The organism is Janthinobacterium sp. GW821-FHT03A03 (assembly GCF_059421435.1).
In genome coordinates this window covers 1-57,671 of record NZ_JBWKUZ010000005.1, presented here as the reverse complement: position 1 = coordinate 57,671, position 57,671 = coordinate 1, and the positions used below count along the sequence as shown (strand labels likewise).

49 protein-coding genes and 2 tRNA genes (1 of these 51 running past the window's edge) are annotated in these 57,671 nt (G+C 63.4%); 23 read left to right on the top strand and 28 right to left on the bottom strand.

What is annotated here, in order from left to right; genetic code table 11:
- Positions 1-2,139 carry the 5' portion of an NAD(P)/FAD-dependent oxidoreductase gene (locus AC07VI_RS12590; protein WP_492994917.1) on the bottom strand. 1,005 nt of this gene lie to the left of the window's left edge, so only the first 2,139 of its 3,144 coding nucleotides appear in the window; the start codon lies at positions 2,137-2,139; its stop codon lies beyond the left edge, outside the window.
- Positions 2,140-2,365: 226 nt separating this feature from the next.
- On the opposite strand from AC07VI_RS12590, the gene AC07VI_RS12585 reads away from it, so the two are divergent.
- Together AC07VI_RS12585 and AC07VI_RS12580 are read left to right on the top strand one after the other, a co-directional pair.
- Positions 2,366-2,908 (top strand): phosphohydrolase, encoded by a 543-nt coding sequence (locus tag AC07VI_RS12585; RefSeq protein WP_086148020.1) that lies wholly within the window; start codon positions 2,366-2,368, stop codon positions 2,906-2,908.
- A gap of 361 nt (positions 2,909-3,269) precedes the next feature.
- A complete protein-coding gene (locus AC07VI_RS12580) occupies positions 3,270-3,845 on the top strand; it encodes a response regulator (RefSeq protein WP_226935879.1) in 576 nt (191 codons plus the stop codon).
- 415 nt (positions 3,846-4,260) lie between these two features.
- Here the strand turns inward: AC07VI_RS12580 and AC07VI_RS12575 are convergent, their stop codons facing one another.
- Positions 4,261-4,482, bottom strand: coding sequence for a hypothetical protein (locus AC07VI_RS12575; protein ID WP_086148021.1), 222 nt, complete (start codon positions 4,480-4,482; stop codon positions 4,261-4,263).
- Between the two features lie 219 nt (positions 4,483-4,701).
- Between AC07VI_RS12575 and AC07VI_RS12570 the strand changes: the two genes are divergently transcribed.
- Positions 4,702-5,283, top strand: a complete 582-nt coding sequence (locus AC07VI_RS12570) for a chromate transporter (RefSeq protein ID WP_492994920.1) — start codon at positions 4,702-4,704, stop codon at positions 5,281-5,283.
- Complete coding sequence (locus AC07VI_RS12565; RefSeq protein WP_086148023.1) at positions 5,280-5,864, top strand: chromate transporter; 585 nt, start codon at positions 5,280-5,282, stop codon at positions 5,862-5,864. Before AC07VI_RS12570 ends, AC07VI_RS12565 begins: the two co-directional genes overlap by 4 nt.
- A 5-nt stretch (positions 5,865-5,869) precedes the next feature.
- Here AC07VI_RS12565 and urtE read toward each other — a convergent pair whose 3' ends face one another.
- From urtE to AC07VI_RS12530, 7 genes are all read right to left on the bottom strand, one after another.
- Positions 5,870-6,568 carry an urea ABC transporter ATP-binding subunit UrtE gene (gene urtE, locus AC07VI_RS12560; RefSeq protein WP_086148024.1) on the bottom strand — a complete coding sequence of 233 codons (699 nt, stop codon included), beginning with the start codon at positions 6,566-6,568 and terminating at the stop codon, positions 5,870-5,872.
- A gap of 2 nt (positions 6,569-6,570) precedes the next feature.
- Complete coding sequence (gene urtD / locus AC07VI_RS12555) at positions 6,571-7,401, bottom strand: urea ABC transporter ATP-binding protein UrtD (RefSeq protein WP_086148025.1); 831 nt, start codon at positions 7,399-7,401, stop codon at positions 6,571-6,573.
- On the bottom strand, positions 7,398-8,519 hold the full coding sequence (gene urtC, locus AC07VI_RS12550; protein WP_492994923.1) for an urea ABC transporter permease subunit UrtC: 1,122 nt from the start codon (positions 8,517-8,519) through the stop codon (positions 7,398-7,400). The genes urtD and urtC overlap by 4 nt, the downstream gene beginning before the upstream one ends.
- On the bottom strand, positions 8,516-10,102 hold the full coding sequence (urtB, locus tag AC07VI_RS12545) for an urea ABC transporter permease subunit UrtB (protein ID WP_492994925.1): 1,587 nt from the start codon (positions 10,100-10,102) through the stop codon (positions 8,516-8,518). The genes urtC and urtB overlap by 4 nt, the downstream gene beginning before the upstream one ends.
- A 113-nt stretch (positions 10,103-10,215) precedes the next feature.
- Entirely contained in the window at positions 10,216-11,469 is a 1,254-nt protein-coding gene (gene urtA, locus AC07VI_RS12540) for an urea ABC transporter substrate-binding protein (RefSeq protein WP_492994927.1), read from the bottom strand.
- Between the two features lie 200 nt (positions 11,470-11,669).
- A complete protein-coding gene (locus AC07VI_RS12535) occupies positions 11,670-12,458 on the bottom strand; it encodes a DUF4349 domain-containing protein (RefSeq protein ID WP_086148029.1) in 789 nt (262 codons plus the stop codon).
- A gap of 16 nt (positions 12,459-12,474) precedes the next feature.
- Entirely contained in the window at positions 12,475-13,155 is a 681-nt protein-coding gene (locus tag AC07VI_RS12530; RefSeq protein WP_216356408.1) for a transglutaminase-like domain-containing protein, read from the bottom strand.
- Between the two features lie 180 nt (positions 13,156-13,335).
- On the opposite strand from AC07VI_RS12530, the gene AC07VI_RS12525 reads away from it, so the two are divergent.
- The 4 genes from AC07VI_RS12525 (at position 13,336) to AC07VI_RS12510 (ending at position 20,261) form a co-directional block, all read left to right on the top strand.
- Positions 13,336-13,905 carry a DUF2760 domain-containing protein gene (locus AC07VI_RS12525; protein ID WP_086148030.1) on the top strand — a complete coding sequence of 190 codons (570 nt, stop codon included), beginning with the start codon at positions 13,336-13,338 and terminating at the stop codon, positions 13,903-13,905.
- Positions 13,902-15,773: an Hsp70 family protein gene (locus AC07VI_RS12520; RefSeq protein ID WP_492994931.1), complete on the top strand. Its 1,872-nt coding sequence runs from the start codon at positions 13,902-13,904 to the stop codon at positions 15,771-15,773. Before AC07VI_RS12525 ends, AC07VI_RS12520 begins: the two co-directional genes overlap by 4 nt.
- A 2-nt stretch (positions 15,774-15,775) precedes the next feature.
- Entirely contained in the window at positions 15,776-18,553 is a 2,778-nt protein-coding gene (locus AC07VI_RS12515) for an Hsp70 family protein (protein WP_086148032.1), read from the top strand.
- 568 nt (positions 18,554-19,121) lie between these two features.
- Positions 19,122-20,261, top strand: coding sequence for a hypothetical protein (locus AC07VI_RS12510; protein WP_139842631.1), 1,140 nt, complete (start codon positions 19,122-19,124; stop codon positions 20,259-20,261).
- Between the two features lie 2 nt (positions 20,262-20,263).
- Here the strand turns inward: AC07VI_RS12510 and AC07VI_RS12505 are convergent, their stop codons facing one another.
- The 3 genes from AC07VI_RS12505 to AC07VI_RS12495 form a co-directional block, all read right to left on the bottom strand.
- Complete coding sequence (locus AC07VI_RS12505; protein WP_086148033.1) at positions 20,264-21,808, bottom strand: CHASE2 domain-containing protein; 1,545 nt, start codon at positions 21,806-21,808, stop codon at positions 20,264-20,266.
- A gap of 124 nt (positions 21,809-21,932) precedes the next feature.
- Positions 21,933-23,261 carry a serine hydrolase domain-containing protein gene (locus AC07VI_RS12500; protein WP_492994934.1) on the bottom strand — a complete coding sequence of 443 codons (1,329 nt, stop codon included), beginning with the start codon at positions 23,259-23,261 and terminating at the stop codon, positions 21,933-21,935.
- Positions 23,262-23,289: 28 nt separating this feature from the next.
- A complete protein-coding gene (locus AC07VI_RS12495; protein ID WP_492994936.1) occupies positions 23,290-24,786 on the bottom strand; it encodes an alginate export family protein in 1,497 nt (498 codons plus the stop codon).
- Positions 24,787-24,994: 208 nt separating this feature from the next.
- On the opposite strand from AC07VI_RS12495, the gene AC07VI_RS12490 reads away from it, so the two are divergent.
- Entirely contained in the window at positions 24,995-26,137 is a 1,143-nt protein-coding gene (locus AC07VI_RS12490) for a sigma-54-dependent Fis family transcriptional regulator (protein WP_099420746.1), read from the top strand.
- Between the two features lie 143 nt (positions 26,138-26,280).
- Positions 26,281-28,089 (top strand): NAD(P)/FAD-dependent oxidoreductase, encoded by a 1,809-nt coding sequence (locus AC07VI_RS12485; RefSeq protein WP_099375804.1) that lies wholly within the window; start codon positions 26,281-26,283, stop codon positions 28,087-28,089.
- A gap of 184 nt (positions 28,090-28,273) precedes the next feature.
- Here the strand turns inward: AC07VI_RS12485 and AC07VI_RS12480 are convergent, their stop codons facing one another.
- Entirely contained in the window at positions 28,274-28,840 is a 567-nt protein-coding gene (locus AC07VI_RS12480) for a YceI family protein (protein WP_086148352.1), read from the bottom strand.
- Between the two features lie 465 nt (positions 28,841-29,305).
- On the opposite strand from AC07VI_RS12480, the gene AC07VI_RS12475 reads away from it, so the two are divergent.
- From AC07VI_RS12475 to AC07VI_RS12460, 4 genes are all read left to right on the top strand, one after another.
- Positions 29,306-29,764 carry a YbaN family protein gene (locus AC07VI_RS12475; RefSeq protein WP_086148354.1) on the top strand — a complete coding sequence of 153 codons (459 nt, stop codon included), beginning with the start codon at positions 29,306-29,308 and terminating at the stop codon, positions 29,762-29,764.
- A 324-nt stretch (positions 29,765-30,088) separates the two neighbouring features.
- Positions 30,089-30,898, top strand: coding sequence for a methionine ABC transporter ATP-binding protein (locus tag AC07VI_RS12470; protein ID WP_086148355.1), 810 nt, complete (start codon positions 30,089-30,091; stop codon positions 30,896-30,898).
- Entirely contained in the window at positions 30,891-31,565 is a 675-nt protein-coding gene (locus AC07VI_RS12465; protein ID WP_086148356.1) for a methionine ABC transporter permease, read from the top strand. The genes AC07VI_RS12470 and AC07VI_RS12465 overlap by 8 nt, the downstream gene beginning before the upstream one ends.
- Positions 31,566-31,590: 25 nt before the next feature.
- Positions 31,591-32,418, top strand: coding sequence for a MetQ/NlpA family ABC transporter substrate-binding protein (locus tag AC07VI_RS12460; protein ID WP_086148357.1), 828 nt, complete (start codon positions 31,591-31,593; stop codon positions 32,416-32,418).
- A 78-nt stretch (positions 32,419-32,496) separates the two neighbouring features.
- Here AC07VI_RS12460 and AC07VI_RS12455 read toward each other — a convergent pair whose 3' ends face one another.
- On the bottom strand, positions 32,497-33,114 hold the full coding sequence (locus tag AC07VI_RS12455) for an OmpW/AlkL family protein (protein ID WP_086148358.1): 618 nt from the start codon (positions 33,112-33,114) through the stop codon (positions 32,497-32,499).
- 149 nt (positions 33,115-33,263) lie between these two features.
- Positions 33,264-34,160 carry a LysR family transcriptional regulator gene (locus AC07VI_RS12450; RefSeq protein ID WP_099420753.1) on the bottom strand — a complete coding sequence of 299 codons (897 nt, stop codon included), beginning with the start codon at positions 34,158-34,160 and terminating at the stop codon, positions 33,264-33,266.
- A 253-nt stretch (positions 34,161-34,413) separates the two neighbouring features.
- On the opposite strand from AC07VI_RS12450, the gene fur reads away from it, so the two are divergent.
- From fur to AC07VI_RS12415, 7 genes are all read left to right on the top strand, one after another.
- Positions 34,414-34,854, top strand: a complete 441-nt coding sequence (fur, locus tag AC07VI_RS12445) for a ferric iron uptake transcriptional regulator (protein WP_086148359.1) — start codon at positions 34,414-34,416, stop codon at positions 34,852-34,854.
- A gap of 74 nt (positions 34,855-34,928) precedes the next feature.
- Positions 34,929-35,288: a MerR family transcriptional regulator gene (locus AC07VI_RS12440; RefSeq protein WP_099420749.1), complete on the top strand. Its 360-nt coding sequence runs from the start codon at positions 34,929-34,931 to the stop codon at positions 35,286-35,288.
- A gap of 78 nt (positions 35,289-35,366) precedes the next feature.
- Positions 35,367-35,957: an NAD(P)H-dependent oxidoreductase gene (locus AC07VI_RS12435; RefSeq protein WP_086148361.1), complete on the top strand. Its 591-nt coding sequence runs from the start codon at positions 35,367-35,369 to the stop codon at positions 35,955-35,957.
- A 172-nt stretch (positions 35,958-36,129) separates the two neighbouring features.
- Positions 36,130-37,344 carry a SpoIIE family protein phosphatase gene (locus AC07VI_RS12430; protein ID WP_492994943.1) on the top strand — a complete coding sequence of 405 codons (1,215 nt, stop codon included), beginning with the start codon at positions 36,130-36,132 and terminating at the stop codon, positions 37,342-37,344.
- A 65-nt stretch (positions 37,345-37,409) separates the two neighbouring features.
- The gene (locus AC07VI_RS12425; RefSeq protein WP_086148363.1) at positions 37,410-37,967 is read left to right on the top strand and encodes a SiaB family protein kinase; all 558 of its coding nucleotides are present in this window, start codon (positions 37,410-37,412) and stop codon (positions 37,965-37,967) included.
- 22 nt (positions 37,968-37,989) lie between these two features.
- The gene (locus AC07VI_RS12420) at positions 37,990-38,388 is read left to right on the top strand and encodes a DUF1987 domain-containing protein (RefSeq protein WP_086148364.1); all 399 of its coding nucleotides are present in this window, start codon (positions 37,990-37,992) and stop codon (positions 38,386-38,388) included.
- A gap of 3 nt (positions 38,389-38,391) precedes the next feature.
- Positions 38,392-39,132, top strand: coding sequence for a GGDEF domain-containing protein (locus AC07VI_RS12415; protein WP_086148365.1), 741 nt, complete (start codon positions 38,392-38,394; stop codon positions 39,130-39,132).
- Positions 39,133-39,142: 10 nt separating this feature from the next.
- On the opposite strand, the gene AC07VI_RS12410 is transcribed toward AC07VI_RS12415, so the two are convergent.
- From AC07VI_RS12410 to AC07VI_RS12370, 9 genes are all read right to left on the bottom strand, one after another.
- Entirely contained in the window at positions 39,143-39,853 is a 711-nt protein-coding gene (locus tag AC07VI_RS12410; RefSeq protein WP_226935873.1) for a substrate-binding periplasmic protein, read from the bottom strand.
- Between the two features lie 172 nt (positions 39,854-40,025).
- A tRNA-Sec gene (locus AC07VI_RS12405) sits at positions 40,026-40,121 on the bottom strand.
- A 12-nt stretch (positions 40,122-40,133) separates the two neighbouring features.
- Positions 40,134-42,089: a selenocysteine-specific translation elongation factor gene (gene selB / locus AC07VI_RS12400; protein WP_492994946.1), complete on the bottom strand. Its 1,956-nt coding sequence runs from the start codon at positions 42,087-42,089 to the stop codon at positions 40,134-40,136.
- Complete coding sequence (gene selA, locus AC07VI_RS12395; RefSeq protein WP_086147945.1) at positions 42,086-43,507, bottom strand: L-seryl-tRNA(Sec) selenium transferase; 1,422 nt, start codon at positions 43,505-43,507, stop codon at positions 42,086-42,088. The genes selB and selA overlap by 4 nt, the downstream gene beginning before the upstream one ends.
- Positions 43,507-44,568, bottom strand: coding sequence for a formate dehydrogenase accessory protein FdhE (gene fdhE, locus AC07VI_RS12390; protein ID WP_172404875.1), 1,062 nt, complete (start codon positions 44,566-44,568; stop codon positions 43,507-43,509). Before fdhE ends, selA begins: the two co-directional genes overlap by 1 nt.
- A 126-nt stretch (positions 44,569-44,694) precedes the next feature.
- Positions 44,695-45,366, bottom strand: a complete 672-nt coding sequence (locus AC07VI_RS12385) for a formate dehydrogenase subunit gamma (RefSeq protein ID WP_086147946.1) — start codon at positions 45,364-45,366, stop codon at positions 44,695-44,697.
- Entirely contained in the window at positions 45,356-46,276 is a 921-nt protein-coding gene (gene fdxH / locus AC07VI_RS12380; RefSeq protein WP_086147947.1) for a formate dehydrogenase subunit beta, read from the bottom strand. The genes AC07VI_RS12385 and fdxH overlap by 11 nt, the downstream gene beginning before the upstream one ends.
- Before the next feature lie 13 nt (positions 46,277-46,289).
- Positions 46,290-49,361, bottom strand: coding sequence for a formate dehydrogenase-N subunit alpha (gene fdnG / locus AC07VI_RS12375; RefSeq protein ID WP_086147948.1), 3,072 nt, complete (start codon positions 49,359-49,361; stop codon positions 46,290-46,292).
- 328 nt (positions 49,362-49,689) lie between these two features.
- Positions 49,690-51,840 carry a TonB-dependent receptor gene (locus tag AC07VI_RS12370; protein WP_099375807.1) on the bottom strand — a complete coding sequence of 717 codons (2,151 nt, stop codon included), beginning with the start codon at positions 51,838-51,840 and terminating at the stop codon, positions 49,690-49,692.
- 382 nt (positions 51,841-52,222) lie between these two features.
- Here AC07VI_RS12370 and AC07VI_RS12365 point away from each other — a divergent pair, with 382 nt between their 5' ends.
- Positions 52,223-53,932, top strand: a complete 1,710-nt coding sequence (locus tag AC07VI_RS12365; RefSeq protein WP_492994951.1) for a methyl-accepting chemotaxis protein — start codon at positions 52,223-52,225, stop codon at positions 53,930-53,932.
- 74 nt (positions 53,933-54,006) lie between these two features.
- Here AC07VI_RS12365 and AC07VI_RS12360 read toward each other — a convergent pair whose 3' ends face one another.
- The 3 genes from AC07VI_RS12360 to AC07VI_RS12350 form a co-directional block, all read right to left on the bottom strand.
- Positions 54,007-54,306, bottom strand: coding sequence for a toxin-antitoxin system YwqK family antitoxin (locus AC07VI_RS12360; protein WP_086147951.1), 300 nt, complete (start codon positions 54,304-54,306; stop codon positions 54,007-54,009).
- 21 nt (positions 54,307-54,327) lie between these two features.
- Entirely contained in the window at positions 54,328-54,780 is a 453-nt protein-coding gene (locus AC07VI_RS12355; protein ID WP_139842626.1) for a hypothetical protein, read from the bottom strand.
- A gap of 69 nt (positions 54,781-54,849) precedes the next feature.
- Complete coding sequence (locus AC07VI_RS12350; RefSeq protein WP_086147953.1) at positions 54,850-56,337, bottom strand: SulP family inorganic anion transporter; 1,488 nt, start codon at positions 56,335-56,337, stop codon at positions 54,850-54,852.
- A gap of 456 nt (positions 56,338-56,793) precedes the next feature.
- On the opposite strand from AC07VI_RS12350, the gene AC07VI_RS12345 reads away from it, so the two are divergent.
- A complete protein-coding gene (locus AC07VI_RS12345; protein WP_086147954.1) occupies positions 56,794-57,348 on the top strand; it encodes an inclusion body family protein in 555 nt (184 codons plus the stop codon).
- A gap of 132 nt (positions 57,349-57,480) precedes the next feature.
- Here the strand turns inward: AC07VI_RS12345 and AC07VI_RS12340 are convergent.
- Positions 57,481-57,554 (bottom strand) — tRNA-Cys (locus AC07VI_RS12340).
- Between the last annotated feature and the right edge of the window lie 117 nt (positions 57,555-57,671).

The following is a 57,671-nucleotide window of genomic DNA, read 5'->3' as shown; positions in this document are numbered from 1 at the left end:
GCCCGCGCCCGGCACCAGTTCTTCCACGCGCTGGAAGAACTTGAATTTCACGCCGCGCTTTTTCAGCACCTGGTACAGCGGCGTGAAGATCGTGTCGCCCATGCCGGCCTGCATCTTGAACATGATGCCGCCCTTGTAGGCCAGGCCGATGCGCGCCATCGCCCGCAGCAAAGTGCCTGCCTCGATGTTCGGTTTCGCAAAATCGCCGCCCTCGTAGGCGAACACCAGGTCGTAAAAGCCGCGCACCGGCGCCGAATTGACGCTGAACTGCTCGTCGCCGCCATGTTTTTTGAGCCAGTCGCGGAAATCGATGTCGTTGATGACGTCAAAGCCGTTCCTGAAGACGCCATCGTCGAACATGCCCTTCATGACCGTGATGCCCAGGTCCAGGCAGATGAACAGGCGGCGCAGTTCATCGTCGCCGTCGATCAATGCGCGGTAGCGCAGGCGCAGCCAGGCGCGGATGCCGTTCAGGGTACCGGCCAGCAGCTGGTGGCGGGCCTGGTCGTGGCGCGCGGAGTCCGGCGCCAGGTCGGCCACCAGCGCGGCCAGCGCGCCGACGGACAGGCCCACGTCCAGCCCCAGTTCATCGGCCTGCCCCACCACCGCGTCGGCCAGGCGGCGCAGCCAGCCCGGCCACACGCCCTCTCCTTGCGATGCGCTGGCGCGCACGATGCGCGCATCGGCGTCGGCCACCTGCCGGATCTGGCGCAGCCACTGCTCGATCCAGCCCACCATGGCGATGGCCATCTGCCACAGGGTGATGTCTTCGCCGCCCTCGCCCGGTTCGCCCGGCAAGGCGGGAAAGACGATGGACCAGTTGCGCCACTGGCCCTTGACGTCTTCGGACAGGGCCACGTAATCGTGCTGCTTGAAGGCGTCGCGCCAGGTGGCCAGCGGCGCGCCGGGCGGGCGTTCCAGGCTGGCGTAGGCTTCCTTGATCATCCTGAAGGCGTTCGCATAAAAGCCGAACCAGATGTGCAGGCCATGCTCCTCGATGCGCTGGCCCGCCTGCGCGTTGCGCCCGCTGGCGCCCTTGCCGCCGAGGCGCCAGCCCAGCTGGTAGACGGTGATGTCGTGCCGGTTCTGCCACCCCGGCTGGTTCGTCAGATAATACGCGGTGGTCATGGCGGCCACGCCGCCGCCCAGGATGGCGATCTTTTCCGGCGCGATGCGGGAATTGTCGACCAGTTCCTCGCCCGGCATGGCCGTGAAATCGAAGCTCACATTGAACGGCAAGATCGCCGCCTGCGGCCCCAGCTGCAAGCCCAGGGTCTGCTCCAGCGGGAAGCTGTCGAAGGCGTGTACCGTGCACTCGTATTCATAGCCGAGCAGGCGCGCGCTGTGCAGGCGGTTGATCTCGGCCGGCGCGGCCACCAGCGCCTGGTACACGGCCTGCACGCCCGCGCTGTCGGGGAATTGCTTGAGGAAGATCTGGTCGATGCGCGGATTGCGCAGCAGCGACAGGATGTCGGCCCAGCCGGCCTGATCCATGTCAAAGAAATCGGGAATGGAGAGGAAGATCTTGAAGGCCTGTTCGATGAGTTCCAGGAAACTGTTGACGCTCTTGTGCGGCCCCGTCTGCACGGTGGCGTTGACTTCCAGCAGCGGATGCAGGGCCAGTTTCGTTTCCGGCGAGAAATGCTGAAAGCCCTTGGCCGCCACGGAGCAGCGCAGCGGCTCGCTGCCGGCCGCGGGAATCTCGTAGTCGCACAGGTATTTCGGATAGCCGAACAGCTCGCGCCCGTTGATCAGGGCCATGGCGTCATCGACGAAAATATGGCACGGATACCAGTAGATGTGCGCGAGCTTGCCGTGCTCATCCATCTGGCCCACCATGATCCAGGTGACGATGTCCACTTCCGTGATCCAGCCCTTGGCCTGGTCGACGGGATTGGCGGAATCGGCATGGTTGACGCGCGTGAAGGTCAGCATCACGTAGGGCGACAGGGCTTTCAGGGTCATCCTGCTGCCCGCCACCTGGTTCAGGGTGGTATTGACGGTCGATTGCAGCCTGGCCAGGTCGCCCCTGACGAAATAGCCGTACATTTCCGACTGTTTCAGCCGCAGCGGCGAGTGCATCATCACCGAACCGCCCTGATAGATATACGAAGGTCTTGCCGAAGGTTGCGCCGCCATTGCCCTGCTCCTCATTGAAGTTTCAGACAAACAAGATTGCTACAGTGTATTGAGAAAGAACAATGAATGATATGAAATAAATTAAAGGATTTGCCAAGATGCATAGCTTAGTTTCCGTCCCGGCAGGAAACCGCTTGCGCAGGGCGCACGGCTTGCGTACGGCGGCCGGGGCGCGCCCCGGCCATCGGGTGTACGATGAAACCTCTTGAGTATCCAGGCACAGGCAATGATTACCACCGACTACGTTTCCACTTATTCCGGCAACCGTTTCTATCCCTTGCGCCCGCACATCGACAAGGTCGCCATCGAGGACATCGCCCACGGCCTCGCTTACCAGTGCCGCTTCAATGGCCAGACGCAAGTGTTTTATTCCGTTGCCCAGCACAGCCTGATCGTCGCCAGCCTGGTGCCGCCGCCGCTGCGCCTGGCCGCCCTGCTGCACGACGCGGCCGAGGCTTACCTGGGCGACATGGTGAAGCCGCTGAAAGTGCTGCTGCCGGAGTTTGCCGCGCTGGAAGACAAGGTGAGCGCCATCATCGCCGCCACCTATGGCATCGATTTTTCCGATTACGCGCCCATCAAGCGGGCCGACCTGATCGCGCTGGCGACGGAAAAGCGCGACCTGATGCCCCACTCGGCCGAGCGCTGGGCCTACCTTGACGACATCGCCCCCCTGCCCGGTATAATCGACGCCATGGGGCCGGCCGAAGCCAAGCAGCGCTTCCTGCAGGCATTTGCGGCACTGGCCGGGGAAGGCCTGGCCGCGTGAGTGTTCACGCGCTCCCTGATCATCGGGTTCCAAGTCCCGGTTTTTGCACGGCTTTTTTAGATATCCACAGCAACTGTGGATAAAGTTGTTGATAAGCCCCTCTTGACAAGCCGCAACGCCAGCATTGATGCGGGTTTCAACAATTTGCCGTTTTCACAGGCATTTTTTTACCCCAATAAAATCAAGGACTTACAATCAGGATTTTGCGCTTGAGCAAAGTTACCCTGCTGCAATGAAAATATATTTTGCTGTGCATAAGGGGCGCGGATACGCAAATGCCTTGCTTCGACAGCATTGTTTTGACAAACCCGGTAGACTGGCATAGTGTGAATGGGCAAGCACGATCAACGCTGGAAAACGCATGGACATGGATAGCGACAGCGCCGCCAAGGCGGCCGATGAACCCGACTGGCTGATGGATGAGCCGCTGGAGCATGCCGGCGCCGCCTCCGAGCAGGCCAGCGCGCCGCCGTGGCGCGTACTCATCGTCGACGACGATGTCGATGTGCACGTGGTAACCAAGTTCGCCCTCAGCCAGGCCAGCTTCCAGGGACGCAGGCTGAGTTTCCTGCATGCATATTCGGGCGCCGAAGCGCTGGCCGTGCTGCGCGGCACACCCGATATCGCCGTCGTGCTGCTCGATGTCATCATGGAAACGCAGGATGCGGGCCTGCAAGTGGCGCGCCAGATCCGCGAAGAACTGCACAACAGCGCCGTGCGCATCATCCTGCGCACGGGACAGCCGGGCCAGGCGCTGGAACACCGCATCATCATCGATTACGACATCAACGATTTCTGGTGCAAGACGGACTTGACCACGCGCAAGCTGTTTACCACGGTGATCGCCTCGCTGCGCACTTACGCCACCCTGCGCGAAGCCGAGCAGCAACTGGCCGACCTGGCCGCCGCCCTGGCCCGGCGCAGCGACACGCCGTGAACGGCGCGCGCTACTTTCAGTCATAAAACAAGAGCACTGGATGGGCATACAGCGTTGCGCCATGCCCTGTTTTGCTGCCGCGCGGGGGCCGATGGCGCGCGCGGATTTGTCAAAATATCCTAAGTGGCGGATTGTTAAGCGCTTTTTCAGATATCCACACGGACTGTGGATATCTTTGTGGATAAGCGCCTATTGACAGCCTTCAAAGCCGCAGCCAGTGCGGCTTTCAATAAACTGCTCAATCAAACAGCAAAAATAAAAATCAACAAAATCAACAACTTAGAAACTCACACATAATCACAGGAAAATTATTTCGCCAATTTCGCTCGCTCATCATTTGTGCATAACTGAGCCGTAATGAGCAATTCGACAACGTCCGATCGTGAATGCGGGCAACACTGTTGCCCGCGGCCATTCAATGCAAGGCCTGGCGGCGCTGCTCCGGATGCAACAGCACGCGTTCGATCAGCTCGGGCGACAGATTGTATGACTTCAGGTATTCCAGCGCACACAAGGTACTGAAGGCGGCTTGCACGGCAATGCCCAGGTTGACGATATCGCACATCTTCTGATCGACCCGGGCGTGCAGCACCACGGTTTTGACGGGCATATGCAGCGTTTCTGGGGAATTAGGCATGGTGAGCAACTCCTGCGAAGGGGGAACGGAGGGGGAGACGGCATGGCGGTGCGAACCGCGTCAGCGCGGACATGGACAGCGGTCGTATTGCCCATAAAAGTATTGCTGATAAATTCTCGATGTCAATGGCAGGGAAACATGAGTCACGTTTTTTTCTTGCAGGCACAACTGCAGCCGAAAGCGATGGACAAGGGCGCTCGGCCACGGCGATAATCAGCCATGCCCTCGCCCCTTCCGCCCGCCCCGTCCCGCCCGCAGCCCGCCTCGCTTGCCGACCTGTTCTTCTCGTTTACGTGGCTGGCCCTGCAAGGCTTTGGCGGCGTGCTGGCCGTGATCCAGCGCGAGATGGTGGAACGCAAGCGCTGGCTCACGCAAGAAGAGTTCCTGGAAGACTGGGCCGTGGCGCAAATCATGCCGGGACCGAACGTGGTGAACCTGTCGCTGATGGTGGGCGGGCGCTATTTCGGTTTGAAAGGCGCGTTGACGGCCCTGGCCGGCATGCTGGCCGTGCCCCTCGTCGTCGTCCTGCTGCTGGGCGTGCTGTACACGCGCTTTGGCGACAATGCGCAGATGGCCGGCGCCCTGCGCGGCATGGCCGCCGTGTCGGCCGGCATGATCGCCGCCACGGGCGTGAAACTGGCCGCCGCGCTGGGCAAGCATCCGCTGCCCCTGTGGCTGACCCTGCCCCTGGTCGTGCTGGGCGTGCTGACGGTGGCGGTCTTCCGCTGGCCCCTGCTGTACATCCTGCTGGGACTGGGCGGCATCGGCTGCCTGCTGACGTACCGGAAGTTGTCTTCATGAATCCGCCCCTGCAACTGGCCTTGAGCGCGGGCGACTGGCTGAACCTGTTCGGCCACTACCTGATGCTGTCGCTGATGTCGATCGGCGGCGCCATTTCCACCACGTCCGAAATGCACCGCTTCCTGGTGGAACAGCACGGCTGGCTGACGCAGGCCCAGTTCAATGAGTCGATCGCCATCGCGCAAGCCGCACCGGGTCCCAACGTGCTGTTCGTCGCCCTGATGGGCTGGAACGTGGGCATGAACGCGGGCAGCTACACGGCCGCGTATCTTGGCGTATTCATCACGATGGTAGGCATCATGCTGCCCAGCACCACCCTCACCTACGTGGCGGCCCAGTGGGGCTACCGCAACCGCGACCTGCGCCCCGTGCGCGCCTTCAAGCAAGGCATGGCGCCCATCGTCGTCGCCCTGCTGATATCCACCGGCATGATACTGGGCGGCGCCAACCATACCCTGGCCACGGACTGGCCCCTGTGGAGCTTGTCCATCGTGGCTGGCCTGATCATCTGGCGCACGAAGATCCATTTATTGTGGCTGCTGGCGGGCGGCGCCATCCTCGGCTGGCTGCAGCTCGTGTAGCAGGCCTACACGGCCAGGTGGCGCTTCACGTCCTCGCCATCCATCTGTTCCGCCCTGCCGCTGGCCACCACCTGCCCCCGCGACAGCACGATGAATTCCTCGGCCAGCTCGCGGGCGAAGTCGAAATACTGTTCGCACAGCACGATGGCCATATCGCCCCGCTGTTTCAATAGGGCAATGACCCTGCCGATATCCTTGATGACGGACGGCTGAATCCCTTCCGTCGGTTCGTCGAAGATGATCAGCTGCGGCCGGGCCAGCAGGGCGCGCGCGATGGCCAGCTGCTGCTGTTGCCCGCCGGACAAATCGCCGCCGCGCCGCGCCAGCATCTCTTTTAATACAGGAAATAACTCATACACATGGGGATCGATGCGCGAACCTTGCCTGCCCCGTTTCACCGCCATGCCCATCAGCAAGTTTTCCTCGACCGTCAGGCGCGCAAAGATATCCCTCCCCTGCGGCACGTAAGCCATGCCCAGCCTGGCCCGCGCATGCGGCGCCAGTGCCGTGATGTCGCGGCCATCGAGCACGACCCTGCCCTGCGCCACGGGCAGCACGCCCATCAGGCATTTGAGCAAGGTCGTCTTGCCCACGCCATTCCGCCCCAGCAAGGCCAGGCATTCGCCCTTGCGCGCCGACAAATTGATGCCGCGCAAGGTGTGCGAGGAGCCATAGTATTGATTCAATTCTTGCACTTCGAGCATGGTTACCTTCCCAGATAGACGTCGATCACGCGCTCGTCCGCTTGCACCTCGTCCATGCGTCCCTGCGCCAGCACGGCCCCTTCATGCAGCACGGTGACGATGCCTTGTTGCGCAATGTCCGTGACGAAACCCATGTCGTGCTCGACCACCATGATCGAATGCTTGCCGCGCAATTCATTGAGCAATTCCGCCGTGCGCGCCGTTTCCGCATCCGACATGCCGGCCACCGGTTCGTCCAATAAAATCAGCTGCGGCTCCTGCATCAGCAGCATGCCGATCTCCAGCCACTGCTTTTGCCCGTGCGACAGCAGTCCCGCCGGCCGCGCTTCGTGGCCATGCAGGCGGATCAGGCGCAAGATCGCTTCGATCCTGCCTGCCTGCTCGGAAGACAGGCGCGCAAACAGGGTGGGCGCCACGCGCTTGTCCATCTTCATGGCCAGTTCCAGGTTGTCGAACACCGTATGCTGCTCGAACACGGTGGGGCGCTGGAACTTGCGGCCGATGCCCGCATGGGCGATCTGCGCTTCCGTCATCGTCGCCAGATTCATGGTCTGACCGAACCAGGCCGTACCGGACGTGGGCCGCGTCTTGCCCGTGATGACATCCATCATCGTCGTCTTGCCCGCGCCATTCGGGCCTATGATGCAGCGCAACTCGCCCACGGAAATATCGAGGCTCAGTTTATTAATGGCCTTGAAGCCGTCGAACGACACGCTGATGTCTTCCAGGTACAAAATCGCGCCATGGGTCGTGTCGACGCCCTCGCCCTTTACACGCGAATATGTCGGCCCCGCTTCCGTGCCGGCCATGCCGGGCAACATGCGGATGCTCATGCGGCCTCCTCTGCCACGGCGGCGCTTTTCCTGGATTTGATCTTGCGCAATACACCGAGCATGCCCTGCTGCATGAACAGGGTCACGCCGATGAAGAGCAAGCCCAGCGCGAACAACCACAGTTCCGGCAATGCCGCCGTGAACCAGCTTTTCAAGCCGTTGACGGTGAAGGCGCCCACGATCGGGCCGAGCAAGGTGCCGCGCCCGCCGACGGCCACCCACACGACCATTTCGATGGAGTTGGCGGGCGACATCTCGGACGGGTTAATGATGCCCACCTGCGGCACGTACAGGGCGCCGGCAATGCCGCACAGCACGGCCGACAGGGTCCAGACAAACAGCTTGAACCACAGCGGGTTGTAGCCGAGAAACATCAGCCGCGCCTCGCTGTCGCGCACGCCCTGCAGCACCCTGCCCAGTTTCGACGTGACGATGGCGCGCGCGCCGATCAGGGCCGCCAGCAGGATGGCCAGGGTCAGCAGGAACAGCACGGCGCGGGTGGCGGGCGCCGTGATGCTGTGGCCCAGTATCGTCTTGAAATCCGTGAAACCGTTGTTGCCGCCAAAGCCGGTGTCATTGCGGAAGAACAAGAGCATGAAGGCATACGTCATCGCCTGCGTGATGATGGAAAAATACACGCCCTTGATGCGCGAGCGAAAGGCAAAGTAACCGAACACAAACGCCAGCACGCCCGGCACCAGCACGACAAGGGCCATGCAATACCAGAAATGTTCCGTGAAGGCCCAGTACCACGGGTAAGTTTTCCAATCGAGAAAGACCATGAAATCGGGCAAGCTGCTGTGGTACTGGCCCTGGTCGCCGATGGCGCGCATCAGGTACATGCCGTGCGCATACGCGCCCAAGGCGAAAAAAACGCCGTGGCCCAGCGACAAAATGCCCGTGTAGCCCCAGACGAGGTCCAGCGCCAGCGCGGCCAGCGCGTAGCACATGAACTTGCCCACCAGCGCCACCGTGTAGGCCGATACGTGCAGCGCATGCCCTTCGGCAAACGCCAGATTAAAAATCGGCAACAGCGCCGCCATCAGCGTGCAGGCGGCAATGGCCAGCCAGACGGGCCGCGCGAACAGGCCCTGTTTGATCGGATAGGAGGTAGTCATTCGACGCTGCGTCCCTTCATGGCAAACAGGCCCTGCGGCCGGCGCTGGATGAAAATGATGATGAATATCAAAATGGCGATCTTCGCCAGCACGGCGCCCGCCACCGGTTCGAGGAATTTGTTGACTTCACCCAGTCCCAGCGCGGCGACCACGGTGCCGGCCAGCTGGCCCACGCCGCCGAGCACCACCACCATGAAGGAATCGACGATGTAGCTTTGGCCCAGGTCCGGCCCCACATTGCCAAGCTGCGACAGGGCCACGCCGCCCAGGCCCGCGATGCCGGAACCGAGGCCGAAGGTCAGCATGTCGACCTTGCCCGTGGCCACGCCCACGCAATCGGCCATGCGGCGGTTTTGCGTGACGGCCCGCACGAACAGGCCCAGCCGCGTCTTGTTCAGGATCAGCCACACGGCCACCACGACAACGACGGCAAAGCCGATGATGGCCAGGCGGTTGTACGGCAGCACGAGGCCGCCCAGCACCGTCACGCCGCCCGACATCCAGGCCGGGTTGGCCACTTCCACGTTTTGCGCGCCGAAGATGGTGCGCACCAGCTGCATCAGGATCAGGCTGATGCCCGAGGTGGCCAGCAGGGTTTCCAGCGGCCGCCCGTACAGCCAGCGGATCACCGTGCGTTCGAGCGCCACGCCCACCAGTCCCGCCGTCAGAAAGGCGGCCGGCAGAGCGGCCAGCAGGTAGGCGTCCTGCATGCCGGGCAGGTAGGCACGGAAGAACAGCTGGCACAGATAGGTCGTGTAGGCGCCTGTCATCAGCAATTCGCCATGCGCCATGTTGATGATGCCCATCAGGCCGAAGGTGATTGCCAGGCCCAGCGCGGCCAGCAGCAGCACGCTGCCCAGCGAAATGCCATAGAACACATTGCCGGCCAATTCCATGCGCGCCACCCTGCCCTTGATCTGGCGCAGGGTCTCGATGGCGGCCAGCTGCACGGCTTCATCCGGTTCACCGCCCTGCTCCAGCATGGCTTGCAGCACGGGCAGCAGGCGCGCATCGCTGCTGCCGGCCAGCGCCTGCACGGCGGCCTTGCGCGTGGCGGCATCGGGCGCATGCAGGTTGGCGCTGGCGATCAGCACTTGCAATAGTTGTTGAATTTCAGCGTCGCTTTCCCGCGCCAGCGCGGTGCGGATCAGGGGGAGCTGCGCGGGATCGACCGCTTTTTGCAAGGCTTGCGCGGCCGCCAGCCGCGTGGCCCGCTGCGGTGCCAGCAGCTGCAAGCCCGACAGGGCGCCCGCCACGGCCGCGCGCAAGCGGTTGTTGACCATCACGCCGTCGATACCGTCGGGCAACGGCACGTTCCGGCCGCTTGCCGGGTCAATCGCCTGCCCGCCGTCGACGATATACACCTTGCCATCGGGCGCGGCATACAAGGCGTCATCCTGCAGCGCTTGCAGCACCTTGGCGGCCTCGGGCGTGGCCAGGGCGGCGATCTGCGCCACGGCGGCGACCCTGGCGTCGGGATCGTCGCCCGCGAGCGGCTTGAGCAAGTCGGAAGGGATGGCGGCCTGCGCCAGCGAGGATAGCAACAGGCAGGCGAGGACCAGCAGTTTGGGGAGAAGCTGCATGTGCGTTCCAAAGAATGATTGCACGGGGGCGTATGCCGCCCCCAAAGGCGACGACTGGGGTCGGACCCTGAGGGTCCGACCCCGGCAGTTGCTGCTGGGTTAAATATCAGCGCCTACAACTTCTGCTTGCCCTCATTGCCCTTGATATACGGGCTCCACGGCTGGGCGCGTATCGGCTCCTTGGTTTTCCACACGACATTGAATTGTCCGTCGGCCTTGATTTCGCCGATCATCACGGGTTTGTGCAAGTGATGGTTGGTCGGGTCCATGGTCAGGGTAAAGCCCGATGGCGCCTTGACACTCTGGCCGGCCATGGCGGCGATCACCTTGTCCGTATCCGTCGATTTCGCCTTTTCCACGGCTTGCGCCCACATGTGGATACCGACATAGGTCGCTTCCATCGGGTCGTTCGTCACCACCGAAGCCGCGTTCGGCAGCTTTTGCGCCACGGCATACGCCTTCCACTGCCTGATGAAGGCCGCGTTGACGGGGTTTTTGACGGATTCAAAATAATTCCACGCCGCCAGATGGCCGAGCAGCGGCTTGGCATCGATGCCGCGCAGCTCTTCCTCGCCCACGGAAAACGCGACGACGGGCACGTCCGTCGCTTTCAGGCCCGCATTGCCCAGTTCCTTGTAGAACGGCACGTTGGAATCGCCATTGATGGTGGAAATGACGGCCGTCTTGCCGCCAGCCGAGAATTTCTTGATGTTGGCGACGATGGTTTGATAGTCGGCATGGCCGAACGGCGTGTAGACCTCGCTGATATCGCTATCCTTGACTCCCTTGCTTTTCAGAAAGGCGCGCAAAATCTTGTTGGTGGTGCGCGGATACACGTAATCCGTGCCCAGCAGCACGAAGCGCCTGGCGCCGCCGCCATCCTTGCTCATCAGGTATTCCACGGCGGGTATCGCTTGCTGGTTCGGCGCGGCGCCCGTATAAAACACGTTCTTTTCCAGCTCCTCGCCCTCGTATTGCACGGGGTAAAACAGCAGGCTGTTGAGTTCCTTGAACACCGGCAAGACGGATTTGCGCGAGACGGACGTCCAGCAGCCGAACACCACGGCTACTTTATCCTGCGCCACCAGTTGTCTCGCTTTTTCCGCGAACAGCGGCCAGTTCGACGCGGGATCGACGACGACGGGCTCCAGCTTCTTGCCCAGCACGCCGCCCTTGGCATTGATTTCCGCGATCGTCATCAGCGCCACGTCCTTCAGCGACGTTTCGGAAATGGCCATGGTGCCCGACAGGGAGTGCAAGATGCCGACCTTGATGGTATCGGCGGCCCAGGCAGCCTGCATGCAGGTGGACGTGGCCAGGGCGAATGCGCCGGCGGCGGCCGCTTTCAGGATGATGCGTCGTGACATGGGGACTCCTGTGGTGGGTTCGTGGGGATAAAGCCGGGTCTGCGATGTTGTTAAAGCAGAATGCATGCCAGCGGCGCCAGGCGTCCCGCATGGCGCACGGGGCCCGCGCCGCACGAAAAAAAACCTGGCTGCACAAGGACTGTGCAGCCAGGTTTCAAATTGCCGTAAAACGGTGCGCCTGACGCGGCTATCTTTGCGCTTTAATCCTTGCGCGGTGTACCTCGCAAGCGGCGCCAGCCCTTGCGGCCCAGCGGGAACAGCAGGACGAACGCGAGCAGCCACGGCAGGATGTAGGCCATGGCCGTGATGGCGTTGGCCACGCCTTCGGACAGGTTGTCCGTAAAATTGCCCAGCGCGCGCTTGACGGGCGTCCAGAACGATTGCTTGCCTTCGGCGCTGATGGCGACGTTCAGCAAATCCGTGTCTATGCGCTGCATCAACAGCGCGTTGGCCGCTGTCGCCTGCTCCAGCTCCACCTGCACGGTGGCCAGTTCCTTGGTCACCTTGATGAGGGCGTCGACATCCTTGCCCGAGCGCTTTTCCAGGTCCTGCAACTGCGCCTGGTACTGCCTGAGCATTTCCAGGCGTTTCTTGCTGTCGAGCACAGGGCGGCCCAGGTCTTCCACCTTGGTGCCCTGGCTGGTGACGTCGCCGCCGGCCGCGACCAGCGCGACGAGCTTTTTGATGCCCGCCGGCTTGGCGCGCATGCTGATGCGCGCGTGCACGTAGCGGCCGCTGTCGATGCTCGAATCGAGCAGCAAACAGCCGTTTTCCGTATCGGCCTTGCAGGCGGCGACGACTTTTTCATACAGGGGCCGCACCTGCGCCTCGCGCGTATCGACGCTGACATTATGCTCATAGGCAAGAAACTCGCTGCCCTTTTCCTTGCCGTCGAGGCGCGCGGCGCTCGATTGCCCGCCACCCTCGCCCTTGCCGCCGCAGCCGGCCAGCAGCATCAGGCCGATCAAACATATGGATACTTTTTTCATGATTTCTTTCTTCGAGTTATTTGTGCTGCGGCAGCAATTCAATATCGGGCAAATGCGCGGCCACGTCCTGCACCGTGGCATGGCCGGTCAGCGACGCGATCACCTGCGGCAGCGGTTCCGCCCAGATTTCCGGCAGATCGCGCTCTTCGGGCGCCAGCACGGGGAAGGCCAGCTGCTCGCGTGGGGGCGTGAAGGCGGCGGCGACACCAGGCTTGTTGCCGCGCGCATCGATGCGGTACCAGCCAAAGTCCTGCAGATACACGGCATTCAAGCCGTGCAGGCAGAACGGCGGCCCGATTTCGCCGACGGCCAGGCGCTGGTAGCACAGGCCGGCGGGGATGCCGTTGGCGCGCAGCAGCGCGGCCAGCAGATGGCTCTTCGCATAACAGTATCCCGTGCCATGCTGCAAGGCGTCGGACGCGCGGCAGGTGACGGGGTTGCGCCGGAAATCCCAGCTGTGGGCGATCTCGTCGCGCACGAAGGCAAAGCAGCGGGCCGCGATGGCGGCGTCGCCCACGGCACCTGCCGCCAGTGCGGCCGCCCTGGCGCGCACGGCCGGATGGTCGCTGTCGATATAGGTGCTGCTGGCCAGATATATGGAAAAGTCGGTGGACATGGCGTCAAGGTCATGCGAAAAGATAATGCGCGATTCTAGTCGAAGCGGCACGAAATCGAGCGTTTCCTTGCGCAGGAACAAAGAAAATCCACGCGCCAGGCAGGCTGTGTGGGGGCTGGCAACTTTGGCGCCGGCCCGCTAGCTGGTATCATGCGGACAAACGCCAGCCGGCAGTAAGCAATACGGACCGGCGCATGCACCACCTTGCGAAGCGGCCCGCGCCGCCGACGCCTCCCTACAGATCAGAGAAACGAGTTCCCTATGAGCACATCTTCTTCCCATCCATCGTTCTGGCGCCGAGTCCCGCTGGCTTTCGGCGCCTTTTTCAGCACCCTCTCGGACGCCGCTTATGCGGCCCGCGTGGAAAAACTGTCGCTGCCCGAGGCCGCACCCGTGGCGCCTGTGGCTCCGGCGCCGGCGCCGGCCGCCGCGCCCGTCATATTAAAGGAAGCCACGCCGGACGCCGCCCTGCAATTGCTGGCCCTGCTGCAACGCGAAGCGCGATTGATCGACTTCACCCAGGAAAACCTGGGCAGCCATGCGGACGCCGACATCGGCGCGGCCGCCCGCGTCGTGCATGAAGGCTGCGCCAAGGTCATGCGCGAGTATTTCACCATCGACGCCGTGCGCCAGGAAGCCGAGGGCAGCCGCATCGTCCTGCAGGAAGGCTTTGATTCCGCGCAAGTACGCCTGACGGGCAACGTCGTCGGTTCGGCGCCTTTTACGGGCACCCTGAGCCATCGCGGCTGGCGCGCCTCGAGCGTGCGCCTGCCAAAACTGAGCGAGCAGCACGACGCCGCCATCCTGGCCCCGGCCGAGGTGGAACTGTGAGCGATCAAGCCAACCACACCCCGCGCTACGCCATCGGCATCGACCTGGGCACCACCCACAGCGCCCTGTCGTATGTGAACCTGGTCGAGAGCGACGGCGAGCAATCCAGCCACGGCGTGCTGAAAGTGCCGCAGCTGTCGGCGCCGGGCACGGTCGAAGACCTGCCGCTGCTGCCGTCCTTCGTCTACCTGCCGCACGCCGATGAAGTGGCGCCCGGCGACCTGGCCCTGCCCTGGGTCACGGAAGAAGCCGAAGCGCCGTTCGTCGTCGGCGAAATGGCCCGCAGCCGCGGCGCCACCACGCCGATCCGTCTGGTGTCCAGCGCGAAAAGCTGGCTGTGCCACCCGGGCGTGGACCGCCGCGCGGCCATCCTGCCGAACGACGCGCCGGCCGAAGTGCCGCGCATTTCACCGATTACGGCCGCCACGCGCTACCTGACGCACTTGCGCCAGGCGTGGGACCACGCCCACCCGCAAGCGCCGTTCGCCGAGCAGGAAATCACGGTGACGATACCCGCCTCGTTCGATCCGGCCGCGCGCGAGCTGACGATGGAAGCGGCGCAGGCGGCCGGCTACGCCTCGCTGACCCTGCTGGAAGAGCCGCAGGCGGCCCTGTACAGCTGGATCCAGACCAGCGAAGGCCGCTGGCGCAAGGAAGTCAAGCCGGGCGACATCATCCTGGTCGTCGACGTGGGCGGCGGCACCAGCGACTTTTCGCTGATTGCCGTGCTCGAACGCGACGGCGTGCTGGAACCGCACAGGGTCGCCGTCGGCGAGCACATCCTGCTCGGCGGCGACAATATGGACCTGGCCCTGGCCCACCTGGTGGCGCGCAAGCTGGCCGCCAACGGCACCCAGCTGGACGCCTGGCAGATGCGCGCGCTCACCTACGGCTGCCGCAGCGCCAAGGAAAGCCTGCTGGCCGACAGCGGCCTCGATGTGGCACCGATCGTCGTGCCCAGCCGCGGCTCGAAACTGATCGGCGGCTCCATCCGCACGGAACTGACGCGCGCCGAAGTATCCACCTTCATCCTCGACGGCTTCTTCCCCCAGGTGGAAGCGTCGAGCCGCCCCGCCGTGCGCACGCGCGCCGGCCTGACGCAACTGGGCTTGCCGTATGCGCAGGACGCGGCCATCACGCGCCACCTTGCCGCCTTCCTGGGCCGGCAAGTGGCGGCGACCGCCGAACTGGAAGGCTTTGCCGGCCGCCAGGCGCAAGGCGCCAGCTTTTTGCACCCGACGGCCGTGCTGTTCAACGGCGGCGTGTTCAAGTCCGACCTGCTGGTGCAGCGCATCATGGCCACCGTCAACGACTGGCTGTACATGGAAGGCGCGGAACCGGCGCGCATGCTGGCCGGCGCCGACCTGGACCTGGCCGTGGCGCGCGGCGCCGCCTACTACAGCTACGTGCGGCGCGGCCATGGCGTGCGCATCCGCGGCGGCACGGCCAGTTCCTTCTATGTCGCCATCGAATCGGCCATGCCGGCCATCCCCGGCATGGAACCGCCGATCCAGGCCCTGTGCGTGGCGCCGTTCGGCATGGAAGAAGGCAGCGAGCTGGAATTGCCGGGCCAGCAATTCGGCCTCGTCGTGGGCGAACCCGTGCACTTCCGCTTCTTCGCCTCGTCCACGCGCCGCAACGACCAGATCGGCGACTTGCTCGACTTCTGGGGTCCCGATGAATTGCAGGAGCTGAGCGAAATCCAGGCGACGCTGTCCGCCGAAGGCCGCTCGGCCGGCGACGTCGTGCAGGTCATGCTGCACGCCAGAGTGACGGAAGCGGGCACGCTGGAGCTGCTGGCCGTTTCCCCTGACGGCGCCGAGCGCTGGAAGGTGGAATTCGACGTGCGCGGCACGCCACAGCAATAAGCATGGGCAGCACTGCGGGCAAGCCGGCCTTCCTGGTCGGCATCGACCTGGGCACCACCAACACGGTGGTGGCGTATGCGGCGGCTGGCGATGCGCAGGCGGAAATAACCCTGTTCGCCATCGAGCAGCTGCTCGCTCCCGGCGAAGTGGGCGCACGCCCCCTGCTGCCGTCGCTGCGTTACCACCCCGCCGCCGGCGAACTGGCGGCGGGCGACTTGCAGCTGCCGTGGCCGCAGCAAGACGTTGAGCATGCCGTGCTGGGCGCGTTCGCGCGCCAGCTCGGCGCCCAGGTGCCGGGCCGGCTCGTGTCCAGCGCGAAGAGCTGGCTGTCGCATGCGAACGTGGACCGCCAGGCGCCCATCCTGCCATGGGGCGCCGATGCCGACGTGGCCAAGGTGTCGCCCGTGGCGGCCAGCGCCAGCTACCTCGCCTACGTGCGCGCCGCGTGGAATCACCGCTTTCCGCAGGCGCCCCTCGAAGAGCAGGAACTGGTGCTGACCATCCCCGCCTCGTTCGACGAGGGTGCGCGCGCACTCACCCTGGCAGCGGCGCGCATGGCGGGCTTGCCCTCGCTGCGGCTGGTGGAAGAGCCGCAGGCCGCCTTTTATGATTATCTGCACCGCCGGCGCGACACCTTGCGGCTTGACCTGGCGCAAACGCGCCGCATTTTAGTCTGCGACGTGGGCGGCGGCACCACCGATTTCAGCCTGATCGACGTGGCCTTCGACGACGATGGCGCACCGCAGCTCACGCGCAGCAGCGTGGGCAACCATTTGATCCTCGGCGGCGACAATATGGACCTGGCGCTGGCCCACCTGGTGGAAACGCGCATGGCGGCAGGCCAGGAAGGCGGCATGAAGCTGTCCGCCGCGCGCCTGTCGCAGTTGATGGAGCGCTGCCGCGCGGCCAAGGAACTGCTGCTGTCGAATGACGCGCCGGAGAGCACCACCGTGACCCTGCTGGGCGCGGGATCGCGTTTGATCGGCGGCAGCCGTTCCGCCGACGTCACGCGCGAGGAAGTGGCGGCCATGGTGGTCGACGGCTTCTTCCCCAAGGTGGAACGGGGCGACACGGCGAAAAAGGGCCGCGCCGGCATCGTCGAATTCGGCCTGCCGTATGCGCAGGACGCGGCCATCACGCGCCACCTGGCCAGCTTTTTGCACCAGCATCAAGGGGCACTGCAGGGCGAGCTGCCCGATACGCTGCTGCTCAATGGCGGCGTGTTCCGCGCCGACGCGCTGGCGCGCCGCCTGGCCGACACGCTGGCGCACTGGCGCGGCGCGCCCCTCACCGTCCTGCACAACGATAATCCAGACGTGGCCGTGGCCCGTGGCGCCGTCGCCTACGCGCTGGCGCGGCGCGGCCAGGCGCCGCGCATCGGCGGCGGCTCGCCGCGCAGCTATTTCCTCGTGCTGGGCGAGGCGGGCAAGGACCATCGCGCCGTCTGCATCCTGCCCCGCGGCAGCGCCAGCGGCGAAGAAATCCGCCTGACGCAGCGTCTGTTCGCGCTGCGCCTGGGCCGGCCCGTGCGCTTCCACCTGGCGTCCTCGCTCGCGGAAGCGGGCACGCCGCCGCAACTGGGCGACATCGTCGACCTGGCCGAGGGCGAATACCTGCGCCTGCCGCCGCTGGCCAGCGTGCTGCACGCCAGCGACGGCAATGACAAGCGCGAAATCACCGTGCAGCTGGCCACCGTGATGACGGAAGTGGGCACGCTGGAAGTGCACTGCGTGGCCGAAGCCGATGCCAGCGACCGCTGGCTGCTGGAATTCCAGCTGCGGGGCGAAGAGGAAGCGCAGGCCGAAACGTCCAGCATGCCGCCACGCGTGAAGGAAGCCATCGACAAGATCGAGCGCATCTTCGGCGGCAAGGGGCAAAAGGTCGAAACCAAGGAAGTGCGCCAGCTGCGCCAGCACCTGGAACGGGGCCTGGGCGGGCGCGAGAGCTGGGAAACTCCCTTGCTGCGCCAGCTGTTCGACGCCCTCATGCTGCGCGCGCGCGGACGGCGCCGCTCCGCCGAGCACGAGCGGGTGTGGCTGAACCTGGCCGGCTACTGTCTGCGGCCCGGCTATGGCGACGCGCTCGACCCGTGGCGCATGGAACAGCTGTGGCTCCTGTTCGACACGGGCGTCCAGCATCACAAGGACAACCAGGTGTGCGCCGAATGGTGGACCCTGTGGCGCCGCGTGGCCGGCGGCTTGAGCACGCAGCAGCAGCTGCGCCTGCTCGACGATTTCGCCTTCAACCTGCAAGCTGATGCGGCCCAGCGCGGCAGCCGCCCCGTCACCCTCGTCAATGGCAGCGACGACGACATGCTGCGCCTGGGCGCCTCGCTCGAGCGCATCCCCGGCGCCTACAAGGCGGAAGTGGGCGCCTGGCTGATCAAACGCCTGCACAAGGCGGATAAAAAGGGCGAAGCGGCCGATACGAACACCCTGTGGGCGCTGGCCAGGGTCGGCGCGCGCCAGCCCTTCCACGGCAGCGCGCACGAAGTGGTCGACAGCGCCACCGTGGCCGAATGGCTCATGATGCTGCTGGCGCTGGACTGGAAAAAGACGGAACCGGCCGCGTTTGCCGCCGCCCACCTGGCGCGCATGACGGGCGACCGCTCGCGCGACATCGCCGACGAACTGCGCGCCACCATCCTCGCCCGCCTGAAAGCCGTGGGCGCGCCGCCCCTGTGGCAGGCGATGGTCAGCGAAGTGACGCAGCTGGACGAAGCAAATACCAAGCGCATGCTGGGCGAGGCGCTGCCGCCGGGCTTGAAGCTGATCGGCTGATCGGATTCAAGCGCAGCCTGCTTACGCCAGCGCCAACAGCAGCAGCATGATTCCGGGATAGGTGCGGCGCACATATCCCCACGTCGCCCATCTGGCAGTTCAGGCGCGTATATATACTACCTGGCACACGCCAGCAGCAGTGACAAGCGGGCAACCCGCCGTCTCCCATGATGACTGTGCTTCCATCGAATCAATATTAAAGCCCGCGCAGCCCCCTCTTCACTGCCGCGACTGTGTGCTGTTCAAGGGTGTGCCTGCATTTTCCAGCCGAACGTCTCAGCCGGCCAAATGAAACACCTGGATAAGCTTTTGTCTGCACCAGAAGCCGACGTCACCGGAAAATCATCCAAAATTGCTGCAGGCATCTTCAGGTGTCTATGGTTTTCCAAAACCAATAAAAATGGCAACTCGGTTATGCCATTAAAGAATCGCATCCAAATACCTGAAAGTCACAATCTCATTCAATTCAGCCACCTTACTCATGACATGCATCAATACTGAAACATTTTAAATGCCGCATCATGATATTTATTGCACTATTTGACACCCCATACATTTCCAATAAAAAATGACTTCACAAAATAAAATACTTAACTTCAAATCGAAAAACAAAGTCCCGCCCACAAAAAAGGAAACCATCAAAGATTGGTTATCCATAACAAAAGACATGCTTGACATCGCATGGCGAGTAGCGCCACCCCTATCGCTGGCATGTGCCGGATTATTCCTCTGGATGTATTTGAAACATATCCAATGGAGTGGCTTGTTTTATGAATCCGCCATGACAGTAACGGGACTCACCTTTCTGGTTCTGGCAGCGGTAGCGTTGAGCGCAATTAGTTTATTCATTCTTTCAACGCCATCGATACTGATGGGAATTACTCTATCCTATTTTGATAAAAATCAAAAAATCAAAAAAGAAGTCTCCACCATTTATTGGATAGCACTTAGTTCCTGGTTGCTCGTGATAAATGCAAGTCCATATATGGACGAAACCTATGCCTGGATATTTATTCTTCCAATAATGACAACATCCCTTTATGGATACTTAAAATCAGATAAGTTGGAAAATTCAACCCCGACAATACATACCAGAAAATGGAAAATCGCCAATACGCTTGCAGTGATCGCCATGTCGAATTTTGCAATATTCGGAATAATCTTTCCGATATTTTTCTTTGATGGAATCATGTCGCATTATGCAGCAAATTCGGGCGATGAGACAAGTAACAAAACGATAACTCTGTTACTTATCCCTCTTGCAACACTTGCTCCAGGCCTGATGTACCTGACACTGCGAAAAATAAATACTGGAACACATAATTTGTTTAAAGTACTCGTAACCACATCAGTAATGTTCATCTATTCAACATTCTTCCTTGTGTTAACTTTTACTCCTGCATCAAAAATACTTTTGGAAAGTACTGAAATATACAACAACAATAAAAAGAAATTCCAAATACTAAAACCAGAGCTTAAAGAAATAATAAAACATACGGATATTGAAACAAAGTCGGATGGCGAATTGAGCACGATTTCAGCTTACATTCGCTACAGCTTTGCAGGAACAAAACTGATCTGCAATGAACCATTGGAATTCATCGATTTCTCCAATTCGACGTCAAAAAAACGGAATAAGATAGATAAATCAAGCACCCTAAACTGCGTAGCGACTGTACCTGGCGACCTGCGTGAATTCAGTAATTAGCTTTACACCAGCGCCACCACCACCAGCAGCAGCACCGCCAGCGGCGCCTGCACCAGCACGATGCCGGGATGCGTACGGCGCAGCCGGGCCCACACGGACAGGCCCGGCACTTCCGCGTGCGGGTGGTGGGCTTCGTCGCGCAGCGACATCGCGTGCAGGAACATGCCGGCGATCAGGGGGCCGGGGTTGACCCACCAGCCCTGCTCGAGCAAGCCGCGCGACAGGTAGATGGCCAGCGCGCCGATGGCAAACGGCGAAGCCCACACCAGCACCAGCAGCAGGCGGATGGCATAGAATTCCGCCACGATACCCATGCGGTGCAGGCGGCTGAAATCATGGTCTTCCATGCGCTGGTCGATGGCCAGCTCGGCGCGGCCGTACAGGGACCACAGGCCGCCAAACAGGCATCCCAGCAGCACGCCGATGACGATGTCGGCCGCGAACACCACGTATTTATTCACGTCGGCCGTGCCGATGCCCAGCGAGGTGTGGGCGGCCGCATGCAGGTGCAGGCCGGCCTGCTCGCCTTCGGCCGTCGTGTAGCGCTCGCGCACGTCATAGGTGCTGCCGATATACACGACGTTCTTGCGTAGTGCATTCGCCGCCACGCCGGCCTGCCCATCGATCAGTTGTACGCGCGTGCGCGTGGGGTTCAGAAATGCCGGCGCCACGGCAGCCGGGTGAAACGGCGCGGTGACGGCGTTCTGCTCAGCCGCATCCTTGGCGTCGCCGTGGATGACAGGTTCGAACGCCCGGCGCGCCAATTCCTTTTCGCTGGCCGTGCGCCGCGCCAGCTGGCACACGCGGCCGGCCAGCGCCAGCCCTTTCTTTTGCTCGGACAAGGCGGCCGGCATGGGCTGCTGCCGCTCCTGCCCGTCGGCGCCATGCGCCAGCTCGAAGGCCACGGCCGCCAGCACGGGGCTTTTCAGCTCGATGCGCGTGACGGCGCCCATGCGTTCGCGGATCCGCGGGCTGGCGAAGTGGATGCCGGCCGCGCAGCGCGCGCGTATCCACGACAGGTTCGCGTTGCGGTCCGATTGTTCGGGCAGGATCAGTACCAGTTGCCGGCCGTCGGCGGCCAGCCGGTCGAGCAGGCTGTCGAGCGGCCGCTCGCCATGCTTGTGCTGTTCATACACGGCCGGCGCCAGGTCCAGGTCGATGGCCAGCACCTGGCTGCCGCGCGCGGCGGCGCTGGCGATCACTTGCTCCAGGCGCGTGCGTTCCAGCGGTTCGCGCTCGTCGAAGACCTGTTCGAACGCGGGCTGGTCGATTTCGATGATGGCGGGCCGGTAGGCGGCGCCCGGGTCCTTGCCCCGCTCCAGCAGCTGGCCCTGTGCCGCGCTGGCGCGCAGCATGGCCGCATCGAGCCATTCGAGCACATGAAAACCTTCCAGCACCAGCATCAGCGCGGCGATCAGGCTGGCGCCGATCACGTGGTGCAGCAGATGCGTGCCCGTCAGCCTGAAGGCCGAGCCCAGCTGGGCGACCGGCCACAGCAGGCGCCGCCACAGCGGCGGGCGCGGTTGTTCCGGCTGGCTGGTTTCCACGGTGCGTTCCCTTCGCGTGCGCCGTATAAATTATCATTAATACAACAAATGATGACGAAAGGATAGTGTATTGCAGTTGTGCCCGTTCCGCCGCACGGCTGGCCATGCAGCCGCGCGGCCAGCCTTACTTCGGCCTGGCCAGCAGCAGCTTGCCCAGCGCTTCGAAAGCCGGCGTGGTGGTCGGATCGTTGGCCGCATTGGCCGCCGTCGGCGTCGAGGCGAAGCGCACGATCACCATTTCCGCCTTCGGATCGATGTAGATGCGCTGTCCGTACACGCCGCGCGCCATGTAGGCGCCATGGTCGTTATGCGTGACCCACCACATGTCGCGGTAGCTCCAGCCCTTGAGCAAATCGTAGCCGCCCTTGGCGAACAGCTGCTTGTCGCCGCCACGGCGGATATCGTCGACGGCCGCCTTGGGCAGAATCTGCTGGCCGTTGTAGCGGCCATCGTTGCGCAGCATCTCGCCGAAGCGGGCCAGGTCGCGCAAGCCCGCATTCAGGCCGCCGCCCGCAAACGGCGTGCCCGTCGAGTCGACCGTCATGTAGGCATCCTGCTCGGCGCCCAGCTTTTGCCAGACATGCTCGGACAGGTAGTCGTTGACGTTCTGCCCCGTGACGCGGGCGATGATCCAGCCCAGCACGTCGGAGTTGACCGTGCGGTAGCCGAACGCCTCGCCATGCCGCCCCTCGTGCCGCACCGTCTGCAGGTACTCGAAATAGCTGCGCGGGCCCGTGTAATCCCTGGGCTTGGGCAGCGGGCTGCCGGCCGCCGCGTGCTGCCACACTTCCGCTTTCGGGTCGGCGTAGTCTTCGCTGAATTTCAGGCCCGTGGTCATGTCGAGCACCTGGCGCACGGTGGCGTCGCCAAACGCCGACTTGGCCAGCTCCGGCACATACTCGGCCACTTTCTTGTCCGCATCGAGCTTGCCTTCGGCCACCAGCGCCGCGCCGATAGTGCCCATGACAGACTTCGTCACCGACATGGCGCCATGCTGGCCGCTTTCCTTCAGCACGCCGAGGTAACGCTCATATACGATGCGGCCCCGGTGCAGCACCACGATGCCGTCCGTGTAGTTGGCGCCCAGCGACTGTTCCCAGGTCATCGTTTCCTTCGCGCCCAGGGGCATGAAGCGCAGGCTGTCGATATCCTTGCGCAGCGCGCGTTTCAATGGCACGGGCGCCTTCAAGCCGCGCGCCACGTCCACCGTCGGCATCAGCTGGCGGAAGTGCGACACGCTCCAGCGCAGCTGCGGGAAATTGAAATAGCTGCCATCGTCGAAGCGGATGATTTTATCGGCCGGCGGCGGCGCGCCCACCATCCATTGCAAGGCGGCCGGATCGCTGGCGGCGGCCGACAGCGGCGCCGTCGTCTCGGCCGCGTGGGCGCCGGCGGCCAGCGCCAGGCAGGCGGCGGCCAAAGCCAGGCGTTTCATGCTGGGGAAATCGTTCATGCGGTGCTCTCCTTGATCAACAAAATACTTAATAAACCCATACCACGTTCGCCAGCCAGCCCGTCCACGTTTTGGCCTGGCCATTCACCAGTTGGTTCACGCCCGACTGCGCGAACGAGGCGCTGAAACCCAGGGTCAGGTAGGTATTCGGGTTCACCACGCGCACATACTTGACGAAGACATCGTTGGCCAGCATCGGGCGCAGCACGCCGGCGATCACCACGGGCGCGTCGCCCGGCACGTCGAGGCGCGTGGCCTGGCCGAACTGCAGCGGACTGCCCATCCGGTTGGCCCGCACCTGGGCCAGGTAGGCGGTCACGGTATCTTTCGGCGTCGGGTGCAGCTCGATGGTGGCCTGCAGCGCGTTCACGTTGGCATTGACGAAAACCCAGGTGGCCTTGCTGCCAGAAGCCCAGGCGCCCGGCGTGCCTTCGAAGAACAGCGGGTCGAAGCGCTCGTTGCGCGCCGTGCGCGGATCGTCGCCGGAAAAACTCTGGTAGCCAAGGGTGAACTTCGGCGTCCAGGCCACGTCGGGCAGCGAAAAGCCCCCTTCCGTGCGCCAGCCCCAGGCCCGCATCGGCTCGCGCGTATTCCATTCGCGCGCCGCGTCGACGCCGAACCAGCCTTTCGACAGCACGGTGGGCAGCACGGGAACGCGCGCGTAGCCATACACGAACTGCGAATCCTTGCGGCCATCGGGCACGGCCAGCGGCGCGCCGATGCCGCCCGGCGCCGCCTGCGGATACGCGGCATGCGACCGCGGTACCTTGCCGTACGCGATGCCCGCCTTGCGGTCGTTCGCTGGCGCGTAGCTGACATCGACGCCGACGACGCGCGTGCCGCTATCGTTGTCGGGGTTTTCATTCGGGTCGAGGTAAAACGCCTGGGCGCTGAACGCGTCCTGGCTTATTTTGGCCACCACGGAATTCTGGAAGGCCTTGCGCGGCCCCAGTTTCAGCGCGCCCCGGTCAAAGCCGTTCGATCCGCCATTGGCGATCAGCATGCCCGTGCCCAGCGTGAAATTCTGCGCGCCGGCCGACAGGTCGAGCATGACGCGCGTGCCGCCAAGCGGCATGCGGATGCCGGCGACGAGTTCCTCGATCGAGATGCGGCCCGTGTCGCCCGCGCCGAATGGATCGTGGCGCAAGGTGCCCGAGCCGACGGCCGACACGCGCGCATACAGCTGCTTGCCATCGCCCAGGTTGCGCTTGAAACCGAGCGCCGGCTTGACATAGAACTCGTACCAGTAGGGCTTGAAATCGAAATCGGGATTGCGCGCCGGCGTATTCGACAGCTTCCAGAACAGATTGCTCTCGCCCGCCACCTGCACGCCCGCTTCCACGGAACGTGTCATGTGCCAGTCGGCGCCGATGGCCGGTTCGACGGCGGCGCGCCGGGCCACTTCTTTTTCCATGCTGCTCTGGCCATCGGGATCGAGCTGGCCGGCGGCGCCGCAGGCGGCGCTCCAGCCCAGCAGGGCCAGGACGAGTGCATGGCGCACGGGGAACATCGCTTGCGTTGCCATAGATATCCCTTGCGCTAACTGACTGTCAATTTGAGCGGATGTTATCAGAGATGCTCTTTTTTATTGTTGTAAAGCATCCTATTGTGCGGGACCAGGGGCTGAGACGAACGTCTCACGCGCGCGCCATGCTGCAGCGCAGGATGCGCCACCCCCGCCTTCATGCTACAAACAGGCAACCATACAAAATATCGAGACACCGGAGAGCGCCATGCCCTACGTCCGCCAGACCAGCCATATCGACCGCGTGCGCGACCTGATCGCCGGCCGTATCGTCCATCCAGGGGCCGATACGGCCAGGCTGGCGTCATCGTACCGGCGCTCGCTGGACGATTACCGGCTCGATCCCGCCTCCACCACGGGGCCGCGCATCCTGACGGGCGCCGAGCTGCGCGCCATCCAGCAATCCGAGGAAAATTTTCTGCGCTCCACGGGCCAGTGCCTGCCGCGTCTGCACGCCATGGTGCGCGAAGCGGGCTACTGCGTCATCCTCGCCAATGCGCGCGGCGTGACGATCGACTACGTGGTCGACACGGACCAGCGCAAGGACTTCAAGAAGGCGGGCCTGTATCCCGGTTCGTGCTGGTCGGAAGAAGAGGAAGGCACCTGCGGCATCGCTTCCGTGCTGCTCGACCAGGAAGCCATCACCGTGCACAAGAGCGACCATTTCCGCGCCGCCTTCACGGGCCTGACCTGCAGCGCCGCACCGATCTTTTCGCCGCACGGCGACTTGATCGGCGTGCTCGATGCCTCGGCCTTGAGTTCGCCCGACGCGCGCGACAGCCAGCGCCTGGTAAAACAGCTGGTGCGCCAGGGCGCAACGCTGATCGAGGACGGCTTTTTCCTCAAGACCTACAGCCATTGCTGCATCCTGCTGGCGCACCGCAACCGCCACTTCGTGGAAGTGCAGCCGGAGATGCTGCTCGCCATCGACGAACATGGCGACGTCGTCGCCGCCAACGGCTGCGCGCGCGACGTCATCCCCGGGCTGGGCGCCCTGCCGCGCCCCGTCGCCGAGGTGCTGGAAGTGCGCGCCGAGCGGCTGTTCGATGCGCGCGCGAGAGGCAGTCTGCTGTCCCTGCGCCTGGCGGGCGGAGGCAGCTGGCTGCACGCGCGCGTGCGCGCGCCGCTGCGCCAGGCCGGCGCGCGGGCACGCGTCAAGAGCGCCGCCCCCGTGACGCAGGACGCGCCGGCCTGCACGCCGCCGGAGCTGGCCGAACGCACGCGCATCGTCAACGCCATGAACGCCGCCAAATGGCGCCCGCTGCAGGCGGCCGCCATGCTGGGCGTCTCGCGCGCCACCCTGTACCGGCGCCTCAAGCAGCTGCGCATCGTGCCGCCGCACCGCCAGTAAGGCATCCGGCAAGCTGAGATTTCCGTCTCATATTCCGCCATGCTGCGCTGCGGGATGCGGGTTCAAAACGCCAGTGTTACAACATCGTCAGCGGCAACACAGCCGCATCCCATCATAAAGTCAGCAGACTTGGAGGAGACACGATGCAAACCGAAATCAACCCGCACGACCTGGCCGTGGCCGGCATCCTGGAGCAGCTCGAAGGTGCCCTGCGCGCCGGCGACGGCACGGCCGCCGCGCAACTGTTCGAACCAGACGGCTACTGGCGCGACCTGGTGCTGTTTACCTGGAACCTGAAAACCCTGGAAGGCCGAGAGCAGATCGCCGCCATGCTGGCCGCGCAATTGGGCGCCGTGCAGCCCGTCTCCATCCGCATCGCCGACGGCGAACACGCCAGCGAGGCAGGCGGCGTGCTGCAAAGCTGGATCACGGTGGAAACGAAGGTGGCGCGCGGCGTGGGCTTCATCCGCATCCGCGACGGCAAGATCTGGACCCTGCTCACCACCATGAGCGAATTGAAGGGTTTTGAGGAAGCCAAGGGCGGCCGGCGGCCGATGGGCGCCGAGCACGGCGCGCGCACGAACCGCAGCAGCTGGCTGGAGCAGCGCGAACAGGAAGCAAAGGAACTCGGCTACGCGCGCCAGCCCTATTGCGTCATCATCGGCGGCGGCCAGGGCGGCATCGCGCTGGGCGCGCGCCTGCGGCAATTGAACGTCCCCACCATCATCATCGAGAAAAACGCCCGTCCCGGCGACAGCTGGCGCAAGCGCTACAAATCGCTGTGCCTGCACGACCCCGTCTGGTACGACCACATGCCGTATATCCCCTTTCCCGACAACTGGCCCGTCTTCACACCGAAGGACAAGGTCGGCGACTGGCTGGAGATGTACACCAAGGTGATGGAACTGAACTACTGGGGCTCGACGTCGTGCGAATCGGCCAGCTTCGACGAGGCCAGCGGCGAGTGGACGGTGCAGGTGCTGCGCGACGGCCAGCCCGTCACCCTGAAGCCGAAACAGCTGGTGCTGGCGACGGGCATGTCGGGCAAGGCGAACCTGCCGAAGTTCAAGGGCATGGATGTGTTCCAGGGCGAGCAGCAGCACTCGTCGCAGCATCCGGGACCGGACGCGTATGCCGGCAAGAAGGTGGTGGTCATCGGCGCGAACAATTCCGCGCACGATATCTGCGCCGCCCTGTGGGAAGCGGGCGTGGACGTGACCATGGTGCAGCGCTCGTCGACGCACATCGTCAAGTCCGATTCCTTGATGGACCTGGCGCTGGGCGACCTGTATTCGGAACGGGCGCTGGCGGCCGGCATGACGACGGCCAAGGCGGACCTGACGTTCGCCTCGATCCCCTATAAAATCCTGGCCGACTTCCAGAAACCCGTCTTCCAGGCCATCCGCGAGCGCGATGCCAACTTTTATGCACGGCTGGAGGAACGCGGCTTCATGCTCGATTTCGGCGACGACGATTCCGGCCTGTTCATGAAATACCTGCGCCGCGGCTCCGGCTACTACATCGACGTGGGCGCCTCGGAACTGGTCGCCGACGGCAAGATCAAGCTGAAAAGCGGCGTTGGCGTGCAGGAGCTGAAAAGCCACTCCATCGTGCTGTCCGACGGCACGGAGCTGCCGGCCGACCTGGTGGTGTACGCCACCGGCTACGGCTCCATGAACGGCTGGGCGGCCGACCTGATCTCGCCCGAGGTGGCGAATAAAGTGGGCAAGGTGTGGGGCCTCGGCTCGGCCACGACGAAGGACCCGGGTCCGTGGGAGGGCGAACAGCGCAATATGTGGAAACCCACGCAGCAGCAAGCGCTGTGGTTCCACGGCGGTAACCTGCACCAGTCGCGCCACTATTCCCAGTACCTGTCGCTGCAGCTGAAGGCGCGCATGGAGGGGTTAAGCACGCCCGTGTACGGGCAGCAGGAGGTGCATCACCTGGCTTGATGGCAGAGGCAAGCAGATAAAAAAATGGCGGCGGACCGAAGTCCGCCGTTTTTTGTACCATACAAACGTCTGACAAAATCGTAGCGAGCGGCGATGGTTTGTGGCTAAGAAGCGCAACCGTGCTTGAGCACGGTGAGCATCGCAGGCCGCAAAGCGCGACGCGCAGTAGATTTTGTCACACGTTTTATTGTTTGATCGCTTCGATGGCGAAGGTCAAAGTCACGTCATCGCTGACGGCCGGCGCATATTTGCCGGCGTTGAATTCCGAGCGCTTGATCTTGGCCGTGGCGTTGGCGCCGCAGGCGTCTTTCTTCAGCATCGGGTGCGGCGCGCAGGCGAACGAGGTGACGCTCAGGGTCACCGGCTTGGTCACGCCTTTCAGGGTCAGGTTGCCTTCCACGGAGGCCAGCTTGTCGCCGTCGAAATTGAACTTGGTCGATTTATAGGTGGCGACCGGGTACTTGGCCGTGTCGAGGAAGTCTTCGCCCTGGATGTGCGTGTTGAACAGGGTCGAACCCGTATCGACGGATTTGGTGTCGATCAGCACTTCGACGGCGCCCGTCCTGGCGGCGCGGTCCAGCGTGACCTTGCCGGTGGTGTTATTGAAACGGCTTTGCTGCGTCGAGAAGCCCATGTGCGAGTACTCGAAGCGGGGGAAGGTGTGGCTGCCATCGATGACATAGACTTCAGGGGCGGCAAAGGCGGACAGCGAGAAACCGGCGGCGGCGATAAAAGCGAGCAGTTTTTTCATGATGGATTCCTGATAGGGAGTGGAGGATGTCAAAACCGCAAACGGCTGCAGGCGGGAAGCGCATGCGGCTGCTTGTCTGGCTTCAGTTGCAACAGATTATGCATGGCATGAAGATCGATGTAAAACGGAAAATTTACCTAGTTAGCATCGATAAAATCGATAATAAGGTGGATCAGGTCCGCCACAGCGCCTTCTGCTGCCGATTATTGTCCGCATTGCTAAAAATATCCAGCGCTATCCAGCGCTGCAGACAGCGCTCAAATGAGAATGATTCTTGTTATTATCCTATGCGCTTGCTATCATCGCGGCTGCGGCAAGCCTGCAGCGTCGCCTTGATTCATCCATAATAGCGCAGCACCTACGCCAGAAAAACATGACGGCCACGCGCCACGATACGAGCACCTTGAACGCACACACCACCACCCTGCCCCGCAGCCGGGGCCTCGCCGCCGGCGCCTTCGCCTGATGCGGGAGCCGCACGCCCCGTCTCCCCTGCGCGAAGCGCACGGCGCGCGCCTGCGCCGCTGGGCCTGGACGGCGGCCGGCGCCGTGATGGTGCTGCTGGGCATCATCGGCGCCATGCTGCCCGTGATGCCGACGACGATTTTCCTCATCCTCGCCCTGGCCTGCTTCAGCCGCGCCTCGCCGCGCCTGGAACACTGGCTGCTGCAGCATGCGCGCTTCGGCCCGCCGCTGCGCCAGTGGCGCGAACACCGCGCCGTCTCGCGGCGCGGCAAGGCCATGGCTTGCCTGGGCATGGCCATCGGCTTCGTCGCCATGTGCCTGGGCCATCCGCCGTGGTGGGTCATCGCCATGGTGGGCGTCATGGAGGTCGCCGTCCTCATTTACCTGCTGCGCCGTCCCGACGGGCCTGCCGGCGCCGGGGCAGAATCTGCTCAGCAAGACGGCAATGGCGGGCAGTAAACTACCGCGCCCGCATCACCAAAACGCCAAGTCAGCGCAACGTCAGATAAAACCGCGGTTTTGCGCCGCCACGGCGCGGCGAACTTTTCACCAAGATACTGCCCTGCCGCGCCGGCCGGCGCGATTTAATTCGGCAAGAGTCCTGCTTTCCCGCGTTTTCAACCAGAAAAACCCCACATAGACATTATTTGCATATTCAAAGCAAGATTCTGTCGTAGGAGTAATAACGCGATCGGAGGTATACTACGCAACCGACGTAACAGGCTGGGCGATTTTGCCCCTGCAAGCGCGCCTGTCACGGTCCAATAAAAAAGGAAACACTGCATGACCACACCACACCGTACGCCGGTGATTCGCATCGATGGCGCGAACAAGACCTTCGCGCTGCCCAAGGGCGAACAGTTCCACGCGGTCAAATCGGTCACGCTGGAAGTCTATCCCGGTGATATTTTCGGCCTGATCGGCAAGAGCGGCGCCGGCAAATCGACCCTGCTGCGCCTGATTAACCTGCTCGAGCGTCCCGACAGCGGCAGCATCACCGTCGCCGGGCGCGAACTGACGCGCCTGGGCAAGAGCGAACTGCGCGACGCGCGCCAGAACATCGGCATGATTTTCCAGCAATTCAACCTGCTGCAAAACGCCAGCGTCTTCGACAACGTCGCCTTCCCATTGAAAATCCATGGCACGGCCAAGGGCGGGCAGATCGCCGCCCGCGTCGAGGAATGCCTGGCGCTCGTCGGCCTGTCCGACAAGCTGCACAGCTATCCGGCGCAACTGTCCGGCGGGCAGAAACAGCGCGTGGCCATTGCCCGCGCCCTGGCCAGCCACCCCGACGTGCTGCTGTGCGACGAGCCGACCTCCGCGCTGGACGCGGAGACGACGCGCGCCCTGCTCGACACCTTGCGCGACATCAATGCGCGCCTGGGCGTGACCATCGTCATCGTCAGCCATGAGCTGTCGGTGCTGGGCGCCATCTGCAACAGGGTCGCCGTCGTGGAAAACGGCGCCATCGCCGAACAGTTCGACCTGAGCGACACGGCCACCCCGCGCAAGACGGCGCTGGGACGCGAGCTGGCGTATTACGGCACCGAGGCGTTTGAAGCCACCGCATGGAAGGATGCAACACATGTTTGAAGAATCGATCAATAACGTCATCAAGCTGCTGCCGGAAATCTGGGTGGCGCTGGGCCAGACCATGACCATGCTGGGCATCGGCCTCACCGCCGCCATCCTCATCGGCGGTCCGCTGGGCATCCTGCTGTTCCTCGTCTCGGAAGGCCAGTCGCTGGAAAACCGCCCGTTGTCGGCCATCCTCGGCTGGCTGGTCAATACCGTGCGCAGCTTCCCCTTCATCATCCTGCTCGTCGCGCTGACGCCGTTTACGCGCATCATCGCGGGCACGTCGATCGGCCCGCTGGCCGCCAGCGTGCCCCTGTCGTTCGCCGCCATTCCCTACCTGGCGCGCCTGGTGGAGCAGAACCTGCGCGAAGTGCCGCGCGGCGTGATCGAGGCGGCGCACGCCATGGGCGCCACGGAGCTGCAGATCATCTTCCGCGTGCTGCTGGTGGAAGCGCGCTCCGGCCTGGTGCTGGCCCTGACCGTGCTGTCGATCAGCTTCCTGTCATATTCGGCCGTGGCCGGCGTGGTGGGCGGCGGCGGCATCGGCGACCTGGCCATCCGCTACGGCTACTACCGCTTCGAGACGGACATCATGGTCGCCACCGTGGCCATCCTGATCGTGCTGGTGCAAACCATCCAGTTCGCCGGCACGCGCATCGCCAAGCGCCTCGACAAACGTTAATTCCTATTCAGAAACAAGGACCTACATGAACCACATTCGCCGCAACCTGCTGCTGGCCGCTGCCAGCCTGGCCTTCGCCACCGCCGCCTACGCCAAGGACCCGAAGGAAATCGTCATCGGCACCAGCTCCGGCCCGTACTCCGACCAGCTGAAGCTGGGCATCAAGCCCATCCTGGAAAAACAGGGCTACAAGGTCAAGATCGTCGAATTCAACGACTACGTGCAGCCGAACTACGCGCTGGCCGAAGGCTCGCTGGACGCCAACGTGTTCCAGCACATCGTGTATCTGACCAAGTTCGCCACCGATAACAAGCTGCCATTGAGTTCATTGATCACCGTGCCGACCATGCCGATCGGCCTGTACGGCGGCAAGCAGAAAACCCTCGCCGAGGTCAAAAACGGCGCCACCATCACCATGCCGAACGATCCGACCAACCAGGCGCGCGCGCTGGTGATGCTGGCCAAGATGGGCTGGATCAAGCTCAAACCGAACGTCGACCCGCTGCGCGCGTCCGAGCGCGACGTGCTGGACAACCCGAAGAAGCTGAAACTGGTGCCGCTGGAAGCGGCGCAGCTGCCACGTTCGCTGGCGGACGCCGACTACGCTTTTGTGAACGGCAACTTCGCCCTGGCCGCCGGCATGAAGCTGACGTCGGCCCTCAGCGTGGAAAAGATCTCGGACAGCTACATCAACCTGGTGGCCATCCGCACGGCCGACAAGGCCAAGCCGTGGGTCAAGGACCTGGAAGCGGCCTACCGCTCGCGCGCCTTCCTCGACGCGACGAACAAGTATTTGGCCGGCTACGAAAAGACGGATTACCAGCTGGCGCTGGAAAAGACGCTGAAAAAATAAGCGGCGTGCACCAAACGTAAAAAGGACGGCCAAGGCCGTCCTTTTTTATTGTCCGCGCCTTGCGGGCGCTATCATGACTTAGAAGCGGTAGCCGACGCCTACGCCGATCAGGATAGGATCGACCTTGACTTCGCTGGCCTTGGCGCCACCGATGAAGACGTCGCTGCGGATCTGCACTTTCTTGATGTCGAAGTTCAGCGACCAGTTTTTGTCCAGCTTGTAGTCGACACCGGCTTGCAGCGAGTAACCCCAGCTGTCATGCTCCAGGCGACCGGCGCCGTTCAGCAATTTCACGTCGGAGATATTCGTGTAGTTGATGCCGGCACCCACGTAAGGGCTGAACTGTTTTTCCGGCATGAAGTGGTATTGCAGCGACAGGGTCGGCGGCAGATGCTTGAAGGTACCGATATTGTTGCCGTCGAGCTTGACGTCATGCTTTTGCGGGTAGGTCAGGATCAGCTCGGCAGCGATATTCGGCGTGAAGAAGTACGAAATATCGATTTCAGGAATCGTCTTGCTGCTGACCGTCAAACGGTCGGATGCGCCGACGCCACCGACAGGAGCAGATTTATCGGCCGGATCGATGTGCACGGCGCGCGCACGGACCAGCCATGGGCCTTCCTGTGCCATTGCATTGCCGGCGAGTGCGCCGATGGCGGCCAGGACGATTGCTGCTGCAGTTGCGGACTTTTTCATTCTAGTTCCCTCTTTTTGTCGTTAAGTAACGCTGCGAAGTCTAAGAGTGCAGTGCAACAAAAACTTTGATCCACATCAAATAGTGCTAGATGGCATCAAAAGAGGGATTTTTTTCTTTTCCCAGGTCAAGAAAATGCGGCATTGCAAAATCAAGCCAGCTCGGCAAACAGGCCGGCGACCCAGTCGGCAAACACGCGCACGCGCGGCGACAATTGCCGGTGATGCGGGTACAGCACGGACACGGGCAGCGGATCGGGCCGCAGGTGCGCCAGCACTTCCACCAGTTCGCCGGCCGCCAGCGCCCGCGCCAGGTGGTAGCGCGGCGCCTGGATCAGGCCCAGGCCCGCGCGGCAGCAGGCGTGATATGCGTCCGCGTTATTGACGGACACCGTGCCCGGCAAGGCCACGCTGTGGCGCCGGCCGTCCACCTTGAAATCGAAGGGCCAGACCTTGCCCGTCCGGGCGGAAAAGAAATTGACGGCGCGGTGGCCCGCCAGCTGCGCCAGGTCCTGCGGCGTGCCGTGCGCGGCCAGGTAGGCGGGGCTGGCGCACGTCATCTGCTCCAGCAGCGCCACGCGGCGCGCCACCATGGACGAGTCGCCCAGTTCTCCCACGCGCAGCACGCAATCGACGCCTTCGCGCACCAGGTCGACGAGGCGGTCGCCCATGCCGATTTCCAGTTCGATCAGGGGATAGCGGGCGCAGAACCGGTCCAGCACGGGCAGGACGAAGTGCATGGCCAGGGTCGCGTGCAGGTCGATGCGCAGCTTGCCGGCCGGCTGCTGCTGCGCCGAACTGAACACGGCTTCCGTTTCTTCCAGGTCGGCCAGCAGCCGCGCGCAGCGCTGGTAATACGCTTCGCCGTCGGGCGTGGGCGTCACTTGCCGCGTGGTCCGCTGCAGCAGGCGCACGCGCAGCCGCGCTTCGAGCTGCTTGATCGCATGCGTGACGGTGGCCTTCGGATAGCCGAGGTCATGCGCCGCCTGGGTAAAACTGCGCAGCTCGACGATGCGCGTGAAAATGCGCATCGCATCGAATCGGTCCATGCCCTGCCCCATTGTTGGTGATGAATGCACAGTGTAGCGATAACAGCGGCAGTTTTCCATCCACACCAACGATGCGACGCATAGATGACGGCAACGCAATCGTGCATGCCGGCGATGTCACTGGTCGCGGCGGCGCCGCCGAACGATAATAGGCTCAGCGCACTATTGAGAATGGTAATGATTATCATTTGCGTTATAATGCAAAATCACGCTTGAGCGCACGCCCAGGCGATCACAAAAAGGAATGGGAGACATGGATATATTGAGGGAACTGCGTGAATCGGGCTTGAAAGTAACCATCCCCCGCTTGCGGATTCTGCAGCTGTTTCAAGAAGGAGGCATCAAGCACCTGAGTGCGGACGATGTGTATAAGCTCTTGCTGGCCGAAAAAATCGACGTGGGCCTGGCCACCATCTACCGCGTGCTGATGCAATTTGCCGAAGCGGGCATTTTGTTCCGCCGCCACTTCGAATCGGGCCACGCCGTCTTCGAGCTGAACGAAGGCCAGCACCACGACCACCTGGTCTGCACGGGCTGCGGCAAGGTCGATGAATTCGTCGACGAAGGCATCGAACTGCGCCAGAACGAAATCGCCGCCGAGCGCGGCTTCGTGCTGCACGAGCACGCGCTGTCGCTGTACGGCACTTGCGCCGACTGCACGGCGAAGAAGATCCCGCCGCGCAAAGCCTCCTGAGGCAGCGCGCAAGGTAGCGCCTGGCAAGCCACCTGCGCTACACTGCGTGCGCCGCAGCTCAACAAGGGACAAGCATGTACATCGGAGAAATCGCCCGCCTGGCAGGCACCTCGCCCAAGGCCTTGCGTCATTATGAATCACTGGGCCTGCTGGGCGACGTGCGCCGTTCCGGCGCCTACAGAGTCTACACGCAGCAAGACCTGGCGCAAGTCAGGCTGATACGCCAGGCGCAGGTGCTGGGCTTCCGCCTGGCCGAACTGCTGCCCGTCCTGGCCGGCGACAATACGGACTGGGCCGCCCTGTCACAGCACATCGCCGCCAAGCGCGCGCAGGTGCAGCAGGACATTGCCCGCCTGCGCCAGCTCGACGCGCAATTGGCCGGCATCGATACGGAAATCCGCGACTGCCTGGCGCGCCAGCAACAGGCGGCGTGAACGGTCAAGCATCGCTTGACTCTGCCACTAGGGGCAGGCTTTAGCATGCAGGCTCTTCTTTAACGGACAGCCTGCATCATGACCAAGACTCCTCCCAAGCGCATATTGATCCTCCTCGGCCACCCTTCCAGCGACAGTTTCTGCGCCGCCCTGGCCGAGGCCTACGCCGCCACGGCCCGCAGCGCGGGCCACACGGTGCGCGAACTGCGCCTGGGCCAGCTGGACTTCGACCAGAACCTGCATGAAGGCTACCGCCAGGTGCAGCCGCTGGAAGCGGACTTGCTGGCGGCGCAGGAAGCCATCAGCTGGGCCGGACACCTGGTGTTCGCCTACCCGATCTGGTGGGGCGGCGCGCCGGCCCTGCTGAAAGGCTTTGTCGACCGCGTTTTCCTGCCCGGCTTCGCCTTCAAGTACCGCCCCGGCAAGGCTTTCCCGGCGCAGCTGCTGAAGGGCCGCACGGCACAGCTGCTGGTCGCGATGGATACACCGCCATGGTACTTCCGCTGGGTCTACCGCATGCCCGGCATCCACCAGCTGCGCAAGACGACGCTGGAGTTCTGCGGCGTCAAGCCCGTCAAGGTGGCCAGTTTCGGCCCCATGATCAATTCCACCGAAGCGCAGCGCCAACGCTGGCTGGAGCAGGCGCAGACGCTGGCCCGGGGCCTGTAAGTTGCTTGCCCTACAGCCATCTTGCATACGGTTTTGACAAGCCGGTAATCAAGCCGTCACATTCGACGGCTACCATGATGATATTGCCTGTTTGTCAGCCGCCTTGCCGTCGCGACAACAAGGGTCCGATCGTCATGTAAAGGTAGCCGCTGTGGAGTTCAACGCTTCTCGATTGCATCTTCCCCGTTATCGCACGTCCGTGGCCGCCGACCTGTGCATCCCCACGGAATCGGTGCAGGCCGACGCCAGCAATTTCGCCGTGCTGGAGCTGTTTACCGAGCGGCGCGACATGATGAGCCTGCCAGTCACGGAGCAGCAGAAGCCCATCGGCTTGATCAGCCGCAATATCTTCATGTCGCAGATGTCCAAGCCCTTCTACCATGAGGTGTACGGCAAGAAGAGCTGCATCGCCTTCATGGACAAGGAACCGCTGATCGTCGACGGCGCCATGAGCATCGAAGACCTCACCTTCCGCGCCGTCGAAGCGGGCGAAAAGGCGCTGGCCGACGGCTTCATCATCACCGAGGACGGCGCGCTGGCCGGCGTCGGCTTCGGCTTGCAGCTGATGAACGTGGTGGCCACCATGCAGGCGGAAAAAAACCGCCAGATCATGCACAGCATCGACTACGCCAGCGTGATCCAGCGCGCGCTGCTGCGCACTTCCGATGCGGAACTGCGCGCCACCCTGCCCGACGCGCACCTGGAATGGCAGCCGCGCGACGTCGTCGGCGGCGATTTCTACTTCTTCGAGCGCCATGCGGGCGGCTGGTTCGCCGCCATCGCCGACTGCACCGGCCACGGCGTGCCGGGCGCCTTCATGACCCTGATCGCCTCGTCGGCCCTGAGCCAGGCCTTGCGCGACCGCGGGCCGCACGACCCGGCCGCCCTGATCGGCGCCGTCAGCCGCGCCATCAAGACCCTGCTGGGACAGGACGCCGGCAGCGACGCGGCAGCGGGCCACGCCGGCTCGAACGACGGCATGGATTGTGCCTTCCTGTGCTATGACGACGCCAGCGCCAGCCTGCGTTTCGCGGGGGCGAAACTGGCGCTCTACGTGGTGGCGCCCGGCGCAGAGGCCGTGCGCGCCGTCGACGGCGCGCGCATGGGCGTCGGCTATGTCGACACGCCGCCCGGCTACTGCTGGCACAACGAGACGCTGGCAGCGCCCGCGGGCAGCCTGCTGTTCCTCACCACCGACGGCTTGCTCGACCAGATCGGCGGCGCGCGCGACATCGCCTACGGCAAGCGGCGCATGCGCGAACAGCTGCTGGCGCAGCGCGATGCGCCCGCCGGCGACGTGGCGGCGGCGCTGCTGCGCGACAGCGCGGCCTGGCAAGGCAGGCAGCCGCGCCGCGACGACCTGACCTTTTTCTGTTTCCGCCTGTAGTTTGATGCCCATCAAGCCCCCTTATCAACAAGAAACCGGGTCACCGGCTAGCCAGGAGCACTGACGTGCTGTACGAAGAATTCAACGAGTTTTGGGACGTGGCGCGCAAGCGCAACATCATCTTTTTTTACGTGGGCTATTTTTCGCAGCACGTGGTCAGCGCCATTTCCGAAACCATCAAGGCGCGCCTCGACACGGCCGGCGCGGCCGGTCCCACGCGGCGGCGCATCTTTTCCTCGTTCATTGAGATGTCGCAAAACATCATGCATTATTCGGCCGACAGCCTGACGCCCGATGCGCAGCTGGACCAGCAGATGCGGCGCGGCTCGTTCTGCATCGGCACGCGCGGCGACAGTTTTTTCCTGTTGTGCGCCAACCCCGTCTCGACGGACAACGTGGCGCAGATCCGCGCCCGCCTGGAGCCGCTGCACACGATGACGATGGAAGAAATCCGCCTGGCCTACAAGAAGGCGCTGCGCGAGGAAGCGCCGCCCGACAGCAAGGGGGCCGGCCTGGGTTTTCTCACCATGGCGCGCGACGCCAGCGAACCGCTGGAATTCGAATTCGTCCAGGACCCCCAGGAGCCTGGCCACACCGTCTTCTGCATCAAAGCCATCATTTGAAAGAGCCGACTCAGGAAAGCATATGCAATTACCGTCACCACTGTTCATCGCCGCGACCCCGAGTTCGCCCGAAATCGACTTCCGTTTCGAGCAGCACACCCTGTCGATCAAGGGCGAGTCGTATCCGGAAAACGCGGCCGCCTTCTATGGCCCGCTGATCGCCGCCGTGCGCGCCTACCTGGAAGGCTGCCGCGCAGCGGCCATCACCGTGAATGTCTCGCTGGCCTACTTCAACAGCTCCAGCACGAAGATGCTGTTTACCCTGTTCGACGCGCTGAACCAGGCGGCCGCGGACGGCAACCAGGTGCGCCTGAACTGGTACCACGACGAGGACGATGACACCATCCTGGAATTCGGCCAGGAACTGCAGCAGGACTTCACGGCCCTCGATTTCCACGATCATCCCGTGCAGGGCAACTGAGGCATGCGCGCCGCCACCTCCGAGGCCGGACTGGAGCCCGACCTGTTCACCGTGGAAGCGGCGGCGCTGGCCGCCGCCCGCCGCATGCACGCCGACGCCGGTGCGTCGGGCGAGGAACAGCGGCGCATGCTCGGTGAGCTGATCAATCACTATGAACGGCTGATGCGCGAGACGCGCCGCCTGATCGGCCGCAGCGACCGCGCCGAGCGCGACATGCATCTGCTGAACCGGCAATTGCAGACGCTGGCTGGCCAGCTCGAATACCGCGCCACGCACGACCCGCTGACGGGCGCGCTGAACCGCGGCGCCGTGATCGACCACGCCTCGCGCTGCCTGGAACAGGGCGACATGGCCCTGATCGTGCTCGATATCGACCTGTTCAAGCAGGTCAACGACGATTTCGGCCACCCGGCAGGCGACGGCGTGATCCAGGCCGTGGTCGACTGTTTAAAAGGATTGCTGGGACAGGAAACGGCCATCGGCCGGGTCGGCGGCGAGGAATTCTCCGTCGTCTGGCCCACCTCCTCGCGCGACGAGGCGGCGCAAATCGCCCAGCGCATCTGCGATACCGTCGGGCGCCAGCGCCATGCGGCACCCATCACGCGCGCCATCACCGTCAGCGTGGGGCTGAGCTGGAACCGCGCCGGCACGGCATTTGAAACGGCCTACAGCCATGCCGACCAGGCCCTGTACCAGGCCAAGCGCGAGGGACGCAACCGCGTGCGCCAGTGGCTGGAAAGCTGACGCCGCAACGCTAACGTATCAGTTCGCGCGCCATGCTGCCGTCGCGGCGCATGGCGGCAGCGGCCCGCTGCATGGCCGCCACCTGCGCTTCGGGCACCTTGAGGTTGCAGGCCAGGTAAGTCTGCACGCGGTTGAACGTCAGCAGCGGCACCACCTTGCCTTCCCATTCCTTACCGACGAAGGGCTTGCTGCCCACCGCCAGGCCGACGGCCCACAGGTCGATGCGTCCCAGCAGCAGCTTTTGCGGATTGATCCACTCCTGCGTGACGGGCGCCACGTTCATGCCGTGCTGGCGCAGGTAGTCGTCGCGCGCGTCGCCCAGCACCGTGCCGATGACCAGGCCGCGCGCATCGGCCAGGGTGTGCAGCGCCAGGTGCCGCTCGGCCAGGCCATACAGTATCCACTCCGCCTCATTGAGGGGGCCGATCCAGCGAAATTGCGCTTCGCGCTCTTGCGTGCGCGTGGTGGAAAAGACGCAGGTGTCGGCCTCGCGCAGCGCCTGCGCATATGCGCGCTTCCACGGCAGCAGTTCTATCGTATAGCTGATGCCGGCGCGCGCCATGATGTCGCGCACCTTCAGCGTTTCACGTCCCACGACGGTATTGCCTTCCATCATGCTCGACGGCGGCAAATGCTCGCCGACGATGCGCAGGCCCGCCGACCAGGCCGCCACCGGCAGCAACAGCGCCGCCAGCAGCCATGCCATGCTTGCTTGTTTCATGCTTGCCTTCTTCCACCACAGGGCATACGCATCCCTGCCACCTGCAGGATGGTACCATCGGCCCCCGCCGGCCATGGCCGAACGTTATCAATTAAACCATTATTTTTCCGTAACGTGGCTCAGGGCCAACGCCGGGATCAGCATGCAGGGGGAAGATGGAGAGAAAAACAACTGGCGGAAAACAGTAGGAGTCGAACCTACGGGAGAACGTCTGACGCCCTCCACCGGGTTTGAAGCCCGGCCACATCACCGGATGAGTGTGCTTTCCGCGGTGCCTGAGCTAACTGTTGGGCAAGGCCGCACTGTAGGACCACAGCGCTTGCGGACGCAATAGATGCCCATTGCCAACACGGCGAGTATAACCGACGCGGTCGAAGAATTCCAGAACCTGGATCGCCCGCTTGCGGCCCAGGCCGCTGGCATCGCGGAACGCGGCCGCGCTGACGGCGCCGGAAGCGGGCGCCAGGCTTGCTTCCACTTCAGCTTTTTGCGCCAGATCGCGCACCAGCTGCGCCAGCCCGGCCAGCGCGGCCGGATGGTAGAACAGGTCGTGCACCACCTGACTGATCTGGCCCGCCTTGGCAAGTTTGCGCAACAGCCGGCGCGATTCGTCCTCGGCCAGGCCGAAGTCGCGCGCCAGGTCGCGCGTCCAGGGCGGATCGAAGCGTCCCTGCAGCAGCGCCGCCAGCATCGGTTCGGCCACCGCCTGCTCCTGCGGCGTCAATTCCACGCTGTGCGTCGGCAGGTGCAGGCTGGCGCCGCGCGCCTGCACGCCGCCCTGCGCCAGCAAGCCGTCGACCAGATGGCTCCACAGCGCGTCTTCCATCTCCGCGTCGACGATGCGCTTGAGGCGCCACAGTTCCGGCCCCGCCTCGTCGGGCGCGCGCGCGTGGAAGGCGGCCAGGGCGGCCAGCACGCGCGCTTCCAGCGCCAGCAAGGCCGGCGGCGCCAGCAGCAAGGCGTCGCCGCCGCGCAGGGCGATGCGCCGCGTCTCGGGCGGCAGCGCGATGGTCGCCGCCGGCAGCAGCGACAGGCGCACCAGCAGCGACTCGCGCATGCCCAGCGGACTTTGCGCCAGCAAGGCGCCGATGTCGCCGTGCGCGACAAACGCGGCCAGCGCGTCCAGCCACGCCAGGCGCGCCGGGCTGCGCCGCTTGCGCGCGGGGCCGAACGGATCAAGCACCATGCCGCCGCCCACCGTCTGCGTCGCTTGCGCATTGCGCACGACGAAGCGGTCGCCCGGCACCGCATGCATGGGAGCGTCGAACACCAGCTGCACCCTGCCCGTCTGCCCCGGCCCCAAGGTCTCGCCATCGAGCATGACGGCGCGCGCCAGCTGGTGCGCCGCGCCCAGGTGCACATGCAGCGGCGACCAGGCCTTCAATTGCACGCCGGCGTCGGGCAGCAGGGTCAGTTCCACGTCGACGCGCTCGGAACACTGCGCCAGCTCGGGCGCGACGATCCAGTTGCCCCGCTCGATGCGTGCGCGGTCGATGCCGGCCAGGTTCAGCGCCAGGCGCTGGCCCGCCATGCCCGTCCCGGACGCGCGGTTCTGCGCATGGATGCTGCGCACGCGCGCATCCACGCCGCCGGGCGCCAGCTGCAGGCTGTCGCCCACCGTGGCCATGCCGGCCAGCGCCGTGCCCGTGACGACGGTGCCCTGCCCCGACAGGGTGAACACGCGGTCCACGCCCAGGCGGAACAGCCGGCGCTCGTCGCGCCGCGGCAGGGTGCGCGCCACCTGCGTCAGGTGCGCCAGCAGGGCCGCCACGCCGGGATCGCTGTCGCGGCTGGCGGCCGTGGGGAAAATCGGGCTGCCGGCCAGCGGCGTGCCGGCCAGCAGCGCCTCGATGTCCGCCTCCACCTGCGCCACCCTGGCCGCGTCGGCGCGGTCGACCTTGGTCAGCGCCACGGCGCCGCGCGTCACGCCCAGCAGCCGCAGAATCGCCAGGTGCTCGTGCGTCTGCGGCATGACGCCATCGTCGGCCGCCACCACGAGCAGGGCGAAGTCGATGCCCGTCACGCCGGAGGCCATGGTGCGGATGAATTTTTCGTGGCCCGGCACGTCGATCACGCCCAGCACCGTGCCATCTGCCAGCGGCAGGTAGGCGTAGCCCAGTTCAATCGAGATGCCGCGCGCCTGCTCTTCCTTGAGGCGGTCCGTGTGCACGCCCGTCAGCGCGCGCGTGAGGGTCGTCTTGCCATGGTCGATATGGCCTGCGGTGCCGACGATCATGCGGACAACCCGGCCAGTTGCGCAATGAAGGCCGTTTCGTGCGCCGCTTCCAGGCAGCGCAGGTCCAGCCATAAAGTGTCTTGCCCGATGCGCCCGATCACGGGGCGCGGCAAGGCGCGCAGGCGCTGCTCCAGCGTGCCCAATGGATTGCTCAGGCGCGTAGCAGACGCGCTGCGGATGGCCAGGCCAAAGCTGGGCAGCTGGTCGACGGGCAAGGCGCCGCTGCCGATCTGGCTGGTCACCGCTTCGGCCGTCACCACGTAGGCGGCGCCCAGCGCGCCCTGCAGCAGCGGCAGCAGGGTTTGCGCCTGCGCGCGCATGGCGGCGGCGGGCCGCGTCAGCAGGCGCAAGGAAGTCAGGCGCTCGGCCAGCAAGTCCGGCGCGCGGTACAGCTGCAGCACGGGGGCCAGGGCCGCCAGGGTCAGCTTGCCCACGCGCAAGGCGCGTTTCAGCGGGTTGCGCTTGATTTGCGCGATCAGGTCGGCGCGCCCGACGATGACGCCGCACTGCGGGCCGCCCAGCAATTTGTCGCCGCTGAAGGTGACCAGGTCGGCGCCCGCCGCGATGGTGTCGCGCACCGTCGTTTCATGCGGCAGGCCGTATTGCGCCAGATCAACGAGAGTGCCGCTGCCCAGGTCCACGGCCGTCGGTATGCCGTGTTGCGCCGCCAGCGGCACCAGTTCGTCCAGTTCCACGCTTTTCGTGAAACCGGTAATGGCGTAATTGCTGCAATGGACCTTCATCAAGAGGGCCGTGTCTTCATTCACGCCATTCGCGTAATCGGCCAGGTGCGTGCGGTTGGTGCTGCCCACTTCGCGCAGCACGGCGCCCGCGCGCGTCATCACGTCGGGAATGCGGAAGGCGCCGCCGATTTCCACCAGTTCCCCGCGCGAAACGATCACTTCCTTGTTCTGCGCCAAAGTATTGAGCATCAGCAGCACGGCGGCCGCATTGTTGTTGACGATGGTGGCCGCTTCGGCTCCCGTCAGTTCGCGCAGCAATTCCTCGACGAGGTCGTCGCGGTCGCCCCGCTTGCCCGTTTCCAGGTCGAATTCCAGGTTCATCGGCCACTGCAGCGCTTCCACCACGGCTTGCACGGCGGCGTCGGGCAGCAATGCCCGCCCCAGGTTCGTGTGCAGCACGGTGCCCGTCAGGTTGAACACGGCGCGCAACTGCGTGCGCGACTGCGCCTGCAGGCGTTCGCCCATTTGCGCGGCGATGGCGGCGATCGTCGCGCCTTCTTCGCCGAATGCAGCAAACCCTGCGCCGGCCAGCATGGCCGCGCGCAGCTCGGCCAGCACGGCGCGCGCGCAGGCCAGCGTCTGCACGCGGCCGAAATGCGCCATCAACTCAAGGCAAGCCGCGTCGCCCAGGATGCGGTCCACCGACGGCAGGCGCACGGTCTGCTCAGGCTTCATCAGGCTGCGCCCTGGGGTTCGCTCTTGCCCAGCCACAGCAGCGGATTGCCGCTGGCGCGCTGGTAGCCGGCCTCGCCCACCAGCAGGTCGAGCATCAGGCTGGCCAGGTCGTCGGCCAGGGGCTCGACGTTGTAATCGTGTTCCTGGTTGAAGACTTTTCGATAGGTATGGCAATCGTCGCAGGTTTCCGCGCGCGCCACCTTCTTCGGGTCGTTGGCCTTGTTCGGCAATTTCTCGTCCTTGGCCGTGACGGGGTCGAACGGCGCAGCGTCAGCCGCATCGAGGCCCTGGTAGGCGATCTTGCCGTTCTGTTCGCAGGTCGAACATTTCACGCGCACCATATGCCATTCGCTTTCGCAGATGCCGCAGTGCAGGTAGCGGTAGCCCTGCGACTGGCCGCCGATGCGGATCACGCTGGCGACGGGGTGCGAGCCGCAGACGGGGCACAGGGTGCCCGTGTCGAGGTCCGGCACGCGCGCGGCGCGCAGTTCGCTGGCCGATACCGACCACAGGATCTGCAGCGCGGCGGCGACGAACGGCGCATGCATGGGATTGACATTGTCGCCATTTTCATCGAGCACGCAATCGGCGCAGGCGTCCAGCGCGGCCACGTCGAGCGCGCGCAGCTGCGCCAGCACCTGCGTCAGGCCGCCGGACAGGGCCGGCTGCCGGGCCGCCGTGGCGGCCAGTTCATCGAGCAGGCTGGCGAAGATGTCGCGCCAGACGGGCGGACGGGCGCCATTGACGGGCAGCACCGGCATGCGGTGCTGTATCGCGCGGCGCAGCGCGTCCGGTTCGGCGGCAGGCACGGCGCCGGGCGCCAGGCGGCTCACCACGGCGGCCTGCGCATCGGCCAGCGCGGCCATCAGCACCAGGTAGCCCTGCATGCCCGCGTCGACGGGGATGCCCTTGATATTGCCCTGCGCCAATTCGCGCAAGCGCAAGGCGCGCGCCTTGAACAGGCTGTCAGGCTGCGGCAGCAGCAGGCGCGGAATCGCGTTGTGGTCCAGGCCTTCGATTTCGCCTGGCTGAAGAATGCGTTGTACCAATGGAGTTCCCATCAAAAAAAGCAAGGCAGCGCCAGCGGAGTTGGCTGTGCTGAAAAAGTATTTTAATCGATAAAGAGAAAGGGGCCGATCCTGTGGGACCGGCCCCGGCTCTTGCAGCAGGGTATCGCTTACGGCCGCTTAATCCTTGCTGTTGCGTACCACCGCCTCAAACCACTTCGGATGGTGCTTGCGCGCCCAGCCATAGGTGACGGTGCCGCGCACCATGGCGCCGATCGAGCCCTTGACCCACAGGGCCGCGTAGATGTGCACGATGATGGCGCAGATGATGGCAAAAGCACAACCCGCATGCAGCAAGGCGGCAAAGCGCACCACGTCGATGGGGAAATAGAACGCGAAGTACGCGCGCCAGATCACGATGCCCGACAGCAGCAGGCCAATCATGCTGACCAGCAACACGAAGAACAGGATCTTCTGGCCGGCATTATATTTGCCGATCTTCGGAAGCTTGTCCTCGCGGTTGTGCAGCACGTCGTCCATTTGCTTGAGCCATTGCCTGTCGCCATCCTCGAACTTGTTGTGGTGCCAGAAGCGCAGCACCAGGATCGCGAACGAGACGAACATCACCAGGCCGGCAAACGGATGCAAAATGCGCGTCCATTGCCCGCCGCCGAACAGGTTCGCCAGCCACGCCATCGACGGATGGAACATGGCCAGGCCGGACAGGGCCAGCATGACGAAGGTGATGGCCGTGACCCAGTGATTCGTGCGCTCATTGGGGTTGTAGCGCTCGATCAAGGGATTGCCGTCCTTGTCGCGCAGCTTGCCATCGTGCAGTTCACTATGCTTCATGCTGTTCCTCCCGGATGCGCTTGGCCTCTTCCAGCGCCTCGTGCTCTTCGTCCTTGCTCACTTCGTTCGGACCGACACGCGTGTAGTGGAACAGGCCCGCCAGCGCCGTGGCCGCCATGCCGGCGACGGCCAGCGGCTTGGCCCAGCCCTTCCAGAAGCCCACCATCGGACTGATGCGCGGGCGCTCCGGCAGGTTCGAGTACAGGCGCGGCTTGTCGGCATGGTGCAGCACGTACATCACGTGCGTGCCGCCCACCCCGGCCGGATCGTACAGGCCCGCGTTTTCAAAGCCGCGCGACTTCAGGTCGACGATGCGCTCTTCCGCATGCACCTTCATGTCTTCCTTGGTGCCGAAGACGATGGCGCCCGTCGGGCACGTCTTCACGCAGGCCGGTTCCTGGCCCACGGCGACGCGGTCCGAACAGAGCGTGCACTTGTAGGCGCGGTCGTCCTTTTTCGAGATGCGGGGCACGTCGAAAGGACAGCCGGCCACGCAGTAGCCGCAGCCGATGCAGTTTTCCTGGTGGAAATCCACGATGCCGTTCGTGTACTGCACGATGGCGCCCGGCGCCGGACAGGCTTTCAAACAGCCCGGGTCCTCGCAGTGCATGCAGCCATCCTTGCGGATCAGCCACTCGAGGTTGCCGTCGTTGCTTTCGTGTTCGGCAAAACGCATCACCGTCCACGATTGCGGCGTCAGGTCCGTCGGGTTGTCATAGGTGCCATGGTTTTCGCCGACCTCGTCCCGCAAGTCGTTCCATTCCATGCACGCCGTCTGGCAAGCCTTGCAGCCGATGCATTTCGACACATCGATCAGCTTGGCCACGGTGCCCGTCACCGGGCTGCGCGCCTGCGGCGGCGTCACCGTGGTAGCCGACAGGCGCCGGATATCTAAGGATTGCAGTGCCATTATTGATCTCCCATCATGCTTTTTCCACCTTCACGAGGAAGGACTTGAATTCCGGCGTTTGCGAATTCGCATCCCCCACGCCCGGCGTCAGGGTATTAATCAGATACCCCGGCTTGGCCACGCCCGTAAAGCCCCAGTGCAGCGGCAGGCCCACCGTGTGCACGGCCTTGCCCTCGATCATCAAGGCCTTGATGCGCTTGGTGACGACGGCCTTGGCGATGATGTGGCCGCGCTTGGAGCTGACGCGCACTTCTCCGCCGGCAACGACGCCGATGCTCTTGGCCAGCTCTTCGCCGATTTCGACGAATTGCTGCGGCTGGATGATGGCATTCAGGTGCGCATGCTTGGTCCAGTAATGGAAATGCTCGGTCAGGCGGTAGCTGGTGGCCACGTGCGGGTATTCCTCATGCGTGCCGAATTGCTTGCGATCATCGGCAAACACGCGCGCGGCCGGATTGCTGGTCGCCTGCGGGTTCTTCGGGTGCATGGGGTTATAGCCGAGCGGATTTTCGAACGGCTCGTAATGCTCGGGGAACGGCCCTTCGGCCATGGCCCCGCGCGCAAAGAAGCGCGCCACGCCCTCGCCCAGCATGATGAACGGCCCCATGCCGTTTTCCGGCGGTTCGTCGGCCTTGAAGTCGGGAATATCGGCCCCGCTCCAGTTGGTGCCATTCCACTCGATCAATTTACGGGTCGGGTCGAAAGCCTTGCCCTTCAGGTCGCACGAGGCGCGGTTGTACAGCACGCGGCGGTTGGCCGGCCACGCCCAGGCCCAGCCCAGGGTCTGGCCGATGCCGGTCGGGTCGCTGTTGTCGCGCCGTCCCATCTGGTTGCCCGCCTGCGTCCAGCTGCCGGCGAAGATCCAGCAACCGCTGGACGTGGTGCCGTCGTCGCGCAATTGCGCGAACGACGCCAGCTGCTCGCCCTTTTTCACCAGCAGCTTGGTCGGATCTTTCGGATCGTACAAGTCGGCCAGCGCCTTGCCGTTGAATTCGCGGGCGATTTCTTCCGGCTGCGGGTTATGCGGCTGCGCATAATTCCACGTCAGGTTGACGATAGGATCGGGGAACTTGCCGCCCTCTTTCTTGTACATGCTGCGCATGCGCAAGAACAGGCCCGACATGATCTCCAGGTCGCTGCGCGCCTGGCCCGGCGGTTCGGCCGCCTGCCAGTGCCACTGCAGCACGCGCGACGAGCTCACCAGCGAACCGCGCTCTTCGGCGAAGCAGCTCGTCGGCAGGCGGAACACCTCCGTCATGATCTTGGCGGGATCGACTTCATGGTACTTGCCGTGCGGCTTCCAGAATTCGCCCGTTTCCACGGCCAGCGGGTCCATGATGACGAGGAACTTCAGCTTCGACAGCGCTTCCGTGACCTTCTGCTTGTTCGGCGCGGAAGCGATGACGTTGAAGCCCTGGCAGATATAACCGGTCATCTTGCCCTGGTGCATCAACTCGATGGCTTGCATCAGGTCATACGGCTTGTCGAGTTTCGGCAGGTAGTCGAAGGCGTAATTGTTCTCGGCCGTGGCGAAATCACCCCACCACGTCTTCATGAAACTGACGTGGAACTTGCGGTAATTGCTCCAGTAGCTGAGCTGGTTCGGCCGCAGCGGCTTGGTGGCGCGCGCGGCGATATAGCCATCGAAATCCTGCTCCGCTTCATTGGGCAGTGTCATGTAACCTGGCAACAGGTTCGACATCAGGCCCAGGTCGGTCAAGCCCTGGATGTTCGAGTGGCCGCGCAAGGCGTTCATGCCGCCGCCCGCGATACCCATGTTACCCAAAAGCAACTGCACCATGGCGCCCGTGCGGATGGTTTGCGCGCCCGTCGAGTGGTGCGTCCAGCCCAGCGCGTACAGGATGGTGCCGGCGCGTCCCGGCACGGCCGTCGAAGCCAGGGCTTCGGCTACCTTGTGGAACTTGTCGGCCGACACGCCGCACGTGCGCTCGACCATTTCGGTCGTGTAGCGCGCGTAGTGCTTCTTCATCATCTGGTAGACGCAGCGCGGGTGTTCCAGGGTCGGGTCGACCTTGGCGTAGCCATCGTCGCCGATCTCGTAATCCCAGGTGGCCTTGTTGGTGTACTTGCCTTTTTCCTTGTCGAACCCCGAGAACAGGCCGTCCTCGAACGCATAGTCTTCGCGCACGATGAAGGGCATGTCCGTGTAGTTGCGCACGTACTCATGCTGGATCTTGTCGTTCGTCAGCAGATAATTGATGATCGCGCCGAGGAAGACGATGTCCGTGCCGGTACGCGTGGCGCAGTAGTAATCTGCCACGGATGCGGTACGGGTAAAACGCGGATCGACAACGATCAGCTTGGCCTTGTTATGCGCCTTCGCTTCCGTTACCCATTTGAATCCGCAAGGATGTGCTTCTGCTGCATTGCCGCCCATGACCAGGATCACGTCGGCATTCTTGATATCGACCCAATGATTCGTCATCGCGCCACGGCCAAACGTCGGGGCAAGACCTGCCACCGTCGGTCCGTGTCATACACGCGCCTGATTATCAAAGGTCAGCATCCCCATGCTGCGCACTGTCTTGTGGGTCAGATACCCCACCTCGTTGCTGCCGGCGGACGCGGCAAGCATGCCGGTGGAGAGCCAGCGGTTGACGGTCTTGCCGTCCGCATTCTTTTCGATCAGGTTGGCGTCGCGGTCATCCTTCATCAGGCGCGCGATCTTGTCGAGCGCCACATCCCAGGAGATCGGCTGCCATTCCGTGCCGCCCGGTGCGCGGTATTCGGGCACTTTCAGGCGGTTCGGACTGTGGATGAAGTCAACCAGGCTGGCGCCTTTCGGGCACAGGGTGCCGCGGTTGACCGGGTGATCGGCATCGCCTTCCACGTGGATGATGCTGGAGACGGCGTTTTTCGCGCCATCGCCCAGTCCATACAGCAGCACGCCGCATCCTACCGAACAGTAAGGACAGGTATTGCGCGTCTCGGTCGTGCGAGACAGCTTGTATTGCCGCACTTCCGCCAGCGCCTGGCCCGGTGCAAAACCGAGCAGGGCGAGGCTGGAACCAGCAATGGTCGCGCCAGTAACCCGAAGGAACTGGCGCCTGGACATCTGAACCATAATCAGGCCTCTATGATGTGAGTAAATAAAAGTCATACAACGTCATGACGGTGTCATATCAATAAGATATAAGCACCATGCCTGTGCCATATGAGGCGTATTTTACCCCTCAAAGCCATTCAAGGCCGAGTCCGCCGGAAAAAATTACCCGCAGTCAACATTAATTTATCCATACCGAATACTTCCTCTAAATGGACGGGCCCGCAGCCACGGCCCGTTTGCGCCGCCAGCGCCAGCCGCGCAGCGCCGGCAAAGCCGCCGGCCGGCGCGGCGCGGCGGGCATGAAAAAACCCGCTCGCGAGCGGGTTTGGTCGGGGCACGGCAAAAATTACATGCTGTAGCGCAAAGTCAGCGCCACGTTGCGCGGTGCGCCCGGCAAGCTCAGGTTCGGACTGGATCCGTGGCCGGAAACGATGTAGCGCGTGTCGCCGATATTGTTGATGTTCAGCTGCACCTCATAGCGGCCCGAGCGGTACGCGGCCATGGCGTCGGCCGTCACGTAGCCCGGCAGCACCACCGTGTTGCCCGGGTTCGCGAAACGGCTGCCGACGGCATTCGCACCGCCGCCCACCGTCAAGCCGTGGCCCAGGTCTTTCGTCAGCCACAGGTTGGCCGTATTGCGCGCGGTCAAGGTCGCGCGCTTGCCCTTGACGTCGACGGAGCCAGGCTTCGTCGTGCCCGGCGCATTCACGCTCGTATCCTTGGCGATGGAATCGGTGATGGTGGCGTCCAGATACGCATAGCCGGCCATCATTTTCCAGCCGTCGTGCAAGTCCGCGTTGAAGGTCAGCTCCAGGCCGTCCGTGCGCTGCGTGCCGACGGGCACGATGCGGTTGGTGATCGGATCGGTGATCTTGATGTTGTCGCGCTCCAGGCGGAACAGCGACACGGTGGCGTTGGCGCGGCCGCCCCACAGATCGTACTTGGCGCCCACTTCCGTGTTGCGCGTGGTTTCCGGCGCCAGGTCGGCATTATTCGCGGCCAGGGCGAAGTTCTCGCCGCTGGGCTGGAACGAACGGCTCCACGACGCGTAGTACGATTGCGCCGCGCCCGGTTGCCAGACGAGACCGGCGCGGGGGCTGTAGGCCGAATCCGTGCGCGACAGGTCCGCCGTCGTCACGCCAAGCGCATTGGCCAGGCGCGACTGCTGCTTGTAGCGGTCGTAGCGCAAGCCTGCCAGCGCCTTCCACTCGTCACTGAAGCTGATGGCGTCCTGCACGTAGGCGGCAGCCGTGTCATAGGTGCCGAAGGTATCGCTGCGCGCGCCCAGCTTGCTGCGGTTGACCTGCGGCAGGACGGGATTGAAAATCGATACATTCGTCGCCACGACGGTCGAGGCCCAGTTGCTGGCATCCTTGTTCTGCTTGCCGAACTCGGCGCCGTACAGCACTTCGTGGCGCAGGCTGCCCGTGAGCAGCTTTTGCGTCAGTTCCGTCTGGTTGAACCAGCCGCTCTCGTCACGGTTGAGCTTGGCGTGACCGAGGTTCATCGTGCCTGTGACCTCGTTGACGTTGCCGGAAATGTTCGTGTTGTTGCGGTCCAGGTGGTAGTCGTAATAACGGAAGGCATTGCGCAGCGACAAACTATCGCTGAACTTGTGCGTCAGGGTGGCGGCCGTGGAGACCACGCGCGACTGGCTGAAATCCGCATCGCGGGCATTCGCGGCGCCATAATAGGTGCGCGCATCGACGGCAACGGGACGGCCGTGCCAGGACGGGATGCCGAAGTCCGTCAGGCGGCGGTCTTCCAGGTAGTCGCCCTGCAGCAGCAGCTTCGTCGCGTTTGAGAGGCGGATGGCCACGGAAGGCGCGATCGCCGTGCGGTTGATGAATTGCTGGTCGCGGTAGCTGTCGGACAATTCGCGCGCGCCCGTGACGCGCCAGTCCACCGTCTCGCCGACTCTGCCCACGTCGACCTCGCCGCGGCGCCCTGCCGTGTTGCTCAGGCTCAGGGCCACGTCCGTGATATCGATGCCGGGCTTTTTGGTGATGCGGTTCACCAGGCCGCCCGAGGAACCGCGGCCGTACAGCACGGCGGCCGGTCCCTTGATCACCTCCAGGCGCTCGACGTTCGACAGGTCGCGGAAATACAGGGCGTCATCGCGGAAGCCGTCGACGAACTGGTCGCCGATGGCCGTGAAGCCGCGGATGAACACCTGGTCGCGCTGGCCGTCGCCCGTGGACAGGCCCACGCCGGGGATGTTCTTCATGATGTCCTGGATCGACACGGCGTGCTGATCGCGGATGACGGCGGCCGGCACCACGTTGATCGTCTGCGGCACGTCGCGCAGGGCCATTTCCGTCTTGGTGCCGCTGGCGGAGGTGGCGGCGACATAGCCATTGCTGTCCTTGGCCGCCGTCACGGTGACGGCGGGCAGGCTTTCCTGCGCCCACGCTGCCAGTGGGGTGGCGCCCAAGGTCAAGGCGCCCAGTACGGCGATGCTGATCGGTGTGAATCCTGGCTTGCGACGTTGCTGCATACAATTCCCTGGTCAGTGTTTTAATACGAATGATTATCATTAGTATTTTATCAGCCGGCACGGCGAAAAGTAAGGCGAAATGTAAGTGATAGTACTTATAGACTAGGGACTTGATGTAAAAAAGCAACAGGAAATTAATATCAAGAAGTAATTAAAATTGCCTTGGAAAACTATTTCCTCGCGTCAATGCTATACTTGCGGTTTGCTGGTGAGCGGCATCCCAGGCCGCCCCACCCCTTGCTTTACCTCTAACGCCACGCACAGCGCGGCGCGCCGCAATGCATGCACGCGGCACCCGAAGACCCCGATCCCCTGCGCCTTGCGGCGCCTGTCCGCCCCTGCTGGCGGCGGCGATCATGACTATTAAACTGTTAGGAATTACATGAAAAACCTGAACATCGGCAGCCGACTTGGCGTCGGCTTTGCTGTCGTATTGTTGTTGCTTGCCGCCTTGACCGTTACCGCCCTCGTGCGCATGCAAACGGCCAGCGATCTGACCTACCGCCTCATCAATACCAGCATCAAGAACCAGCGCATGGTGGCCGAATGGTCGAAGATCATTGAACTCAATAGCGTGCGCGGCGTCGCCTCGTTTGAAATCACCGATCCTGTCGTGCGCGCCAAGATCGAGGAAGACCTGAAAGTCGATGCGGACCGTTCCAGCAAGCTGCAGGACGACATCGTCGCATCCTTGCTCAACCCGGCCGTGATCGAGCAATTCAAGGTCGTGCGCAAGGTGCGCACCGACTACGTGACGACGCGCGCGCGCGCCTTCAAGATGAAGGCCGACGGCGACGTGGCGGGCGCCAAGATCGTGTTCGAGAAGGAAGTCGCGCCGATCACCGTGGCCTACCTGGCCGAGGTGAAGCGCTTTGCCGGCATGCAGATCAAGGCGGCCGACGGCGTCGGCGCCAGCATCATCGAGGCTTACAGCAGCACCCGCATCTTCCTGATCACCATGGGCGTGCTGGCCGTGCTGATGGGCATCGGCTTCGCCTGGTGGATCACGCGCTCGATCACCGGCCCCATCCGCGACGCCGTGAAAGTGGCGGAAACCGTGGCAGCTGGCGACCTGAGCAGCACCATCACGGTGCGGGGCCGCGATGAAACGGGCCAGCTGATGCACGCCCTGAAAACCATGAACGACAGCCTCGTCGGCATCGTCGGCCAGGTGCGCAGCGGCACCGACACCATCGCCACGGCGTCCGCGGAAATCGCCGCCGGCAACCAGGACCTGTCGTCGCGCACGGAACAGCAAGCCAGCTCGCTGGAAGAAACCGCCTCGTCGATGGAAGAACTGACCTCGACCGTGAAGCAGAACGCCGACAATGCCCGTCAGGCCAATAAACTGGCCGGCGACGCAGCCGGCATCGCCAGCCGCGGCGGCGCCGTGGTGGCCGAAGTGGTCGCCACCATGGGCGAGATCAATACCTCGTCGAAGAAAATCGTCGATATTATCTCTGTCATCGACGGCATTGCCTTCCAGACCAACATCCTGGCCCTGAACGCGGCCGTGGAAGCGGCGCGCGCCGGCGAACAGGGCCGCGGCTTTGCCGTCGTGGCAACCGAGGTGCGCAACCTGGCGCAGCGCTCGGCGGCGGCGGCGAAAGAAATCAAGGGCCTGATCGACGACTCCGTGCAAAAAGTCGACGTGGGCACGGACCTGGTCGACAAGGCCGGCAAGACGATGGAAGAAATCGTGCAAAGCATCGCCTTCGTCACGTCCATCATGAGCGAGATCAGCAATGCCAGCGAAGAGCAGAGCGCCGGCATCGAGCAAGTCAACCAGGCCATTTCCGAAATGGACCAGGTGACCCAGCAAAATGCGGCCCTGGTGGAAGAAGCGTCGGCCGCGGCCGAAGCCATGCAGGAACAGGCGAGCGAACTGGCGCAGGTGGTCAGCGTGTTCCGCCTGGACGCCAATGCGGCGGCGACCGACCGTTTCAGCATGAAGGAGGTGCAGCGCAATGCCGCGGCGGCTCCGGCAGCCCCGGCCGCTCCTGCACGCAAGCCCCCCGCCCTGCGCCTGCCCGCGACGCGCGCCAGCAGCAAGGCAACGGCGCCTGCCGAAGGCGATTGGGAAGAGTTTTAAAGTGTCACGATCAGCGCGTGGCAGTCAATGCCACGCGCTGCCGGTAGACGGCCGGGTCCGGCATTCATCCGCGCTCAGGCCCGCGCCATCTGCTTCCCCGAGGCATCCCAATAGCGCCAGTCGCCCGTTTCGGCGCCATCCACATAGTGCCCTTCGGCGGCCGGCGCACCCGTTTCATAAAAGTCGCGCCACAGGCCGTTTTCACGTCCCTGCACGTAATGCCCCTCCGAAATGACCGTGCCGTTGCGATGGTATTCGCAAAACAGGCCATGGCGTATCCAGCGCGTGCCGTCCGCGGACAGTAGCCGCGTGTAACGGAAACGCAACTCGCCCGTGTCATACAGGATTTCAGCCAGGTTCAACTCCACTTCCATTTTCCACCTCTCATGTCTGCATCAAGCCAGTCTGGCTTGCGTATCGTCAATCAGTTTCGCCAGTTCGCGCGGCACGGATTGTCCCAGGAATGCCAGCGCCAGCGCCTCCGGATCGACGGCGGCATCCATCGGCAAGCCATGCTCGAAGCCGCCCACCATGATGCGGCAGAAATGCGGCGATTCGGCCCGCGTTTCCACGTACCAGCAGCCCGCATGACCTTGCACAAAGTATTCGCCGATAAAGTAGCCGAGCATGGTCTTCACCCACTGCCAGCTCTCGTCGCGGATGACGATGGTGCGCATGGCCGCATCGATATACGGCAAGTACTCGGCCGCGTTGGTCAGCACTTCGTGCGCGGGCTGGATGCCCAGGCGCTCGACGAAATGCACCAGCGACGCGCCCAGCGCGTCATAATAGACATCAAAAGCCGTCTGGCTTTGCTGCAATAATTGTTCTTGTTCGTACGACAGCATCAATACTCCATCCCATTCAAAAATCCCGCCGATGTCGCGCACCATGCGCGGGACTACCTGGCCAGCATTTTACGCCACGCTCGCATCCACGCCTGCACGCTGCAGCAAGGCCTGGCTGCGGCCGGACAAGTGCATCACCCGCACCTGCTTGCCCGCCTTGTCATAACGCTCATACAAAGCCTCGATGGCCGCAATGGCCGAATGGTCGGCCAGGTGCAGGTGGCGGCAGTCGAGGACGACGCGCGCCGGGTCCGTGGCCGGCTGGAACAGCTGCTGGAAATGCGCGACCGAGGCAAAGAACAGGGTGCCGTGCGGCACGTACACGCGCACGCCCGGCGTGCTGTCATCGGTGTCGGTCCGCATCTCGCGCGCATGTTGCCAGGCAAAATTCAAAGCGGCAATGACGATGCCGCACAGCACAGCCGTCGCCAGGTCCGTGAACACGGTGATCACCGTCACGGCAACGATCACCAGCGCATCGTGGCGCGGCACCTTGCCCAGCACGCGCAAGGAACCCCAGGCAAACGTCTGTTGCGCTACGACAAACATCACGCCGACCAGGGCGGCCAGCGGGATGCGCTCGATCAAGGGTGACAGGAACAGGATGAACAGCAAGATCATCACGCCGGCCGTCACGCCCGACAGGCGCGAGCGCCCGCCCGAGCTCAGGTTGATCATGGTCTGCCCGATCATGGCGCAGCCGCCCATGCCGCCAAACAGGCCCGAGACGACATTCGCGGCGCCGAGGGCGATGCATTCACGGTTGGGCTGGCCCCGCGTTTCGGTAATCTCATTTGTGAGATTAAATGTGAGCAAGGTTTCCAGCAAGCCCACCATGGCCATCAGGGCCGCATACGGCAAGATGATGTGCAAGGTAGCCATGTCCAGCGGCACCGCAGGCCAGTGCAGGACCGGCAGGCCGCCGGCGATATGCGCGAGGTCGCCCAGGGTGCGCGTGGGCAAGTGCAAGCTGTAGCTGAGCACGCCGACGCCAAGGATGGCCACCAAGGCGGGCGGCACGGCGCGCGTGATGCGCGGCAACACGTAGACGATGGCCATGGTGAGAAGCACCAGCGCGCCCATCACGAGCAAGGCCGTGCCTTGCAGCCAGGTTTCCCCTTGCGGCGTGAGCTGGCGAAAATGTTCCAGCTGGGCCATGGCGATGATGATGGCCAGGCCATTCACGAAGCCCAGCATCACCGGATGCGGCACCATGCGGATCAGCTTGCCCAGACGCAAGATGCCGAACAGCGCCATCAGGATGCCGCCGAGCACCACGGTGGCCAGCAGATACTGCACGCCGTGCCGGGCCACCAGCGCCACGATGACGACGGCCATGGAACCGGCGGCGCCCGAAATCATGCCGGGACGCCCGCCAAAGATGGCTGTCAGCGCGCAGATGATGCAGGCGCCGTACAGGCCCATCAGGGGATTGAGCTGCGCCACCAGGGCAAAGGCGATGCATTCGGGCACCAGGGCGAACGAGGTGGTGAGGCCCGCCAGGACATTTTTTTGCGGCGCAGAGGACCACTCGTCCCGAAAAGTTGTGTTGAGCATTGATTCAAATCCAGAGTCGGAACAGGGAAAAGCGGGCCTGGGCGCGAATCATCAGGCACAGCCATGCATACGGACGCCACAGGAAGCCGGGACCAGGTCAAACGGAGGGGAAATCGTCAGTGGCTACATGGGCTTGGCGGAAAGGAAAGATCCATCCGCGCGCCAGGCGGGGCCGTTGAGCCTGCCCGCATTATACAAGAACGGTCAGCAGCGGCAGGCCGGCCGGCGGCACGCAGCCGCGGCCGACGCCGGCCGACGCGGAATGTTTCCAATAGCTATATTTGCAAAATAAGAATAATTTAAATGGAATATTTTAAATAATGCCGTTGTTTCAATTGGAGAGTATCTATGCAATTTTCTCCATTATTCTACACAGCAGTGGTGGAGACTGTTTACCACATTAAAAAACGGGGCGTATCCGAAAAGCCAGACGAGTAGGAAAACTCAGGAGGAATCATGACCGACGCGCAATTATATGCCAGCAATATTACAATCAACATTCTCGTTGTAATAGACACCGATCTGATCATGGCCCAGCATCCGCGTCAGACCGCCCCTGATCAGACCAAGCCCGTGGGACTGGCGCATACCAGCCAGTACATGATTGCCACCGACCCGCGCGGCATCAACAGCGGACAAGGCTCGGCCGACCTGAGTTTCAGGGCCAACGTGGGCGACTATGTCTCCTTCACCGGCGCTTCCATCTATGACAACGCCGATTCGGCCGTCATTGTCTATGGCATCAATTACTGGAATGGCGACAAGGTCTTCAATAACTTTGTCTCCAATACCATTACCCGCAGAAATGCGGCCATGCCGAATTCGGATTCCTCGAATGGCTTGCCGGCGATACAGCAATCGCGCAATTTTTCCAATTTCACGGCGCAGGTATCCAAATCCGGCACGGAAAATTTCTACGTTTATATTGCCGTATATAGCCTGAATGACGACGGCCAGACGCAAAGCCTGTATGGTTATTTTTATTGGGATCCACAGATTACTGTCGGTTAGTCATTTCCCGGAAATTAAATAAATTAAAGCCATTTATTTAATGACAGCCGACGCCATTCACGCCGCCACAGGCGAAAAAAAAGCCCACCGAAGTGGGCTTTTTTATCTGCGCATTGATGACTGCGCTGCATCTGGAGGCGAGGACGGGAATCGAACCCGTCTAAACGGCTTTGCAGGCCGCTGCATAACCTCTTTGCTACCTCGCCAGAGGAACTGCTTGGATGCGCCTCGCGGCCCACCTTGAAAACTGGAGCGGGAGAAGAGTCTCGAACTCTCGACCTCAACCTTGGCAAGGTTGCGCTCTACCAACTGAGCTACTCCCG

Coding starts and splice junctions, on each gene's coding strand:
- AC07VI_RS12585 (WP_086148020.1), top strand. CDS start 2,366: ATGATTACCACCGACTACGTTTCCACTTATTCCGGCAACCGTTTCTAT.
- AC07VI_RS12580 (WP_226935879.1), top strand. CDS start 3,270: ATGGACATGGATAGCGACAGCGCCGCCAAGGCGGCCGATGAACCCGAC.
- AC07VI_RS12575 (WP_086148021.1), bottom strand. CDS start 4,482: ATGCCTAATTCCCCAGAAACGCTGCATATGCCCGTCAAAACCGTGGTG.
- AC07VI_RS12570 (WP_492994920.1), top strand. CDS start 4,702: ATGCCCTCGCCCCTTCCGCCCGCCCCGTCCCGCCCGCAGCCCGCCTCG.
- AC07VI_RS12565 (WP_086148023.1), top strand. CDS start 5,280: ATGAATCCGCCCCTGCAACTGGCCTTGAGCGCGGGCGACTGGCTGAAC.
- urtE (WP_086148024.1), bottom strand. CDS start 6,568: ATGCTCGAAGTGCAAGAATTGAATCAATACTATGGCTCCTCGCACACC.
- urtD (WP_086148025.1), bottom strand. CDS start 7,401: ATGAGCATCCGCATGTTGCCCGGCATGGCCGGCACGGAAGCGGGGCCG.
- urtC (WP_492994923.1), bottom strand. CDS start 8,519: ATGACTACCTCCTATCCGATCAAACAGGGCCTGTTCGCGCGGCCCGTC.
- urtB (WP_492994925.1), bottom strand. CDS start 10,102: ATGCAGCTTCTCCCCAAACTGCTGGTCCTCGCCTGCCTGTTGCTATCC.
- urtA (WP_492994927.1), bottom strand. CDS start 11,469: ATGTCACGACGCATCATCCTGAAAGCGGCCGCCGCCGGCGCATTCGCC.
- AC07VI_RS12535 (WP_086148029.1), bottom strand. CDS start 12,458: ATGAAAAAAGTATCCATATGTTTGATCGGCCTGATGCTGCTGGCCGGC.
- AC07VI_RS12525 (WP_086148030.1), top strand. CDS start 13,336: ATGAGCACATCTTCTTCCCATCCATCGTTCTGGCGCCGAGTCCCGCTG.
- AC07VI_RS12515 (WP_086148032.1), top strand. CDS start 15,776: ATGGGCAGCACTGCGGGCAAGCCGGCCTTCCTGGTCGGCATCGACCTG.
- AC07VI_RS12510 (WP_139842631.1), top strand. CDS start 19,122: ATGACTTCACAAAATAAAATACTTAACTTCAAATCGAAAAACAAAGTC.
- AC07VI_RS12500 (WP_492994934.1), bottom strand. CDS start 23,261: ATGAACGATTTCCCCAGCATGAAACGCCTGGCTTTGGCCGCCGCCTGC.
- AC07VI_RS12495 (WP_492994936.1), bottom strand. CDS start 24,786: ATGGCAACGCAAGCGATGTTCCCCGTGCGCCATGCACTCGTCCTGGCC.
- AC07VI_RS12490 (WP_099420746.1), top strand. CDS start 24,995: ATGCCCTACGTCCGCCAGACCAGCCATATCGACCGCGTGCGCGACCTG.
- AC07VI_RS12485 (WP_099375804.1), top strand. CDS start 26,281: ATGCAAACCGAAATCAACCCGCACGACCTGGCCGTGGCCGGCATCCTG.
- AC07VI_RS12480 (WP_086148352.1), bottom strand. CDS start 28,840: ATGAAAAAACTGCTCGCTTTTATCGCCGCCGCCGGTTTCTCGCTGTCC.
- AC07VI_RS12475 (WP_086148354.1), top strand. CDS start 29,306: ATGCGGGAGCCGCACGCCCCGTCTCCCCTGCGCGAAGCGCACGGCGCG.
- AC07VI_RS12470 (WP_086148355.1), top strand. CDS start 30,089: ATGACCACACCACACCGTACGCCGGTGATTCGCATCGATGGCGCGAAC.
- AC07VI_RS12465 (WP_086148356.1), top strand. CDS start 30,891: ATGTTTGAAGAATCGATCAATAACGTCATCAAGCTGCTGCCGGAAATC.
- AC07VI_RS12460 (WP_086148357.1), top strand. CDS start 31,591: ATGAACCACATTCGCCGCAACCTGCTGCTGGCCGCTGCCAGCCTGGCC.
- AC07VI_RS12455 (WP_086148358.1), bottom strand. CDS start 33,114: ATGAAAAAGTCCGCAACTGCAGCAGCAATCGTCCTGGCCGCCATCGGC.
- AC07VI_RS12450 (WP_099420753.1), bottom strand. CDS start 34,160: ATGGACCGATTCGATGCGATGCGCATTTTCACGCGCATCGTCGAGCTG.
- fur (WP_086148359.1), top strand. CDS start 34,414: ATGGATATATTGAGGGAACTGCGTGAATCGGGCTTGAAAGTAACCATC.
- AC07VI_RS12440 (WP_099420749.1), top strand. CDS start 34,929: ATGTACATCGGAGAAATCGCCCGCCTGGCAGGCACCTCGCCCAAGGCC.
- AC07VI_RS12435 (WP_086148361.1), top strand. CDS start 35,367: ATGACCAAGACTCCTCCCAAGCGCATATTGATCCTCCTCGGCCACCCT.
- AC07VI_RS12420 (WP_086148364.1), top strand. CDS start 37,990: ATGCAATTACCGTCACCACTGTTCATCGCCGCGACCCCGAGTTCGCCC.
- AC07VI_RS12415 (WP_086148365.1), top strand. CDS start 38,392: ATGCGCGCCGCCACCTCCGAGGCCGGACTGGAGCCCGACCTGTTCACC.
- AC07VI_RS12410 (WP_226935873.1), bottom strand. CDS start 39,853: ATGAAACAAGCAAGCATGGCATGGCTGCTGGCGGCGCTGTTGCTGCCG.
- selB (WP_492994946.1), bottom strand. CDS start 42,089: ATGATCGTCGGCACCGCAGGCCATATCGACCATGGCAAGACGACCCTC.
- selA (WP_086147945.1), bottom strand. CDS start 43,507: ATGAAGCCTGAGCAGACCGTGCGCCTGCCGTCGGTGGACCGCATCCTG.
- fdhE (WP_172404875.1), bottom strand. CDS start 44,568: ATGGGAACTCCATTGGTACAACGCATTCTTCAGCCAGGCGAAATCGAA.
- AC07VI_RS12385 (WP_086147946.1), bottom strand. CDS start 45,366: ATGAAGCATAGTGAACTGCACGATGGCAAGCTGCGCGACAAGGACGGC.
- fdxH (WP_086147947.1), bottom strand. CDS start 46,276: ATGGCACTGCAATCCTTAGATATCCGGCGCCTGTCGGCTACCACGGTG.
- AC07VI_RS12370 (WP_099375807.1), bottom strand. CDS start 51,840: ATGCAGCAACGTCGCAAGCCAGGATTCACACCGATCAGCATCGCCGTA.
- AC07VI_RS12365 (WP_492994951.1), top strand. CDS start 52,223: ATGAAAAACCTGAACATCGGCAGCCGACTTGGCGTCGGCTTTGCTGTC.
- AC07VI_RS12360 (WP_086147951.1), bottom strand. CDS start 54,306: ATGGAAGTGGAGTTGAACCTGGCTGAAATCCTGTATGACACGGGCGAG.
- AC07VI_RS12355 (WP_139842626.1), bottom strand. CDS start 54,780: ATGCTGTCGTACGAACAAGAACAATTATTGCAGCAAAGCCAGACGGCT.
- AC07VI_RS12350 (WP_086147953.1), bottom strand. CDS start 56,337: ATGCTCAACACAACTTTTCGGGACGAGTGGTCCTCTGCGCCGCAAAAA.
- AC07VI_RS12345 (WP_086147954.1), top strand. CDS start 56,794: ATGACCGACGCGCAATTATATGCCAGCAATATTACAATCAACATTCTC.